This window comes from Spirulina sp. CS-785/01 (assembly GCF_028330525.1).
Taxonomy (GTDB): Bacteria; Cyanobacteriota; Cyanobacteriia; order Cyanobacteriales; family Spirulinaceae; genus JAQMSD01.
This window is the reverse complement of the sequence record NZ_JAQMSD010000124.1, coordinates 1-56,850: the sequence shown is the minus strand read 5'-3', so window position 1 is coordinate 56,850 and position 56,850 is coordinate 1. Positions and strand designations below refer to the sequence as shown.

The window sequence follows — 56,850 nt, the reverse complement described above, 5'->3', positions numbered from 1 at the left end:
AGATTGCCCAAGAGACCCATCCTACCCTGGAGTTTAATAACCAACTGTTGGCGGTGCAAGTTCCCCCCAATCGGGGAGCGATTCTTGCAGAAATGGAACGGTTGCAGCAGGTGTTTAATGAGATGACAGGGGTGGAGATTACGGCTAACTACGAACCAAGGGAAAATCGGGTTATTGTAGAGGGGAAGGTAATGGCTCAACCCCTCGCTCGGCAAATTGCCCAAGGGTTTGAACAAATTCCGGGGGTGCAGTCGGTGTTATTTACCCTGAATAATCAGGAGTTTCCTACCGAGGCCCGGATTTATTTTGATACGAATTCCGCCGATATTGCGGCCCAAGAGCGAGAGAATAAGATTTTACCCCTAGTGGAATTTTTGCAGGAAAATCCCCAAGTGGGTTTACAGGTGATCGGACACACGGATCGCAGTGGGGAAGAGGAGTACAATGAGAACTTAGCCGTGCGTCGTGCGCAAGCAGTACAACGGGCGATCGAGCAAGAAGGTATTTCCCGCGATCGTCTGCAAGGGGAGGGGATGACGCAATCTCCCCCTACGATTCCTGCGGAGAGTCCGTTTTGGTTAAGTCGTGTGGTGCGGTTTGAGGTAATACAAGGAACTGACGAGTAAAGTATTGTAATGGCGGTTATTTCTAAGAAAATTTGTATGGTGGGTGATTTTGGAGTGGGGAAAACCAGTTTGATCCGTCGTTTTGTGGAGCGACAATTTAGCGATCGCTATCTCTCAACCGTCGGAGTGAAAATTTCTCGCAAGATGCTGGAGTTACAAGATGCTCAACAGCAATCCCAAGAGATGAAGTTAATGATCTGGGATATCGAAGGACAAACAAAATTTAAAGCGATCGCACCCTCCTACCTACAGGGGGCCAATGGGGTTTTAGTCGTAGGGGATGTGACTCGTCAGGAGACTCTAGAGCATCTAGAGGAGCAGATTCACAAGTTTACAGAGATTAACCCCCAAGGGGCCGTGGCCGTCGCATTTAATAAAGCAGATTTACTCGATAGTGAGGAAATGGCATATCTGCAAACTCACTTCCAACTCTCTCATCCTGCTCTAGTGGGAACATTCTCTACCTCCGCTAAAACCGGAAAAAATGTCGATCCCATCTTTGAACAATTAGCCTATCAAATTTGGCATCATTAATTAATATAATTAAACTGGAAAACCGCTTCTAGGGGGAAGCAATCATGGTGATGCAATTTTCCCAAATCTTTATTCCCAATTCCCTAGAATATCTAGTAGTGAATGAACAGTTAACCGTCGTCAAAAAATCGGCAAAAATCCAACAATTTACCGACGATCAGGAAAACCTTAAAACCGGAGATAATGCCAGTTTATTTTTCCCCGAATTAGTGGGAATTGATGGCATTGTTCAGGATATTATAAGCGGTAAACGAGAACAATTTGAACTCAAAGGAGTAACGCGCACTTTAGGAAATAAAAAAACCATTTATTTTGATTTATCCTTTGAGCGAATTGATCCTCAACATCTGTTGATTTTATTCACAGATGTTACCCAAGAAATGGAGCTTGGTCAATCTTTAGTCCAGCGTGCCAATGAAGTAGAATTATTATTAAGTCATTTATCGAAATCTGAAAATTATATTAAACAAATTCTCACCTCCATGGGAGATGCGTTACTCGTAACAACCCCATCTGGAACAATAAAAACCATCAATCAAACCACCCAACAATTATTTAAATATTCAGAAGCCGAATTATTAGAGCAATTTATTGGTAAAATTATTCAAGATCAAGAATTTTTATTCTCTCTTTATTCCCCAAACATTGACCTTTCCCAGTATCAGCAAGGATTCCAAAATATTGAATTATCTTGTCACACCAAAAACGGAGAATCTTTAATCATTGAATTTTCCTATTCTTTAATTCAAATTGCCAACTCTCGACAACCCGTATTTGTCTATTTAGGTCGAGATATTACCCAGAAAAAAGCCGCAGAAGCAGAAATGAATAAAGCATTAGCCAAGGAAAAAGAGTTAAATGAGCTAAAATCCCGCTTTATATCCATGACTTCCCATGAATTTCGCAATCCATTATCTAGTATTTCCATGTCCGTTGAATTACTAGAAAATTTTGCGAATCAATGGACTCCAGAAAAGCGAGACAAGCATTTAAAACGGATTAAACACTGTACCGAACACATGACCAATTTATTAGAAGATGTCTTGGTCATTGGCCGTGCAGAAGCGGGAAAATTAGAGTTTAATCCAGTTAAATTAGATTTATCTTATTTTTGTCGAGAGTTGGTAGAGGAAGTGCAATTAATTGCCGGAGACAAGTATCACATTAAGTTACAATTTTTAAATGAGCTTCAACCCATCAACCTCGATGATAAATTATTAAGACATATCTTGACAAATTTATTGTCTAATGCCATAAAATATTCGCCAGAGCAAGGAGAAATTGACTTAAAAGTGAGTCAAGAAGGGGAGTTGGTTCAATTTACGGTACAAGATCACGGAATAGGAATTCCCGTAGAAGATCAGGAACGTTTATTTGAATGTTTCCACCGGTCCAAAAATGTGGGAGAAATTTCAGGTACGGGGTTAGGTTTATCTATTGTAAAACGTGCGGTGGACTTACATCAGGGAGAGATTAAAGTGTCCAGTGAGGTGGGAGTCGGGACTTGTTTTGAGGTACTTTTACCGATTAATAATGGAATGGGTAATGGGTAATGGGTGATGAACCACAAACAACAAACAACAACCAACCAACAACCAACAACCAAACTAATTATCTTTACCCGTTATCCCGAAGCAGGGAAAACAAAAACCCGGTTAATTCCCGCATTGGGGAAAGACGGTGCAGCACAGTTACAACAGGAGATGACGGAACATAGTTTGCGACAGGTAACACCGTTGCTTACTCAACCCTCTCTCCAAGTAGAAATCCAATTTGCGGGGGGGAATAAAGGATTAATGGAGGATTGGTTGGGGGCAAATTGGTGTTATACTCCCCAGACAGAAGGAGATTTAGGCCAAAAATTAGAGACCGCCTTTGCTCAAGCCTTTGCACAAGGGATAGAACGAGTAGTTATTATGGGGATAGACTGCCCTGATCTTAGCGCAGACCTCCTCAATCAAGCCTTTGAGCAATTAAAAACCGTTGATCTCGTCCTAGGAGAAGCAGAGGACGGGGGATATTATTTAATTGGGTTACGTCGCATGATTCCGGGGTTATTTACCGGGGTTGCGTGGGGGACATCTACCGTATTTGCGACTACCTTAGAGAAAGCTAAAACGGAAGGTTGCGATTACGCAACCCTCCCCGTCTTAAATGACATCGACTACCCCGAAGACTTACCCCTCTGGGAGACAAAAGCAAAGGAAGCATCGGCAAGAAATTAAGCAAAAATAGTGTTAATACTCCCCCAACTCCCCCAACTCCCCCATCTCCCCCATCTCTCAACTCTCAACTCTCAACTCTCACCTCCCCCCTCAACAACGGATATCCCAAATTTTCCCGTTGTTGGAGATAGAGATGGGCCACCTGTCGCGCTAAATTGCGAATTCTCCCGATATACCGGGTGCGTTCCGTCACCGAAATGACCCCCCGTGCATCCAGTAAATTAAAGGTGTGGGAGCATTTCAACACATAATCATGACTAGGGAAAACTAACCCCCGTTCAATTAACTGGGTTGCTTCCTGTTCGTACAAAGTAAACAAATTAAACAGTAAATCCGGGTCAGAAGCCTCAAAATTGTAACTACATTGCTCAATTTCTGCTTGTAAATAGATATCCCCGTAATTTAACTGCTCATTCCACTGAATTTTGGCAATGGCCTCCACATCTTGCAAATACATGGCCAGTCGTTCCAGTCCATAGGTAATCTCAATAGACACCGGACGACAATCAATCCCCCCACATTGCTGAAAATAGGTAAATTGGGTGATCTCCATCCCATCTAACCAGACTTCCCAACCTACACCCCACGCACCGAGGGTAGGAGACTCCCAGTTATCCTCTACAAAGCGAATATCGTGGTCTTCTGGGTGTATCCCCAACGCTTTCAGGGAGTCTAGATAAATCTCCTGAATATTGTCTGGAGAGGGTTTAATCAGGACTTGGTACTGATAATAATGTTGATAACGGTTGGGATTTTCCCCATACCGGCCATCTGTGGGACGACGACAGGGTTCAATATAGGCCACAGACCAAGGTTCTGGCCCGATCGCGCGAAGGAATGTATGATGACTCATTGTTCCTGCACCCTTCTCCGTATCGTAGGGTTGCGCGATTAAACACCCCCGTTTTCCCCAGAAGTCGTTCAGTTGTGCAACAATCTCTTGAAAGCTAATGGACACGATAATCTAAATTCAAATAAGGTTTCCCCCTCTATTATTACCTTTCGAGGGATAGGCGAAAACTGGGCAAGATTAGAGACTCTGCAATTAGATTAAGTCACCCGACCTCAGACCCTGAGCAACCGGGTGACTTAACTTAACTACTTAACTGTACTTAACTGTACTTAACGGTGACTGTCTGCTATGAACCCTCTCTCCCCTTAACTGCGGGTTGCTTCAAGTAAACGAGAGAAATAAAAGCGCGTTTTCGTCATTTCATCCCGTTGCAATGTAAACCCATTTTTCTCTAAAATTTCCCGCACCTCGGATTCTTTGTGTAAATAAGCACGAGTGGTTTTACTCGGTCCGGGGAAAAACTCCCCAACCTTCTTGAGTAAAGTGTAACAGGGGGTTTTCGGGGCAAAACTGAGAATGATGCGGGAGTTGGCTAAACTGGCTAAATGGGAGATCATTTTCTCCATCTCCTCATCGGGATAGTGAATTAACACATCCAGACAGATCACTGTATGATACTCTCCCGTCAACTCCTCTAAGTCTTTCACGTCAAAGGTGAGATGACTGGTATCGTCTAGGGTTTGTTCGGCCTGTTGTTTGGCCTCCTCTACCATCTTTTCTGAGATATCCGACGCATAGACGGTGGCCCCTGCTTTGGCCAGAGGAAGACTTAAACTCCCCACTCCACACCCTGCATCACAGATGGATAACTGGGCCAAGTTTCCGTCGGCCTCTAACCACCCCATGACTTTATCAATGGTTTGTTGGTGGCCTACCCGGATATCCCGTTGGACTTTGTTAACTTCACCATCTCCGTAAATATTCCGCCAACGGTCGAACCCGGTGGCATTAAAGTAGTCTCTGACAATGGTTTTATCGTCTATGGCTTGCATTGTATCGGTTTATGAATAGAGGAATCACCACTAGATACTGTAACAGTTTCTGGGTGTTAGGTTCGCAAGATTTCTGTCCCTGGGGAAGTCCACTGACCAGTGATATACTATTGTTGCCGCTATTTTGCTTGCCTCATTTGTTGGGAATAGTCGGGAGACTGGATGTTTCTCGCGGTTTTAAATAGCCATTGACGTAATTTTAAGGGAAGATACGATAAAATTAATCCCAATTGGCTTTTTTTCGTTGTCCCAATGGTATTTTGTGCTGCGTTTAAGTAATGGCGGCCTTTTTCGTCTTGTCCGGTTTCAATGAAACGTAATCCTAGGTTGAGTTGGACTGCACCTAATCGGGATTTACGGATGTTTTCCAGTTTTTCTGAATCAAAGTTAAAATAGTCTAAATAACTGGCTTTATCTTCTAAATAACGAATGGCTCTGTCGTTCCCTTCTTGACCTCCGTGGACGCGATATTCCATGAGATATTCGGGTAAATAATACCCGGTTTTCTGGTCTAAGGCCAAGCGAACTAAGAGGTCATTATCTTCGCAGTTTTGTAGGTTTGGCCGCATATAATTAATGTCAATTAAGGCTTGACGACGAAATAAGGTTGCACCAATTTGAAAAACCTGTTTAACGAAGACGACTTCTAATAAGTTGTCGATAATTCCTTCAGGACGGTTTTCTCGTCCCCAGTAGCGAGAATTGAGGGTTGTGGCTTCTTTGTCCCGTTCGTTATAAATGTTAATTAACCAATGGTCTGTCCCCACAAAATCTACTTGGGGATTATTCTCTAAAATGGCGACGGTTTTGGCGAGGAATTCTGGGGTTAAACGGTCATCATCGTCAAACTTGATAAAGTAATCTCCAGTTGCGGCATCAAACCCCGATCGCATATTATTACTTTTGCCGATATTCTGGGGGTGACGAATATAACGAATGCGGTCATCCTTATACTGGGCCAGGATGTCGGGGGTTTGATCCGTTGAACCGTCGTCACAGATAATTAACTCCCAGTCGGGGTAGGTTTGGCAAATGACGCTATCCATGGCCAAGGGGAGTAAGTCTTGACGGTTATAGGTGGGAATACAAACACTAACTTTTGGCACGGTAAATTAGGATTAAAACGATATAAACGCTATCTATGAAAATTTTAATGCTTTCGGCGACTTTTCCCTATCCTCCTACGCGGGGGGGGACGCAGGTGAGGACGTTTAACCTGTTGGAGTATTTGCGGTCTCGCCATTCTCTTACTGTGATAACGCAAAAAGTCCCGGATGTCAGTGAGGGGGAAATTGAGGAGTTGCGGGAGTTGGTGGAGGAGTTACAAGTGTTCCCTCGTCTGAGTCCTCCCCAAGCGACTGGGGGGTTTTTGGGCAAAATTAAGCGGTTTACGGCGTTTTGGCGGGAGGGGATTCCCCCTAGTGTGTTGTCGGTTTATTCCCCGCAGATGCAGCAATGGGTTGATGATGCGGTGGCCACTGGGGCCTATGATGTAATGACTTGTGAACATAGTGTGAATGAGATTTTTGTGCGTCCGGAGTGGAAACAACGGATGCGAACGGTGGTCAATATTCATAGTTCGGTGTATGCGACTTGTCAGCAGCAGTTAGCGACGCAAACCGCAGAAAAACCTTTGCGCGATCGCCTGAATCTCCCGCTCCTGAAACGCTACGAACAGCAGTATTGTGGCAAGTTTTCCCATTTGGTGGCCACGACTCCCGAAGATCAAGACTCTCTCCATGATCTCCGTCCGGATGCGGCCATTACGGTGATTCCCAATGGGGTTGATCTGGGGATGTTTCCCGCGCGATCGCAAGACCCCGGTGGCCAAAAGTTAGTCTTTATTGGGGCCATGGATAATGTGGCCAATATTGATTCGGTGCGCTTTTTCACCTTGCAAGTCTTCCCGAAACTCCGCAATTTTCACCCCGATGTCACGTTAGATTTGGTGGGTGCAAGACCGGTCCCGGAGGTGCAAGAATTAGACCAGATCGAAGGAGTCACGGTAACGGGGAAGGTCCCCTCTATGGTGGACTATCTCCACCAAGCAACGGTTTGTGTTGTTCCCATGCGGACGGGGTTTGGCATTAAAAATAAAACCCTGGAAGCGATGGCCGCAGGGACTCCGGTGGTGGCCAGCGATCGCGGGTTAGAAGGACTCACCTCCCCCGACGTTGCCCTACGCGCCAACACCGTCGAGGAGTATATTACCGCCATTTCCCGCTTGTTAGAAAATTCTGACCTCCGGGCCCATTTATCCCACAATGCGCGTCAGATGATTGAGTCCCACTTTACTTGGGAACAAGCAGGAAAGCGATATGAGGCGGTTTTACAGGGATAACTTCCTCTCCCTCCCCCCAATTTCTGGACTTAATTTTCAGGTTTTATGGGAAATTACGGAGAACTTTCCTGTAGAGAGGAGTGAGAGGAAAAGCAAGTAAGACCTTTAAATCATTATGATTGTTGCACACGATGTCCCTCAGACCCAAAACCCTGATATGGTCAATAACAAGGAACTTCCCCAGCGTTTGCAAAATCTGGAGATGGAAATCAAGATTTTACAAGCAACACTCTCTCAAACCCGTTCCTTGGCCGCACAGGATGAGAGTCCCCCATGGCAACAGAAAATTAACACCCTCACCCGACGACTGGAACGGATGAAGGAAATGCGCGATCGCTGGTTAGACGAACTCGAAGCTCCCCACTTACGACAAAGAGTCCGTTTCTTAGAAAATAAAGTCTTACACCTACGAAACCTCAACCAACAACTGAAGGGAGAAAACGAGGTTCTTCAAAAGAAACAAGACGAATTTGAACAACTGACCGAAGACCACCAATTCTTACACACACTTTATCAAGAACAACTGAAAAACGTCGCCGTTCTCTCCCTTCATAAACACCAAAACCTCGAAAATTATACCAAATTAGTCTTAGATATCGGTCGGCGGTTAGAAGCAAAACAAATTCCCGTTATTGCCAAAGCGCACAAGGCCGAACTACAACCCGATGGGGAATATTGTACAAAAAGTGGACTCAATGCCTATGGGCTGAATCCCCAAATCGATCAAGTCGTTTTCCCCCTTTATTTCCGACACCAAAAAAACAATTATATTCTCATGTTACTGGTGCGAGCCAATACCACCCATTTCCAAGACTCTCCCCTCTCCGTTGTCTTATATCATAAAACCCAATCCAAAACCGTCGCCGAGAAAAACTTTGAATTATTCCACGCTGAAAAAGCCGTCAATTATTTTGCCGAGTTTTATGTAAAATATTTTAGGAGTGCTAAAAGCCAATTCATTGATGAGTAATCCCAATCCAGAACAGAAAACCCAGGGCAAAAAACGCTTATCCGCCAGTCGTATTTTTCTCATTGCCTTTATTGTTGTTGCCATTGGCTGGCTGATCAGTCGCCTTGCCTTCCCCGGCAATTATACCATTTTATCAGGCACTACACCGCAAAACCTAGGGGTCGAGTCAGGGCAACTTGCACCTTGTCCCAGTAGTCCTAACTGTGTGAATAGTCAGAGTGATGATCCCACCCATTCTATCGCACCCCTTCAAGTTCAAGGCAGTGGAGAGGAAACCTTAGACCAGTTAAAACAAATCATTGAAAACCAAGAGCGAACTAATATTGTAGCCGCAACCGACACCTATCTTTATGCCGAATTTATCAGTCGTTGGATGGGATATGTAGATGATGTAGAATTCTGGTGGAATGACGATGAAAACCAAATCGAAGTCCGTTCAGCCTCTCGTTTAGGCGAATCGGATTTAGGGGTAAACCGTGAACGCATCGAAACTTTACGAGAACAGTTAACGGCTCGTACAAGTTCCTAAACCGTTCCTAAACCATTCATAGTAATTTCGTTGGTGAGCTTATTTCAACCCTGATAATGTTTAATGATATCCTGAGTCTCTCAACCCGTTTTTAAGAGGTTTAAGCTCTTAGCCTTGGGTTTTAACCCAAGGCATGATTAAATTGACGATATAATAGACGATATAATAAGAGCAAGCATTACAAAAACAAACTATGGTTGCTCTGATTCATCAATCCTCTAGCACAGTTGAAGACTATCTTAAACAAGAAGAAAAAGCCGTTGAAAAAAGCGAATTCATTAACGGGACAATCATTACAATGGCGGGAGCGTCAGCCAATCATAATCGGTTAACCTTAAATTTAAGTCGTTCACTCCCCTTAGAAACAGGAGAGCAAAATTATGAAATTTTTGTCAGTGATATGCGGTTATGGATTGCTGAATTCCAGAGTTATGTTTACCCCGATGTAATGGTCATTCAAGGAGAACCAGAATTCACCAATGCTCAACAAATTGCAGTCACTAACCCCTGTTTAATAGCCGAAGTTTTATCTACTTCAACAGCAGGATTTGATAAAAGCCAAAAATTTACGCTTTATCGTTCCATTCCTCAGTTACAGGAATATTTATTAATTGATCAAACTGCCTATCGAGTTGAACTGTACAGTAGAGTAGGGGAGCGTCAATGGTTATTAACAGAATTAATAGGAGAGGAGGCCATTGCAGAATTAAATGTTGTGAACCTTCAGATTAAACTCTCAGACCTCTATAAACGAGTTAAATTTGAATAGTTGTTCTCTCAAAACGCTTCTAATATTAAATTTTGTTAATCTTGCTTGACAGTGGAGATAGAGAGGATAGAGGAGATAGGGGAGATAGAGAAGCATTGAACCTAGAACAGTTTAAACCTCCCTCTCCCCCATCTTCCCCATCTTCCCCACCTTCCCCATCTTCCCCATCTATTCCACCAACCAATGAAACAAATTCCCCACCGTTAAGCGGAAATCTTGCGCAAAACCGGGGACAGGTAACACCACCTCCGACGTATCAAACACCCCCACCGGAGCATCCGGGAAATAGACAAACACCGATTTCTCTTGGGGATGAATTAACCACCCCAACTGGGTTTCCTCCTTGAAACAAGAGAGGATTTTTTGTGTCACCTTCGTATAACTTTGCTCTGGAGAGAGAATTTCAATGATCCAATCGGGTGCGATCGCAAAATTTAGCGCAACCTCCCCATTCTCCTTGCGAGGAATCCGCTCCCAAGTATAAACCGACACATCCGGCACTAACCTGCGTCCCGCAAACGTACAACATAACTCCGGAAAGGCCCGTGCAATCCGTTGCTGCTTTAACACTGCATTTAACGCAGTCGTTAACTCTCCCTGAATAATACTATGGTCTCCCTGTGCCATTGGTTTCTGAATAATCTGTCCGTTAATATATTCTTGAGCCGGTTTAGTCCGTGGGAGGTGCAAAAAATCGTCAAGGGTAAACGATCGCGGGTTACTTAAACCTTCATTTTGCGAACGATCCTGCGGTTGTACCATTGGCAATCCTAATCCTCCCTAGGCATATCATAATCCTTCCCAGACCCATATTCCCACGCATCGAGCCAACGATGCAGATAATATTGCTGCTGCGGAGATAAACGGTTGATCCATCCCTCCAACCCCCTCCCCACCGGATAGAGACTGCTATACAATCCTAAAGTGACATAATGTTTCAGCCAATCCGCTAACAGAGGAATTCCCACCTGGGGAATAATCGGTAAAACCAACTTAGGATTCACCAGAGGGAGCGTTTTAGAGAGTCCAGAAAACTGTACCACATCCTGTAAAAAAGGCCGCAACACCTCATCCCCCAACTCATCCATCACCCGAAACACCCCACTGAGCAACTCATTAATTTGCTGAGGATCAATATCCTGCTCTAATCCTACACTCATCGTGCGCTGAAACAGCCAAGTTGTGGAAATATTCGGCTGATAGGGTTGTAATAAATTTAATCCCTGAGACCCCAAACAATCACTCTCTAGAGCTTCCGTGATACCCTCAGTTAAACGGGGTAAATGCCGCACCATCGCACCAAACCCCCCAAAACTCACCGGAGATTGACTCCCACTACTATCCCCCACAGGTAAAATCCGCGGCCAAGGAAACTGTAACGGACTCTTTTTATAAGCTGGAAAAAAACCAAATAAAAAGCGGTGGAAATGCAGTTGCTCTAACTCCACCTGTTGATACTCTGGTAACAGTCGAAAATACTCATCCATGAAAAACTCTAAACTAAAACGGTCCGGATGAGCATCCAGATAAGTAAATAAATAAGTACTGCGGCCATCCTTGGCCGGAAACGCCTCCCAAAAATACTGACATTGGTGTTCAATGGGCGTAAACGTCACAATTAAATCCCCCGTTTCATTGCGGGGATATCCCTCCGCACAACTCCCCACCACTAAACAAACCCCCTCCGGTTTTTCTCCCTGTCGCACTTCCCGAACCAAGGGAGAGAAATGCCCCATCGCATCCACCAGTAAGCGGCTCTTAATAGGCGTTTCAGTCGTTTCTACCGTTACCCCATTGGGGTGAACCGTCGCCCCCACAAAGGCATGATTTTCGAGAACGTTTCCCCCTAAATTAAGAAAATTTTGCTTTAAAACTTCCAGTAATGTAACCGGATAAACCCCTGTATTTAAAACATCTTCCACCCAAACCTCGCACCCTCCATGAAACGCCACCCTAGCGGGATTATACTCCGACGTAATTACAGTTTCTAACTCCGCTTCAGTTAATAATCCTAATTCCACAAAACGGGTTAACTCTTGACGAGAAATATTCCACTCTTGCTCCCGTCCCCGTAGCGTCCCCCGTTCCACCAAAATAACCGAAATCCCCCGTTTTTGTAAGGCCGTCGCCAGTAAAATTCCCAAGGTCCCCCCGCAGATGACCACCTGACTGTCCCAGTCTGTTACTTTTTCTAAACTTTTCTTGACAATTGACTGATTCTGTGCAGTGAATTGCCCATTTTTTAAAGCCGTCCATTGTTGGTCTGCTTTGCGTAACCCTTGTAAACTCTGGGGGGCCTTTTGGCTTAAAATTTGTGTCGTTAAACTGGGTTGCGTCGGAGACATAAAAACTCCCGGTTATCGCTTATTTTCGGGTTTTAAGACAGGGAGATCAATAAAAAAAGTTGTGCCAAGTTCGTGACTGGTTTCAAACCAGATGCGGCCTTCGTGAGCATCTATAATTGATTTTGCGATCGCAGTTCCTAACCCCGTCCCCCGTTCCTTCCCATACGTTACAAACGGTTCAAAAAAATTCTCCCGAATAGACTCCGGAATCCCCGGGCCATTATCCTGAATGGTAATCTCCACCCAATGGGACTTTTCCTGCACACTAAATTGCACCTTACCCAAGGATTGAGGCATTTTGGTCTTTAAAGACTCCACCGCATTTCCCACTAAATTCTGAAACACCCGCATCAACTTATTTTCATCCGCATACACATAAACCCCTTGGGGACAACTTAACGTAAACTCAATATTCTCTTGATGCAAATAAATATCATTCAACTTGCGAAACTGTTTCAGAGACTCAAACAAATTCAGAGGTTGTCGTCTCAAACTTGCTCCCCCACGGGAAAACTCCAACAACTCCTCAGCCATCATCATCATGCGCGTCGCTTGAGTTTGAATCAGATCACACCATTCCAACGACTCCTCATCCTGATGCAACTCACTTAACATCCCACTGGACAAATGAATACTACTGAGGGGACTTTTCAGATCATGAATAATCGTATTCACCATTTCCCCCATCAGCACCATTTTCTCCTTATGGGCCACCTGCTTCACATACTGCTCCGTAGTCACTCGTAACCGTTGAATCACATAGCGAAACAACTTGAGAACCACCCCACTATCCGTATCATTGAGAATCTCCATCAGGCCATTGCGAGGAATCTTGGCCAACGTCGCACCATCCTTCACCACCGCTTCTGCGCTGCGCGGTTGTCCATCTAAAATCCCAAACTCCCCAAAAAAATCATTGGGTTGCGCTTGGGCCACAATTTGATAATGATTATTAACGGTTTCCTTGCGGAATAGCACCAACCCCTCTAACACAAGGTAGAGAAAATCAGGAACTTCCCCCTCGTGAAAAATGATCTGACCTTCCGAAAAGGTTTCAATGCTGGCTAAGGTACAGAGTTGGGTTGCCTGTTCAGGTTCAAAAAAGGCAATGAATTGATGGGATTGAATGTCCATGAGAGCGTGAACGGGTTAATCTCAGGGGTGGTTCGATCATACCGCAAATAGGGGAGCAAAGGGGTAGGGAAGTTAGAAGTCGGGAGATGGGGAGATGGGGAGGATGGGGGAGATGGGGAGGATGGGGAAGAAGTGAGGAGAGAAAAGTGAGAAGTGAGAAGTGAGTAGTCTGTAATTTTTTCTCTATCCTCTCTCCTCTAATCTCTCTCCTCCCTCTGGGGGAGAACAAGAACCAACTATTCCCTGTTCCCTATTCCCTATTCCCTATTCCCTATTCCCTATTCCCCGTTCCCTTGTTCACAAAGAACAACCACCAACCAACAACCACTAACAACTACTCAGCACTAGCTTGAGCCGCCGCTTCTTTCGCCGCTTCAATCCAAGAATCAAACTCCTCTTGGTTTTCTGAAATCCATTCCTCAACATGACGCTCGATATCTTCTACCGAGTCTTCCCCATCCTGCATCAGTTGGTTTTGGGCGCTGATATCCTCACGGGGAATCTGGACTTCTTCAAAAAGCCGTTCGGCTGCCGGATTTTCGTCAATAAACTCTTGATTGGCCACCACGCGCATTTGATCCACCGCAAAACCTAAGTTTTTGCCTTCGTAGGTGGTGTCTTCTGCACTCATTTCCCCTTGTTCCTCCGGTAAGTTAGTTTCAGGCACTTCCAGCCAAACCACATCTTCCCCAGGTTTTAAGACATTGGACACCCAAAGCGGAGTCCAAGTGTAATAAAGAATCGGTTCGCCTTGTTCATAGCGGGTGATGGTGTCCGCAACTAACGCCGAATACTGTCCCTGGTCGTGTTCTACGGTCTCTGAGAGGTCATAAACATCTAAATGGTGTTCAATGACCAACTCACACCCCCAACCGGGATTACAGCCTGTTAAATTGGCTTGCCCGTTGCCATCGGAGTCAAAGAGGGCAGCGATTTCAGGGTCTTGGAGTTGATCCAAGGTGGTAATGTCGTATTCGTCGGCGGTGGCTTTGTCGATGAGATATCCTTGGAGGAGGTTAGGTACAACCAGTCCTACCCTTTCTAATTCTTCGTCGCCGCCACTTTCTTCGTAGAAGTCTGAGTGCAGTTTTTCCCAATGGACGGGACTGTATTGAATGTCATTATTGGCAATGGCCACGTGCATGGTGGCGTATTCGATTTCTTGGGGGTCTTCTACTTCATACCCTAATTCTTCCATGGCGGTATCTACAATCAGGGTTTGGAATTTCTCTTCTAATAGGGTACTGTGGGCACTCTGAACCGTTTGCCCTTCTCCTGGCAATTCGGTACTGGCCTCAGTGTCATCCCCTCCTGCGGTGTCTGAAGGGGTTGTTCCTTGTTGTTGACAAGCTCCTAGGCCGAGCATTGTTCCTGCCAGTAATGCGGTTAGGGTTAAGGTTTTGGTGTTGAATCCGATCATTGTTGAGTTGAGTTTTAAGTTAATTATAGGTTAATGATTGGTTAATGACTGTATCGCAAGCTCATCCGTCTGGCAAACTCTCCAGAGGGGTTTAGAGCGTTGATTAAGTGGATTTAAGTTGAATTAAGTGGAGGAGGCTGGTTTTTGGTTTTGGGTCAAAGACCGAAAGAGTCGAACCGGGCCGCGGTCTTTCCACGATAGGTTTTGGGTGGGTTTGCCGACGGCTTGGGTGATACGGTCAAGCATAACAGCCATGAGGACAATACTAATCCCTCCTACGGAGGCCAGGCCAATGTCAAGGCGACCAATGCCCCGGAATACCATTTGCCCTAAGCCTTCTACGGCAATCATAGAGGCAATTACTACCATGGAGAGGGCGAGCATAATGGATTGGTTGACCCCGGCTAAAATTGTGGGCATGGCGAGGGGGATTTGGGCTTCCCAGAGGACTTGGTTAGGGGTTGAGCCAAAGGCGAGGGCGGCTTCGACGACTTCTTGGGAGACTTGGCGAATGCCGATGTTGGTTAAGCGAATGAGAGGGGGGACGGCAAAGACAAAGGTGACGATTACGCCAGGGACTTCTCCTGTCCCGAAGAGCATGACAACGGGAACTAGATAGACGAAGGCCGGTAGGGTTTGCATTGCGTCGAGGATGGGACGAATGGTTGATTCAAAGCGATCGCTCCTGGCCGCAGCAATGCCCAAGGGAATGCCGATGATGGCACAGAGGACCACGGCGGTTAAGACGAGGGAGAGGGTGGTCATGGTTTCTTCCCAGGCGTTAAAGTAGCCAATGAGGGTCATGGCGATGAGGCTGTATATGGCGATCGCGCCCCCGGCAATTTGCCACGCCAGCAAGCCAATGGCAATCAACATAATGGTGGGCGGCACCCAGATAAAAAAGGATTCAATACTACTGAGGATAAAGCGAACCGGAACACTAATCCCTTGGAAAATAAAGCGAAAGTTATCCACAATAAAATCCACAATTCCCTCAATCCACTCTTGCAGGGGAATGGTGAACAGTTGGAAGGGGTCTAGAAAAACGGGCAATTCGCCCCATAGATTTGGGAAATGGGTCAGAATATCTATCACGAGTTGTATAATCTCCTTCAATTACGCCTAAATGCAGGTCAAGGGGGGGTTAGACCGTGGCGGCCACATAGTCTTGGACGGCGGCGGTTTCTTCCTTACTTTTCGCCGTCAGTCGCCCAATACTAGCTAAGACATCGGACTGTTCCACCACCCCTTTAAATTTACCCTCTTGGTCAATAACGGCCAGAGAACGGCGTTTTTCGTAGAGATGGAAAATTTCTTCTAAGCTGGTTGAGCCACTCACTTGGGGGAAGTCCCGTTCCATCACGGCGGAAATATCGTTTTGTCCTTCTTGAACTGCTTGTTCGAGGTCACTCCGTCGCACTAACCCCACGGGCCGGCCTTGGCGGTTCACGACATACATTTGTCGCAGTTCGTGTTGCTGCATTTGGTCTAAGGCCGCATTTACGGAGTCCTCGCCTAAAATAACTGTAACCGTTTGCCGGACAATTGTACCCGTTTTTAGCACTTGGGCTCGGTTGACATCTTGGGTAAATGCTTGGATATAGTCATCGGCGGGTTGGGTGATCAGTTCTTCAGGTGTGCCAATTTGCACAATGTAGCCGTCTTTCATAATGGCCACACGGTCTCCAATTTTCAGAGCTTCCTGAATATCGTGGCTAATAAAAACAATGGTTTTATGCAACTCCGCTTGTAAGCGCATCAACTCATCCTGCATCCCCCGACGAATGAGAGGGTCCAATGCCCCAAACGCTTCATCCATTAGCAGAATCTCCGCATCGGTGGCCAGGGCCCGCGCTAACCCCACCCGTTGCTGCATCCCCCCACTGAGGGAGGAGGGCAAATAATTACTCCACTCGGCCAACCCCACCACTTCTAGGGTGTCTTGGGCTTTTTTGTCGCGCTCTGCTTGTCCCATCCCTTGCACTTTCAACCCATAAGCCACATTTTCCAACACACTTTTATGGGGAAACAGTCCAAACTTTTGAAACACCATGGCCATTTTAGTGCGACGAATGTCCCGCATTCGTTCTTTACTCACATGGGCTACATCTTCCCCATCCACATAAATATTGCCACTGGTAGGAGCAATGAGGCGATTAATACAACGAACAAGGGTGGACTTCCCAGACCCAGAGAGTCCCATCACCACAAACAGTTCCCCTTGATTCACAGAAAAAGAGACATCAGCAATTCCTAAAACTTTCCCGGTTTCTTTTAAAATTGAATCCCTAGTTCCTCCTTCTCGGAATAGTTTTAAAGCAGGGTAAGGATTTTTACCGTATATTTTAACTAGATTTTCAATGCGGATTTTAGCGTTAGAATCAGCCATGATTTTTTAACTAGAAAGTTAGACAAAATTTAGACAACGGTGCGATAAGGTTTGGCGATAAGGTTTTTCGATATAGAGGGATTAACTGTTCTAGTGTATAAGAATTAGATTTTTTTTTCAATTCTTAGGCTAGTCCTAGGGGGGTTGCACGGAGCTTAGGGGGGAGATAAAGTGATTTTTGTTACCGTTTTTTCATTTCTGAGATCATTCATAATGGAATGGTTACTGCGATCGCGGTGAGCGATTATAGGATTATAGGGATACCTTTGAGCCAAGCCAGCGCTGGAAACCCCCATCATTAAAGGCTGATCTTACTGGTTACTGTTTACTGTTTACTGCCATAACTTATGTTTCGACCCAAACCCATTAAACCGCAACCCGGCCAAGAATCGGTCTGGGACTACCCCCGTCCTCCGAGGGTAGAACCCTCCTCAGAAAAGATTCGCATTGTCTGTAACGGGGAGATACTAGCGGAGAGTGAGAACACCTACCGAGTCTTAGAAACCAGTCATCCCCCGGTGTATTACCTTCCCCCGGAGGATGTGAAAATGGAGTATTTGCGTCCTACGTCCCGTCGCACCTATTGTGAGTGGAAGGGAGTCGCCCAGTATTACACAGTGGCCATTGGCGAGCAGGAGTTACCGAATGCCGCTTGGTGTTACCAAAACCCCTCAGATTCCCGTTTCGACCCCATTGACGGTTATATTGCGGTGTATCCTGCGTTAATGGATGCGTGTTATGTCGATGAGGAGCAAGTCCAAGCACAGGAGGGTGATTTTTACGGCGGTTGGATCACCAGTAAGATTGTGGGGCCGTTTAAGGGAGGGACAGGGACTTGGGGGTGGTAGAAGACCTTCTATACCTTTGTAGATCATGAGAGAGAAGTCTCCTCAATAGGAGAACTCTCTTGTGACTTCTCCTCCAGTCCAGCATAGGGAATCGCTAAACAAAAGCAACTAATAATAATTAATCGGTACGAATGAATAATCACAAGCGATAACAAGCTCATCAACATCATGGCACAAAACGCTAAAAAGAAGCCTAATAAAAGGTATTTTGAGTTGTCATTACGATAATTAACTTGAAGATTGCGGAAAGCTTGAAACATGATGTAGATAATGACACCACAAAATAGAATCGTGAAAGGAATCCCTAAATCCGATGCCAATTGCAAAAAAATGTTGTGAGCATGATTCATAAATCTAAATCGCTCTTCACATTCAACCGCCATGATCCCAATCCCCCATCCTTTCAGAGGTTTTTCTTTAATTAAATCAATGGCACATCCAAACATCCAAATTCGTGGAGAAATATTATTTTGAAGAGGACGACTGGAAAAGATTAAATCATTGAAAAATGTTCCCATCGGACTCAAATTTAAGATTGCATCACTAATTAGAGCGATCAGTAGTGTTGTTAAAAATAAAAACAATTTTGATCCGATCAGTAAACCAAATATCCCTAAAATAATCACTAAACAGATAACAGCATTTTTAGAACCAGACCATTTTATCATCACTAAGTCTAAAATAATAGAACTGGTTAGTATAGTGATTTGCAAAATTGTAAATTTTGATATTGTTACATAATCTTTTTTCCATTGTTCAAATAATTCAAATAGTATTAGTCCTAAACTTAATATAATGAGAATAACACAATAGTATCCCAACATATTAGAATTTCCCAGTCCTGCTTGTGTTCTGCTAGGAGAGCCTCCAATAATGTAGAATTTTATAATGGGTAATTGTTCATGGGGAAAAAGAAAAGAAAATCCTTGTGCTTTTAATAAAAAACGTTCCATTATCGCCAGACCAAAGAGAGGAAAGGTAGATAAAGATAATGATAAAGCTATTTTTTTGATACCTTTTTTACTAAAAGGTTTAAGCATTAAAATATATAAACACAGTAAAAAAACAATATAATCAATTACTGTGACGGGATACAAGAAAGGGTGATCAATGGAATGTAAACCCCAGCCCCAAGGCGATTTAGTCCTCGCAAGAAGAATAATTGAAAGAAAGATAAAGTAAGATGCTAAAATAATTTGCTGTCGGGTCAGTTTTTTGAAATTCGCTTTAAATATATCTCCTACAATAAAACAAATATAAGAAGCTAAACAAAGATACGGGGCAATCGCTAACAAAGTATTTCCCACACCTAGAAAGTTATAACGATCTAGAACTTGTTGTTGTATTTTGTTTTTGAGCATTAATGCTAATAAGACTATTGGTTGATTGATGAGTACAGCACTAGATTACAGTAAGTCGGAGATTTTGTAGAGCTAAGGAGAACAAAAAAATATTTTAGTTAATTGTATCCGGATCAATCCCTAACGCTCTGAGTTGAGTCGCTAAGCGTTCGGCTCTCTGATATTCCCGTTCAGCCCGTTGTGTTTCCCGTTCTGCCCGTTGGAATTCCTGCTCTGCCCGTTGCTCTAACTCCAAAAAGCTCAAAAACTTCCGTCCATCGGGGCGATAAATTTCTAATGTTTCGGGCGTTAGGACAAAACGAATGCCTAATCTGGGGCTAGTCCAATGATTGATTTCTTCTATCACTGTTAAAGACCCCTCGGAACGCTGTAAACCGTGTAAATCATTTCGGTCTGGATCGTAAATATAATACTCTTCTACGCCATAATGGTCATAAAATTGTAGCTTTTTGGTCATCTCCTTGAGTCGGTTGCCAGGGGAGAGAATCTCAAAGACCACGTGGGGCGCAATATTATCTTCTTGCCATTGTTGATATGACCCCCGTTCTCCTTTAGGCCGACCAAAGATAACCATAGCATCGGGGGCTACGCGAATTTCGGGATGGCTTTCGACGGGATACCAGAGTAAATCTCCCGCGACAAACACTTGGGGATCGTCAGCAAATAATAACTCTAAATTTTCTTTGATGAGAACAATCCAGCGAAATTGTAGGGTATTATCTGCCATTGGTTGGCCATCACTATCGGGATAAATAATTTTGCGATCGCTTGAGGGTGATAACGTCATAGGCGTTTGGATTGTCTCGGATTTAGTCTATAGTGTAACTCCCCTAGAGTCCCATTTTCAGCCAACCAAAAACTTGATTCACGGTGAGGTCTAATTCGATGCCTTCGAGGAGAGGGAGAGAATCATCGTCTTGTCGGAGGGAAGGTGTGCCATTAGGCCAGAATACCAAAATACTTTGGTCATCGGGATCGAGAAACCAGCCCAACTGACTGCCGCGATCGAGACAATATAAAATATTGCCAATCACTTTATTGGGTTTCTGTTCGGGAGAAAGGATTTCGATGATCCAATCAGGAGGCAGTTCAAAGCGATCTGGCACTTCACCATTGGGGAGAAAAGGAATCTGTTGCCACCGGAAGACTGCGATATCTGGGACAATAGAGCGATCGCCAAAACTACATCGCAGTTCGGGAAAAGCGTAGGCAATTTTGGCCGCTTCGGTGACAAGATTAATCTCACTACTCAGTTTTCCTTGTAAACGGCTATGTCTTCCTTTAGGCATGGGTTTTTGAATAATTTCCCCTGCAATAAATTCACTAGCAGGTTTGGTTTCCGGGCGTTGCAGGAATTCTTCTAGGGAGATGGGTTTTACAGTGGTTGTTGTCATGGTTCAGGTGTTTAGTCACGGGTAGGGGCAATCCAAGAGAAGGCTTGTTCTAAAATCGCGTCTTGATTCACCATTTGTTCTAACGTATCTGTATCGTAAAGTCCTTCTGCAACTTCTAGAGAAGCAAGGTTCAGAGCTTGGGGATAGGCTTCGGCTAAAGTCTCTTGCAATTCTTCCCCCTTGAGATAATACCCTCCCGCTTTACGGCGTTTATTTTTATTGTTAATCTCTAAAGCCGAGTTACGGATAGAAACCTCCCAAGAGCGAGTGGTGCGATTTTCTGCCTGTTGTTTGATTAAATGTAACAGCAGGATAATGGCATAACTGCGAATATTGTTAATCTTGTCATCCCGGCTCATTTCTTCTAATTCTTCGACAATGACTAATGCGCCGGAAATATCCCCACACAACAGTCGCTCTTTCAGTGCGAGCAATTCTTCCATGGCCTGATTGTTGTTTCGTTGGGTTAAGGGTATTTTAGCGCGTTTGTGGAGCGTCCTGTTGAGTCCTGAGAAACCGGGTTTCTATCCCTAATTTTCGGTTAAATCTCAAGACGTTATCAAGAAACCTAGTTTCTTGCTCCCTTGGTTTCTTTCTTTTCTCACCACCCTTGAATATCCGTTTGCGTAAACCCTGCTTTTTGAAACAGTAAGGGTTCACTCCTTGATTTTGCCAGCGCGTAGGCCATACAGTCCCCCCAATTGAGATTAGCTGGATGTTGGCCTTGGCCGTACTGTTCCCAAGCGAGGAAGGCAAAATGGACTTGGGCTTTATCAAAGGGGACTACGGTGAATTCCGCTTCATAAATAAATAATTCTAATTCAGCCCGACCGAGGGGGCCTTTGCGAGCGTGGAGTAGAATCTCGCCTTCTAACAAGGTGGGAGCAGCAATTAAGCGAACCTTCGCGGACTCAATTTTCTGAATCAACGCTTCTCGCTCCGGTTCATCCCCTAAAATTGCCAAAATTGCGGAGGTGTCGATGACCATCGTAGTAGTTAACCGAGAATTTCTTCCCGACTCCGGAGATCAAGATTGGGTAGGGCAGCACAGCGTAGCGCGATCGCATTTAATCGCTGTCCAAGGGGGGGAGACTGGGCTTGCTTTTGTTGGGCTTTGGCTTCTGTGAGGGCTTGTTCTACAGCGAGTTTCACGGCTTCGGTCATGCTGCGACCAGTGAGTTTGGCTAATTCTTTGGCCATTGCATGGACTTTGGGGTCTTTGATGTTCATGCTCATAGTTTATTTTAGGTAGATTTTTTCTACCTTTCTACCATTTTAGGCAAATAAAAAAAAGCAGTTTTTGTACCAAGGGTGGAACGTTTTGGCTCATAGGTGCTTGGATACCAAGGGTTAAACCGATAGTGAGCCTTGGGTTTTAACCCAAGGCTCAGAGCTAAAGTCGGCTCAAGCCGACTGGGTTGATGATTTTGTGGGATTTTTCTTTGTTCTGTTTATGCCTTAACCCGTTTCAACGGGTTTTTACTCTTAGCCTTGGATTTCAATCCAAGGTTTTATTGGCAATCCAAGGGTCTAGTGAGGGGGAAACCAGTCGTCATCTAGGGCTTGGTTGAGGCTAATCTGAGCATCAGAGGGCAGTGTGAACAGTTGTGAGACAGATTTGACCGCAGTAGGATAGGCTTTCTCGTAGAATGCGGGTAATTGAGGACGGAGACTGGGGCTGTCTTCTAGACGGGTTTGAATTTGGGCGCGAAAGTTGACAATTTCTGAAGCCCAGTGATTGGCCGTTCTCGGTTTTTCGGCTTCCCAATAGGCGAGTTTGAGTAAATGTTCTAGAAGTCGGGTTAAAAGACTGATGAGAGCGCGTTTGTCATTTTTCCCCATCGTTTCTAATTCTTCAATTAAATTATCCCAGTCCACGCGCTCAAAGTTGCGTCTCCGCAGTTGTTGGATGGTGTCTTGTATCCAGTGGTTGTAGTCTTGGTCGTAGAGGGAGGAAGTCATGGTTGAGTTTCTGAGTGGGAACAGGAACAGGAAGTTGAGTTTACTGCTCAGTGCCTTGGAAAATTTGTGCGACGGTGAGGGTTAAGTCTGGGAAGGTTGGGGAGATAATGGGGTCTTGACCTCTAAACTGGCGAACTTGGTATTCTTCGTCAATGAGTTCATAAATGGAGATTGTCGGTTGTTTGGGATTGCCAATGAATCGCCTTCCCCCTAATCCTAAATAATCGACGATCCAATATTCCGGGATGCCGATTTCTTCATAATCTTTTACTTTGGTTAAATCATCGACTCGCCAGTTGGTGCTAACGACTTCAATGATGAGTGGGATGGAGGTGTTTTGGGTGACGGTGGCTGCGGATGGCCACAAGGGTTCATTGTTGAGGTTAGGGCGATTTAGGAGTAAAACGTCGGGGGAGTAGGCGGAGTCTTTGTCGGGGGGCTTGACCATGACCGTTTTGGGAATACGGTAGGGTAAGTTTAACCTAAGATATTCTGCGGTGAGTCGCTCGGCTAGAAAGCTGGTAATTTCTTCATGTTGCCCTGATGGTTGCGGCATTTCGATGATGAGGCGATTATGGAGTTCATACTGTCCCTCTTCTGGTTTCCATTGGATAAATTCCTCAAAGGTGAGGGGTTGAGGGAGGGTGGAACGCATAGGGGTTAAGCCGAGAGAGCGTTTTGAATTTATTGTAGTGAACCTTGGGTTAAAACCCAAGGCTCATAGCCGAAGTCGGCTCAAGCCGACTGAGTTGATAATTTTGGGGGATTTCTCTTTGTTCTTTTGATGCCTTAACCCGTTTCAACGGGTTTTTGCTCTTAGCCTTGGATTTCAATCCAAGGTTCTTGTTTAGCTTTGGGTTTAACGCCAAGGTTCAAAACGTCAACCAGCTAAATATTTCTTGGGCGGATAGTTGTAGATGATTTTGTAAGTCTTCTATGACGGTTAACGGTTCTGTGTTGGATTGAATGTCGGGAAATTGGTTGGGTGTTAAGATCATGACGGATTCATCGTCGGGATCGAGTAACCAGCCTAATTCTGTGCCTTGTTCTAGGCAGAATTTTATTTTTTTGATGACTTTATTGGCGGATTGTTCGGGGGAGAGAATCTCAATAACCCAATCGGGGTAGGTTGCAAAGCGATTAGCAATTTTCCCTTGTTCGTTTCGAGGGATTCGTGGCCAAGTTACTATGGACAGGTCTGGAACAATGGACAGTCCGCCAAAGGTGCAGCGTAATTCTGGCAGGGCATAAGCCAGTTTACTGGGTAAAACTTGTTCGTTAATTTTTGCCCCTAACCGTGCTTGTAAAACACTGTGTTGTCCTTGCGGCATGGGTTTGGCTTGGATTTGCCCGTACAGATATTCTCGGTAGGGTTTGGTTTCGGGTAGTTGTAGAAACTGGTCTAGGGTGATTTTGGGGTTGGTTTGAGGGGTTGTGACCATGGGGTTCTGGGAATTCGACTGGTTTTGAGTTTATTGTGGGGCGATCGCGCAGCGTCTCCGGAGGAGAATCGCGTTTTCTAGGATGCGGTTTTTGGTGCGATCGCGCTTATAGAATTAAGCAACACCATAGCCTGTATATTGGCGCATTTCAGGAGCTTGAAAACCTAAAACAATATCTTCTTTCGTAAGTATTCAGGTTGACTAGATGATCCCCCTCTTATCCCCCCTTCGGCAAGCTACCCCTTACGGGACGCTACGCGTTCACGAAGTGTCTCCGCAAGGAGAAACAGGACAAGCCTTAAAAAGGGGGAGGATAGAGGATGCTTCGCTTTTTTATTAACGGGGACTTTCGCTCTTTTCCCCCCTTTTCAAGGGGGCTAGGGGGGATCACCTGAATGCTTACAATTAACTTAATAAGTCATCCACAGCAATCGTAAATCCAGTGATGACTTTTTGGGTACTTACTGTGTCTCCCGATGTAAAAATTTGTCTATGCTCTTGAGTCACAACAATAATCCAACGATTTTCTGGAAAAACTAGCCAAACTTCTTCAGCCCCAGATTGTAAATATTCTTCAGCTTTCGCGATCGCATCTTCAGCAAAATCTGTAGGGGAAATGATTTCTGCTGTGAGGGGGAAACTGCGGGGAAGGGCTTTAGCGTCTCCGTATTCTGCGACTAATTCTGGGGTTAAATAAGCGACATCGGGGGAACGTCCCTGTTTTTCGGTGCGACAGGGAACTTCAGTATAAACTTCACCGCCTTGATTGCTTGATTCTATATAATTCGCCCACTGGCGACTCAAACGGCTTTGAGCTTTGCTATGTTTTAGAGTTATGCCATTTTTCTCAAACAATTCTCCATTAACCCATTCCGTGCGTTCTGGAGGATTTTCTAGCCAGTCTTCTAGGGAGGTTATTGGGGGGTATTGTGAGAGTAAGGCGGTGGCTGTCATGGCTGGGTTGTCTCTTGTATTTTTTGCGATTGGATTCAATTACAAGGCTGTGGTGAAAAGGCTAGGTAGGAAACGGGTTAGGAGAAGTGTGATTCTCGTTACTACTTTTGATTTCTTTTGACTTACATTATTACTCTGAAAAAGACTATTAAGATGATTTATGACTCCGGTTCAATGCCTAAAGCCCGCAATTGAGCCGCTAGACGTTCAGCCCGTTGGTGTTCTTGTTGAGCTTGTTGTTCTAATTCTAGGGAAGTAAGAAACTTTTCACCATCCGGACGATAAATTTCTAGGGTTTCAGCCGTTAGGACAAAACGAATGCCTAATCTGAGACTTGTCCAGTTTTCTATGTCTTCAATGACTGTCAACCCTTCTGCTGTGCGATAGAGACCATGTAAGTCATTGCGTTCTGGATGATAAATATAATATTCTTCGACTCCGTAGCGGTCATAAAATTGCAGTTTTTTGGTCATTTCCTTGAGACGGTTTCCAGGGGAGAGTATTTCAAATACCACTTGTGGGGCTATTTGGTCTTCTTCCCACTGTCGATACGAGCCGCGATCGCCTTTTGGTCTGCCAAATACCACCATTACATCGGGGGCTACCCGAATTTCTGGATGACCTTCGATGGGATACCAGAGTAAGTCTCCGGCGACAAACACTTGAGGATCAGGGGCAAATAATCGCTCTAAGTTTTCTTTAATCAGAACAATCCAGTAAAATTGCTGGGTATTATCTGCTATTGGTTGGCCATCACTATCGGGATAAATAATTTCGCTTTCCAGAGAAATGTTCATGATTCGGTCGTGGGTGAATTGGCCGGGTTCACGTCGATTGTAACAAGCTCAAAGGGCGTATCGATTTGAGCGTTTTTTGGTTTTGACTACCAAATTTTTGCCAGTTGCAAAACAAACCCAGATAAAAGGGGGTCTCCTTGGAGCGTTTCAGGAGATTGCACGCATTCTACTGGGGTTTGGGGACGATAGATATAAACTCGGCGATTTTTGCGATCAATTAACCAACCTAAAGATGCACCATTTTGTATATACTCTTCCATTTTTTCTTGTAACGGTTGAATCTTATCACTCGGCGATCGCAATTCCACGACAAAATCAGGACATAAAGGGGCAAATCTCTGCTGTTGTTGGGGTGGTATGGCTTGCCATTTCTCTAATTTGACCCAAGACGCATCGGGCGATCGCTCTGCCCCATTGGGAAGTTTAAATCCCGCAGAAGAATCAAAATCAATTCCTGTCCCGTCTTCATCAGACCAGTTTCCCAATTGTTGCGTTAATTTAGCGTTATGATGTCCTGTTTCGCTTCCTGTAGGGGACATCACTAATAATTCTCCTTGGGCATTTCGTTCAATGCGATAGTTCGGGTTAATTTGACAGAATTGAAAAAACTGTTCTTCTGTCATGTCTAGGGCTGGATGAGTTTGGAGAATTAATACAGTCATGTTCAACCCAAAATGATGAATGGTTCTTCTGACCGAGGAAAGATTTTGTTAGCGATCGCCTCCGTCTGTGCGAAGCGATCGCTGTTAGGACAAAGCGAATGCCTAATCTGAGACTTGTCCAGTTTTCTATTGTAACCAACTCCGTTTCTGGTTGATAGTCAGGATGAGGAGGAGGGGGTGGGGCGATTTTGGGTGTGGAGGTAGAGTTCGCCTAGCGCGATCGCGCTTAGGGTTAGCCCCAGACTCAAGCCACTGCCTAGGAGTCCGAGGGTGGGGAGGAGGAGGGCAATGATGCCTGTGAGGAGGAGGTAGGTGAGGGTGACTTGTCCATGACTCCAACCGGCTTGTTGCAGGCGTTGGTAGAGGTGGGTGCGGTGGGCTTGAAAGATGTTTTCTCGGCGGAGGAGGCGGCGGGTGAGGGTGTAGATGGCATCGCCGATGAGGGGGAGGAGGATGGGGAGGGCAGTCCAGAGTTGGGATGGTTGGGGGCTGTTGAGGAGTGCGATCGCTATACTCGCGCCTAAGACGGTGCTGCCTACGTCTCCCATGAAGATTTTAGCGGGCGACCAGTTCCAGTAGAGGAAGCCTAGGAGGGCGGCGATGAGTAGCCACCAGAGGGGTTGTTGGAGGTAGAGGGCGAGGAAGGTGAGTTGGAGGGCGGTGACGCTGGCGACGAGGCCGTCGATGCCGTCCATGAAGTTGTAGAAGTTGATCAGGGCGGTGAAGCCGATGAGGGTGAGGAGGAGGGTGAGGGGGGTGGCGAGTGCTGGGATGGGAGGGAGGCCGAAGGAAATGATGGCGATTCCGGCGGCACTGAGTTGGATGAGGTAGCGGATGGGGGCGGGGACGTTGCTGCGATCGTCGATGAAACCGACGATGGCGAGGGGGAGGAGGACTAGGCTGGTGTAGCCGGGGTGAGGGGTGAGGTTGGGGGGGGTGGTGTATTGGCTGATGCCCCAATGGGCGGTGCTGGTGAGGGTGAAGGCGATGAGGAAGCCGAGGCCGCCGCCTCTGGGGGTGGGTTGGCTGTGGGAACTGCGATCGTTGGGGAGGTCGAGGAGTTGGGTTTTAAAGCGATGTTGTATCCAACCGGTTAGCGCGATCGCTAGTCCAAAACTCAAGGTGATCAGTGCCATTAACCCTACGTTCATTGTCTTAGATGATTCCTTCAGAGCGCATAATTTCGATTTCTTGTTGTAGTCCAATTTCTAGCGATCGCGGGTGATAGCCAAAGTCGCGTGTGGCGGCTTCGTGGGAATAGGCTTTATCTTCTTGTAGTCGTAAGATTTGTTCGCTTTGGACAGGCTTTTGCTTGGTTTACTGATTTAAGTACCAATTTACAGTATCTTGCAAGCCTTGACTCACTGTAACGGGAGGTGTCCAATTCAGGGTTGTTCTGATTTTCTGGCTATTGATAGGAAGAGAGCCGATTAACCGATTCACTGTTTCTTGTTTTCCGAGGGGTTTAGCGAGTGAGGTAAGTAGGGTTGGGGGGATGGGAAGTAATAAGGGGGTTTTTCCCATAGCTTGGCCAATTTGACGGATTAAGTCAGGGGTGGATAAGTCTTCTCCGTCACTGATTAAGAAGGTTTGATTTTTGGCGTTGGGGTGAGAGAGACAAGTGATGATGGCATCGACTAGGTTGCCCACGTAAAGTAAGCTGCGGCGGTTGTTGATTGCTCCAAGGGGTAAGGGCAGTCCTGTGTTGACCAGTTTGAGGAGACGTGCCATATTACCGGGGTTACGGGGGCCATAGATTAGGGGAGGGCGGAGGATTGTCCAGGTCATGGAGCTATTGGCACAAAGTTCTTTTAGGGCTTGTTCGGCTTGTAGTTTACTGCGTCCATAGGGGGTGTCTGGAGTGCAAGGAGACGATTCGGTTAAGGGGTATGGGCTGAGGGTGGCCATTGCGCCAATGGAACTGATGAAGATGAAGTGTTTGACTCCGGCTGCAATGGATTGTTGGACGAGGTTAGCGGTGGCGGCGGTGTTAGTTTTGTGGAATTCGGCTTCTGGGTTGGTTGCGTTGTCTTGGAGGAGGTGAGCGCGGGCGGCTAGGTGGATGACAGTATCTATATTGGTTAAAGCTTCATCCCAATTGGTTACTTCATTTATATCAGCTATTTTTACTGTTGTGATTTTCGGGGAAGTTTCAGGGTGAATGTTGCGAGTTGTTATGTTCAGAGAGTAATTTTGCTGAATTAAGCAAGATAATAAATGAGTGCCAATAAAACCTGTAATTCCTGTAACTAATATTTGATTCATTTTAACCAGAATTGACTATAACAATACCTAAGTTAAAAGGTTTTCCATTTCCAAGAAGCATTTAAAGCATAGTTAGTAAAGCACCATGTAGAATCTAATAAATTTAATTTTTCCACATTACGATAAATATTCCAAACCCACCTTATTGATCTCAAACGGTTACTAGATACAGAGTTAGAACTAACTCGATAACGCATTAAATCTTCTTGCAGTGCGAATGCCGTAAAACCCTGTTTGAGAATACTAAGCCATAGTATAAAATCATCATATCCTTGATTTTGTGTTTTGACTTCTCCAGTGAAGTCTCGATTGATCACTACTGTTGATGTTGCAATTGCAGTATTTTTTAAAAGTTGTCGATAATTTAGCGAATTGGGTATACTAACGAGATGCCCTAGAGAAGAACCTGAAAAACGCCGATATTGTGTGTATGAAAAAGCCATACCTTTTGATTGCATAAAATGAATTTGCTTTTCTAGCTTATTAGGTAACCATAAATCATCACTATCTAGGAAAGCAATAAAGCGACCTCTTGCTGCTTGTATAGCAACATTACGAGCCTTTGCTGGTCCAACATTCGTAGTCAACTGGATAAAATGTATTCTTTCATCATTGTCTGCTATTGCTTTTAGAATATTCGCTGTATTGTCTTGAGAACAATCATCAACAATAATCATTTCCCAGTTTTGGTGGGTTTGATTTTGAACCGATTTTATGGTTTGTTTTACGAACTGAGAACAATTAAATGTTGGGGTTATAATCGAAACTAATGGTAATTTGTTACCCATTTTTATTACTTAGACGTTATATAACTTTTGATTTACAAGTATTCATTAAGTCTATTTCTATATATAGCCGTCCCAAATAGGTTATGAACGCTAAATCGCCGTATCTCACCGATAGCAACAATTGAAAGTCAAAGTGTTCATGTCCTATCTAAGATCGCTATAGTCTTAATAGTCTTCACTAAATTATTTTGAGAGATTTAAGCCAGTTTTAGTATTTTAGCCTTGATCTTCTTTTAAATCTAAAATGGAAAAATAATATCCAAAACATCACAAATATCAAAAAACGCCAAGGCCCTAAACCAGTAAAAAAATAATTTGTAATATTTGAAAAAGTAAATACGATAGTAAAGTATAAATATACTGGAAAAATAAATAAACTTTTCACTTGAAAAATTCTAAGAATAGCCATTGATGCAAGAATTGCAATAAGTAGAAAGAGACCTAAATCAATTAGAAAGGCAGCATAAAGTGTTTGATAAAGACCAAATCCACTATCACCAAATGTATTCATCTGGCTAATTGTAGCTGAAACAGATTCAGTATCTCCCCATGTCACAATATTGTAATGACGCTTTAAGTATAAGAAATGTGGAGTAATTGTGTATTCAGTAGCTTCCGACAAAAAGCGACACAATTCCGGAACTGAATGAGAAATATATGCAATGAAATATAAAAGAGGTAGTGCTACAGGAGCATTTTGATGAATGAAATCGACAAAGCTTTCATTGACAATTATCGACCTGTTAACCCAAGATTCGGTAACTTTAAATACCCAATAGTCAACAAACCCACTCGACGTACCAGATCTTACTCTTGTAGTCCACTCAAAAGCAATCAGAAAAATTACTCCTAATATAATTAAAAAGATAAATATCTTGAGCCGGTCTTTTTTTCCAAGAAGTAAAAAAAAAGTTGTAATAACAAAAAATTGTATTCCTCTTGTTCCAATTGATATAATATCAATAGTACAAATTAAGAAGACTAAAAACATATTTGATATAAATATATTTCTATTGCTCCGATAAAACATAGCAATCAATGACATCGGATAAAAAAAGATGTTGATATAGCTATACCAGCCACCTCCCCCTACAGCATCCGATACCCTTGTAACATCCAAGCCATATAAAGATGTTGAAAGAATATAGTCCATCCTGCTAAAAAGCAATGTAAACAAAAAAGTGATATAGAAGAGTGACTGAAATAGAATTGGATGCTTCATGGTTGGCCACTTATTAGTGACCGATGATGGGCGTGATAAAAATAGTAATGTCCAGCCTATAGTTGTAACAATTAACCAAGTAATTAGATAGTAAGGATTAGGTACTGAAAAAAATGTGAGATAGAAGAGCTGAATAAATGCTATTAAAAAAAATATGTAGCAAGCCCTTTTATGGAAAAGTGAAGGGGTAGCTATGGTAGTTAATTTATCTATACTGTTTTTCATATGAGTTTTAGTATAAGTTTATATACGCTTGGTCAAATATTACCTATCTCCCCTAGGAAATAAGTTTCTAACGGAATCGACCCAACGGAGTCCCATCTTTCTATCTATACTTGTTGGACTGCTTGTATGATTAAATTCCCATTGAGAAAATTTTTGCCAATTCTGATTAAATAAATCACTTATAATTTTATCCTCATCATTAGTATCCTGTGCAAATAGTGGATCATCAGCCTTTAGCTGACCTATTCTAAAAATACTAAGAAGTTGCTCTGGATCTGCTCCTCCATAGTATTCATAGTTACCTGAAGATATGAAGCGAATATAGTTTACATATTGCGTGATGCGACAAGAATGCATATAAACATATCTCAGAGTAAGACGTATGACAGATAAAGGATCGTGATTTTCTAAATTTTCTAATTTGAACCAGTCATTACGAGATTTTATTGAAGTAACAAAGCCAGCATTTTGATATCTAGACTTCCCTAATGATATAACCTTCTTACCAAGAATTCCTGCTTCAACACCAGAGCTACTGTTAGCAACAATAATAATATCTGCTTCCTTCATTAATAAGTAAGTATTCACTTTTTCCTTACTATTAATATAACGTACACCCCTTGCATTAGCCCATTCATAATAATGCTTTTGGGATTTTTCTCCGGTACGACAACCAATATTTTCTGACCAAATCGGGTGTCCTCTTAAAATACATTGCTTGTAAGTAATCCCTAAAACCGCAATTAATTCATCAAGAGCATCTGTAAAGTGATCCCAATCTGATTTCCAATCAGGATGACCAATGAACTCACAACTACTGCTAGGTAAGATAATAACTCTAGGACATTGCCCGCTAGATGCTATTAAATTTTTAGAGGATGTAGAATTTTCAAATTGGAAGATTCTCCAATCTAACTGATTCTTATGTAAAAACCGAATCGACATTAAGTGAGCAGCATACTGAGCTTGCTTTAATGTTAAAGGCTTATTGCGATATTCAAAATTAAACCGATTAAACTCTTTCAAAGATAAGCAGTTTCCGTTAGGAGTAAGATGTAAGCCATTGGCAAACCAAGGGCGTTCTACTGTTATGTAAGGAACTCCAATATTTTCACAAGCATAGATTGCTGCTTTTGTAAGATCCATCCTCCCATTAAAACAAATAATGCTATCCAGCTTGTTTTTAATAGCCCATTCTATAACATTACCATAAACAATTTCTATGGGCTGATATAAAGCCTTTTGAGTTTCTAGAACTTTAGTATTTTGGCAGTCTTCCTTTGTTTCAACCCTATGAATAGTATAAGAACTTGAGGAAGCTATATCCTGTAAAATTTTTTCATCTAAATCTACTTTGACATTAGGGTTAATAGAATAAATGTTTTCTAACGGGAATGAGCGAAACCCACCCAATATACAAACAGGGCATTCTCTTAATTTACTATGTCCTTTGAGAAATTGACTGTAACACTTGTCAACTGAAGAGTCGCATACTAAAAACGATGTTTCATGTCCTGCTTCTGACAGAATTTTTGCAAGATAGGTTAAATGTTTGACAAAGGGACGATACGAAAAAATACTAATAAATCCTACTTTCATGTAAACTTAGTTGGCTTAACTTTTGGTTTGGATGATATATCTAGCTGCTTAAATTGGTTAATAATTAGTCACATATTTAATAACAGAATCCGAAAGATTCTTGACGTTTTCTTTTTCTGAAATGCGGGCAACTTTCTGATATGGAAGGCTAGTATAACCGGTAATAGCAACTTTTTCCACGGCTTTTAAAAAGGCTTTGACTTCTATAGGATTTGGACTTTCTTTTTGCTTGAATATTTTATCAATAGCCATAATACAGTCATTCAAACTTCTAATCTGAAAAACACCAGGAGCATACTGATAAAAATAGTGTCCAAACATTAATACAGGTCTTTGACGGAATAGAGCTTCCCATCCTGCTGTACCTGTTGCAGTTGCTACAGCAACACAATTATCTAATAAACGAAAAGAGTTATATTGCCTAGGTATCAATTTAACTTTTGGTATATTGAGTAAATTTTTGTAAAAGTTGACATCTCGTCCACAAATCTTTTGCTTAGGGTGCTCTTTAACATAAATATAAACATTGTCGGGTAGAGCATAAGCTAGTAACTGTACAATTAGTAGCTGATTAACAAAAGCTCCACCTAGCGGAGAAGTTGTGGCTTCTGGCTGGAAATGGAGGGGCAAATAAATATATTGCTGAGATAAATCTGGTTCAAAGGTATGTTTATCGTAAAAATCGAGTAGTCTTGTCTCTTGAAAAACTTTTAATTGAAGCCAATATAGTTTTTTCTTCCAATAAGAAAAAGTCAATATTTTTTCTAAAACAATTTCTTTTTTGTGTAAAATTTCTTTTTTGTGTAAGATTTTTTTAAAAAAAGCTAGTAATTGTCTAGTTTTTGGTTGCTTTTCCATATAAAAAGGTATGGGATCAATGTTTAAGGAAATTTGTTTTTTATAATACTGTTCAAAGGGAGGCGACATTTGCAGTTTCTGTTCTGATTCTAAATGAGAATCTTCTTGTATTGATTCGAGAGCTAGCTTATATTTTTGTTCTAGTTGATCCGCAGGTTTTTCTATATCTTCTACCAGAATCAATGTTTCATCTATAGGAAGAGGGTAAAAATACAAAGTCTGAATTTTCTTTAACTTACAGAGAGAGTAAATAACAAAATCATAACCTTCATGGGGAACGTTAAATGAAAAAAATAAATCTATTTTCTTACTATCTAATATCCAATTCCAATATCTTAGATGCTTAAAATATATATTTTTTCGTTCTTGATAACTTAACTGAAAACCACCACTTTCAAAGCGATTCATCATTTCCAAAACAATTGATTCACAAGAGACCATTCTATCAATTAATTCTTCATCTAGCGGAGGAATGTTGTTCCAATCTACATTGTATTTACCTAGAATAGCATTGTGCCAGTCTTGATACTCTATTACACAATTTTTCTTTGTTGTAAGGTTAAAATCATAAGCTCGAATAAAATGGAAGTAAGAAAAATTTAAGGAATTATAAATATTTTTTATGACCTCTGAAAGAAGAGGATAACTAAAGCCATTAAATATTATATTCATCTCTTTAAGCATTGTATACCGGATGTCGTAGTCGTAATGGTATTGTTTTTTTATCCAAGCATTTCCCATGTTACAGGTCTACCTTTTTTAACATATTGATTAACTTGTTTGCCCAAAACGATCTCATAATATTTAGGAGCTAAACCTAACCCCGGACGAACCGATCGCAAATTTTCAGTAGTAAACACATCCCCTGCTTTCATATCCTGAGAGACATATAAACTACGGCGGAAAATCATTGAGCTTTGTTCGGCTTCAGTCGGGCCGTACTGGATATGACCTAAACTTTGCCACGCTCGCTCTGAGTTTATCACCAATTGTGCCATTTCTTCTGGTTCCATTGAGAAAGTCGCGTCAACGCCACCATCGGCACGGGAGAGGGTGAAATGTTTTTCAATGACTGTTGCTCCCAGTGCGACGCTGGCCACGGCAACCCCGATGCCCATTGTATGATCCGAGAGACCCACTTGGACATCAAAGAGTTCCCGCATATGGGGAATGGTGACAATATTTGTGTTATCCGGAGTGGCGGGATAGGTGCTGGTGCATTTGAGGAGAACAAGGTCTTCACAACCTGCTTCTCTGACGGTGCGAACAGTTTCATCGAGTTCCGCTAGGGTGGCCATTCCGGTGGAAATAATGATCGGTTTTCCGGTTTCCGCTACTTTGCGGATGAGGGGAAGGTCGGCGTTTTCAAAGGAGGCAATTTTGTAGCAGGGAACGTTAAGGGATTCGAGGAAGTCAACGGCGGTTGCGTCGAAGGGAGTGCTGAAGGCAATTAACCCTAATTCCTGACAGCGTTGAAAGATGGGTTCGTGCCATTCCCAAGGGGTGTACGCTTTTTGGTACAGATCATGCAGAGATTTTCCACACCAAAGATTATTGGGATCGTCGATGTAAAATTCTCCTTCTTGGACTTCTAAAGTCATGGTGTCTGCTGTGTAGGTTTGCAGTTTCAGGGCGTGCGCCCCACTTTTTGCAGCAGCTTCCACAATTTCTAAGGCACGGTCTAAGGATTGGTTGTGGTTGCCTGACATTTCAGCAACAATGAAGGGCGGATGATTAGCCCCGATGGTGCGATTTTGGATGGTGATTTCTTTCATGATTTTATTAACTTTTGGTATTTGAAAGCCAAGCAACCTTGATATTGTTTTTTTTCTATTTTCTTAAAATTTGCTTTCTCAAAGAGTTTTTGCGATGCCAGATTTTCAACTTTAATCCAAGCTGTAACTACTTTAACTGATGTTTGGTTGACAACTTCTTGCAGTCCTTGGTTGACAATTAAGCAACCATAACCTAAACCTCTTTGAGAATTTACAATACTAATGCTTATCTCCGCATGAGCTTGGTTTTGAATTTCAAAGCGCACTTGGCCTATAGGTTGATCGTCACTATCAAAAGCAATAAAAATATGAGAATTTGAGCTTTGTAACTTTTCATGAAACCATTTTTTATGATTTTCCCAAGAAATTATATTTGATGAAAAAGATGCACTTCTTACTTTAGAATCATTTACCCATTCCCATAAGAGTTGGCAGTCGTTACAATTAGCTGGGCGCAAATACACTTTTTGGGGCTTTGACGACATCTCGAATTTACTAAAATTCAACGGCTGACTGAGCTACATTTAACTCTCTTGAGTGACCTGTTATTACTTCCATCACTCTTTGACTCCCGAATCCATCAACCAACTTTCTCCCTTTTACACTCATCTGTTGAAGCTGCTCTAAAGCTGGCAGCAACTCAGCCACTGTACTTGCCAGTTGATGAACCGTCTGCTGGTTATACCATCCTAAACTAATCGTTACTCCCATTTTGCCTAATTTTTGCGCGATCTGGCGAAACCATAGCAATTTTACGACACGACGTATGTTTAGATAGAATCACTATAGTGATTCGTAACTATATGAATTTATGAATTATGGTAGCACGGTCTTTTCTTGCTAACCTAGAGTAATCAGGTGTTTTCCTCCGATACTAACTGTCACTGAAATCATTAAGAATTCCTTGGATTTGCTCCCTTAAATCAGGTAAATCGTAGATAACAATATCAATAACGATATCAAGATCAATAGCAAAATACTCATGCACAACGCGATTACGTAAACCGATAATTTTTGACCAAGGAATCTGAGAATAGTTTTGCGTTAATTCGGAGGAGAGGGTGCAGGCAGCTTCACCAATAATTTGTAAGTGATATAGCACCCAAACTTGAAGACTTGAAGCATCTCATCATCCTCAATTTGATCAAGGTTAGCGCGATCTTGAATGCGCTTGATTGCCTCAAAAATATCCTGTAGTCGTTCTGAATCCCGTCTCATAAAGGTTTTGCTTCTTGTAGAATCCGGTCTCGCAGACGAGATTTTAGGCTTGTCTCCGTGACGACATCTACCCGAACTCCAAGCAACCCTTCCAAATCTTCAATTAGTCCCATGGGAAACCAAGATGAGCGATGGGAGCGATCATAATCAACCAGAAAATCTACATCGCTCTGATCGCTGGCTTCTTCTCGAACTACAGAACCGAAAACACGAACATTAAATGCTCCATGACGTTGAGCAACAGTTAGAATTTTGTCCCGTTGTTGGAGTAAATTCTCAAAGGTGACCATTAGATTATAATCTTGTTCATATAATTGCTTTGGTGGATTTTGTAATTGTTCATCATATTTGCTCTCTTGTCTTTACGCTTTACAACTTTATATCATTTAAAGATTTTGAGTGATTGGCGTGACCTGTTATTACCTCAACCACTCTTTGACTCCCTAATCCATCTACCAACTTTCTTCCTCTTATACTCATCTGTTGACGCTGCTCTAAAGCTGGTAGCAACTCAGCCACTGTATTCGTCAGTTGATGCACCGTCTGCTGGTGATACCATCCTAAACTGATCGTTATTCCCATTTTTCCTAATTGTTGCGCGATCGCGCTTTGATTCTCAGCCACTGTCAGAATAATACTCGGCAACCCCATAAACGCCAGTTCCCAATTGGTTGATCCCCCCGCCGCAACAGCCACATCTGCCCAAGCCATCAACTCTGGCATATTGGTCACGTTTCGTTTAAGCATCATGGGAAAGCAAGATTGTTTGGCCACATCTGCCAACTGCGAGTAATGGGGGTTACTTCCTCCCACCACAACCACCACCTCCAACCCCTCCACCTGCACAGCAGACAACGCTTGCATCACCTTGAGCGTAACATTTTCTGGATCGCCGCCCCCTAAACTCACCAAAATCTTGCGAGCCACTGGGGGACATTCTTGTTGCCATCCTTGCCATTGCCAAAATTCTCGTCTTAATAGAGCATAGCCTGTTCCCAATAACAACTGAGTCGTTGCTTCTCGATGGGGATATAGACCCTCGTGAGCCGAGAGATTTTGATTCAAGACCCAATCAGCACAATAGTAGTCTGCGTGTCCATAATCATCAATAAATAGCACCTTCAACCCTGCCGCTTTAAGCTGTTGTTGATAGTCTCCCCCAAATTGATAACCATCTACGACCACATAAGAGACTCCCAACTGTTGGGCTAAGGAAATAACAGCTTGGCTATCTTCTACACTCCCGGAACAAACTGATAACGAGTAAACTGCAATGCCCTCAATATCCAACCGAGTTTGTAATGTGCCGATATCCGTGGCAACTGCAAAAATCGCTTTTCCGGCTAATGCTTGCCACGCCTGAGCAAGAGCCAAACAGCGCATCAAGTGACCACTTCCCATCGCTGTCGATGCGTCCACTCGGAATAGCAGATTAGGTAACTGTTTGTATGTCATTGAGGAAAAGTCATTGGTTCAGACCCCAACATTGAACTCAATTCCAAGTTTTATACTGCATATTGCTTTTGTTCAATGTGAGCATTAATTGCTTGCCAGCTAGGATTGTTATTTAGTAACTCGATACAATCATTCATTGTGAAATGCTGTTTTTGCTCATAAATGGCTTCTAATATTTTTTTAATCAGTTTAAAGTCTTCTTTTGTATCCACTGTCCAGCGATGATAGCTGTAGTTTTCTTGAGCTATAACTGGCATTAAGCAAAATCGCTCAGGATTTTGTAGAAAAAAAGGAGTGACGTGTTCACGATCAGGATTTGCTGTTGCTTCTAAGTATGCTTGAGATAGATTGTCAAAGGAAAAAACTTCTGTATCCATCCCTCTAGGATATGTTCGCTTGAGACAATTAGAAGCATAGTCACATTGCGGTCGTTGATCCAAATAAAACTGAATAACCCGATCAACGATTTTCGGATCAATCAGTGGGCAGTCAGATGTTACTCGTACAACAACATCAGCTTGATATTTTTGCGCCGCTTCGTAATATCTCGCTAAAACGTCTGCTTCCGAACCTCGATAATACTTCACGCCCAAGCGATCGCATAATTCAACAATAGGATCATCTGTTGTATTAGTCGTTGTGGCGATAACTAATGCATCTGCTAGTTCTACACGCTGTAATCGCTCTATCTGATACTCTAGTAAAGGTTTTCCTAATACGGTTTTCAACACTTTACCGGGTAATCGTGTTGAAGTCATTCGTGCTTGGTCAATAATAACAGTTTTCATGCTTTCAACTCTTTAGAGTCTAATCCTCACAATAATGCATTCCGTATTGAGTCAACCACTCTTTCTTGCTCTATATCAGTTAACCCGTAATACAAAGGAATACTAATCGCCTCCCGATAGTATTGCTCTGCTTCTGGATAGTCCCCCCACTGAAACCCCAACTTTTGATAATAAGGCTGAGTATGAACAGGAATATAGTGAAGGTTGACCCCAATTTGAGCGTCTCGCAACGCTGCAAACACTTGCTGATGGCTCTTATTAATTTTGTCTAACTGAAGACGAATCACATATAAATGCCAACTCGAATTAGTATCAGGATATTGCCAAGGGAGTGTTAAGGGTAAATATTGCAATAGTTCGTTATACCGTTGTGCTAACACACGACGACGAGCCACAAACTTATCCAGTCGCTGCATTTGCGATGCTCCCAAAGCCGCCTGAATATCCGTCAGGCGATAATTCAAACCCAGTTCCAACTGTTGATAGTACCATCCCCCATGACTCGCTTCCGTCATTAAATCTTGTTCCCGTGTAATGCCATGGGTTCTTAACCGAATTAACTTCTGATACAGTTCCTCTTGATTCGTTAAAACCATCCCCCCTTCACCTGTCGTAATGATTTTCACAGGATGGAAACTAAACACCGCCAGATCAGAATACTCACAGCATCCCACAGGTTTCCCTTGATATCGCGCCCCGATCGCATGAGACGCATCCTCAATCACGCGAAACCCATACTGTCGCGCCAACTCAGCAATTCGCTCCATTTCACAAGACTGTCCGGCCAAATGAACCGGAACAACCACAGTGGGTAACTGACCCTGAGCTTGAGCCGTTTTGAGCTTGCTTTCTAGAGCCGCCACACTCAAGTTATAGGTTTTCGGATCAATATCAACAAAATCCACCTCTGCACCACAGTACCGTCCGCAGTTGGCCGAAGCCACAAACGTATTAGGAGAAGTCCAAAGTCTCTCCCCAGCCTTCAATTCCAGAGCTAAACAGGCAATATGTAACGCCGCCGTTGCACTGGATACCGCCACCGCATATTGAACCCCACAATAGTCAGCCACCGCCTGCTCAAAACGTTCAATTGCTGGCCCTTGAGTAATGCGATCGGACTTGAGTACCTCAACCATCGCCGCAATATCGGCTTCGGAAATATCTTGCTTACCGTAGGGGATAAAAGAAGTCATGTTGAGAAATCAGCATCTACTTTAGCTTGATTTAAAACACCTTTAATCACACTGACAATCTGTTCAACTTGATCTAGTGACAAAGTAGGAAAAAGCGGCAATCTCAACAAGCATTCTGAAACATTTATGGTATTTTCCATACTGCCATGACACCGACCATAATGCTGTCCAGCAGGAGAATTATGCAAAGGAACATAGTGAAATACAGAACTAATTCCATTCTTTTTTAAGTTTTCGATCAAGTTTGCCCGAGTTGGTAAATCTGATAAAAGAATGTAATACATATGAGCGTTATGCTGACAATCAAGAGGAACAACGGGACGACGTAATTTGCCAGCTTGTTCTAAAGGTTCTAGCAGTTGATGATAATAATGCCAAATTTTGAGACGACTGGAGATGATATTTTCAGCTTCTTCAAGTTGAGCATAGAGAAAAGCTGCGATCAATTCTCCTGGTAAATAACTAGATCCTTGTTCTATCCAAGTATATTTATCGACCTTCCCTCGGAAAAACTGGCTACGGTTTGTCCCTTTTTCTCGGATAATTTCCGCTTGTTCTGTAAAATGGGGATTATTGATTATTAAAGCCCCACCCTCCCCAGCGATAATATTCTTGGTTTCATGGAAGCTAAAGCAACTTAAGTCACCAAAACTACCCAGAGGTTTCCCTTTGTAGGATGCCATGAGTCCTTGAGCTGCATCTTCAATTAATAAGAGTTGATGTTTTGCTGCAATTTGTTGTAGAGTATCCATCTGACAACTAACTCCTGCATAATGTACAGGGACAATGGCCCGAGTCCGGTTTGTGATGGCCGCTTCAACTAAGGTTTCATCTAGGTTCTGGGTGTCGGATCGAATATCAATAAATACCGGAGCAGCTCCTCTAAGGACAAAAGCATTTGCTGTGGAAACAAAGGTATAGCTGGGCATAATCACTTCATCTCCAGGTTCTAAGTCAGCTAAAATAGCCGACATTTCTAAGGCAGCGGTGCAGGAGTGAGTCAGTAAGGCTTTATGGCATTTGGTTTTAGCTTCTAGCCATTGATGGCATTTTTTAGTATAGCTACCGTCCCCAGCGAGTTGCCCGATATGGTGAGCTTGGCTGATATACCAAAGCTCTTTACCTGTCATGTAGGGTTTGTTGAAAGGGATTTGGTTCATTAGGTTATTTTGGCTCTTCGGCACTTGGTGTGTAACCCCAATCAAAACTCAAGCCCAAAATTTGGACTTTGGACAAAAAGCTGGTTGCTACACCACCTGATTTAACGGTTTTACAGTGTCTTCAGGCGGCTTGAACACAGCTGGTTGGAGATATTCGGGGATTTGGGGCTTTAGCCTGGTTTCTCAAACTCCCGAATATCTCCCAATCACAGCCTTAGCTCACAACTCTGATGCATCAGAAGCAACGGTATGGCAAGGGTTTGACCAATTTTGCTTGCTTCGCAAGCCTCTAAGGTTTGTCCAAAGTCCAGCAAAATGCTTGCTGCGCAAGGGTTTTGGGTTTCTGAATAATTGATTGTGATGTAAAAATGCTGGAATCCATGCCAGAAGCAGGATTCAGTGATTTGTACCACACTAAGAGGCTGTTTGAAAAGTCCTGAGGAAGTATAAAAGCTCACACGGGATACGCTGAGAGTGAAACAACCAGCCCCGTGAGAGCCATGAGCAAAGAGTACACCAGCAATCTAAGGCGCGAAGAGTTCGAACTGATTGAACCACTCTTGCCAGCGGCGAAACCAGGCGGTCGCCCCCGGAGTGTCTGTCTGCACGCTGTGCTTAACGGCATCTTCTATCTGGTGGTGCAGGGCTGTAAATGGCGGGACTTACCGAGTGACTTTCCGGCTTGGCAAACCGTCTATACCTACTTCCGCAATTGGCGTGAGGATGGGACTTGGCAAGCCATACACGACCGTCTACGGGACTGGAATCGCGTGATGGCGGGGCGAGCCGCTAGCCCGTCCGAAGTGATTCTCGATTCCCAAAGTGTGCCAACCAGCACGATGGTGCATGAGGAGGTTGGCTACGACGCTCATAAAGCGACCAAAGGCCGTAAGCGCCATACCGTCGTCGATACCCTCGGTCTGGTGATGTGTGTCTTAGTGACGGCGGCGAGCGTCCAAGAACGCGAGGGCGGCAAACGGGTTCTGGCGAAATTACATCAGATGCGCGACCAGGTTCGCCGCCTTTATCTGGTTTGGGTGGATGGCGGCTATGACGGTCACCCCTTCCTGAGTTGGGTCATGGATACTCTGGGTTGGATTGTTCATGCGGTGCTCCGCCCGCAGGAGACCAAAGGTTTCGTCCTGCTCAAGAAGCGCTGGGTGGTTGAGCGCACTTTTGGCTGGTGGAACTGGTATCGCCGTCTCTCTCAAGATTATGAGTATCGGCCGGATAATTCTGAGGCGCTGATCTACATCGCTATGATCCGTATCATGGTCAGGCGGCTGGCATAATTTGCTACAACCCTTACCCTTTTCAAACAGCCTCTCATGATTCTAAACCCTGCATTATCCACTTTCGTTTGAAGCTCCTTGGCACGATAGCGACGGAAATGGTGAGCATAATCATCGACTGGACTCCACAGCCAAGGATGTTGAGGAACAGTAAGGATAATTCCTCCCCCCATTTGGAGGGCTTGATATACCTGCCTTAAAACATCCCAGTCTTGCTCTATATGCTCGAGAACGTCAAAAGCACCAATAATATCAAATTCCTCAATAAAAGGTATTTGCCGGGCATCCATTTGAAATAAAGTTGTTTTAGATAGGCGTTGGCTAGCAAGCTCTAATCCACTAGAAAAAATTTCGCTGCCTGAGCAACTCAGGTGAGGAAAGTTTTTTTCTATTCCTTGTAAAACAAAACCTGTTCCACAACCAATTTCCAAAAAATTTTTAGCTCTAGGAAAGTAGCGTTTTATAGCATAAATTATAAGATGATTTCGGGATCGAAACCAGAAATTCTTTGCCTCTAGCTTGGCAAGTATTGGGAATGCTAAGGCATCAAATCCTTTACTAGCAGCAGCAAGTTGCGGAGCAAAGCTCAGATGTCCCTCCAGGGATGGAGGTGTATAACCACAGGCAGGACAATGCCAGTTCGGTTGGTTAAAATGGTGGTGACATTGAGGACAAATTTTCATCTTTTGCTACCAATAATAATACCTAAAACAATCAAGGCTAGTCCGATAGATTTAGGGAGCGTAATGGATTCTTCAAAGAAGATAGCACTAAAAAACATCACTAAAACAAAAGCTAAACTCATAAATGGGTAGGCATAGCTGAGATCAAATTTTGTCATAGCAGCCATCCAACTAAGGGCAGCAAGAAATGCACTAACAAAGCCACTGATTACCCAAGGATTGAGCAAAAGTTTGGTTAGATATTGCAGTTTTCCTATATTCTCTTGAGGAAATGCTCCCGCGAGTTGGACTTGCCATTTGATTACAATTTGTCCGTAGACCGTAAATAGTATTGTGAAGAAAATATAAAGATAACTCATTCTTCATTTACTTGTACACTGGCATTTTCTTGGATAAGTTGCGCTTCTAGCTTCAGAAGATTTCGGGAACGTGCCTTAACTTTTTTTGCGGGATTACCTAGATAAATTGACCATTCTTCTGTTGATTTTCTTATGACAGATGCTGCTCCTATTGCTGTCCCTTCCCCTAAATTCGCCCCTGGAAATATCAAGCTTCCAGTCCCAACAATGCAGTGCTTTCCCAAAGTGACACTTTTTTTGATCTCTGACTTATATTTACTAGGAACTGTTGGATTTGTAAGAGTTTGACCACTGTAATCATCACTCTGTGTAAAAACATGACATCCATAGGCCAAACCAGAGAAGTCATGAAAAATTATCCCTTCTGATCCACCAGCAACATTGCAAAAAACTGCAATATGAACATATTTACCAATGAAAACTTTTCCAGATATAACACAAAAGTCATCTATTCTAGAGTTGTCGTGAATTTCTGTTAATTCAGGATTGTATATTGAACAGTTATTGCTGATTCTTACATTCTCACCCAAAAATTTAAAAGGTATTTTGGATAGCTCTGCCTTGGTTAAAAATGTCATAGTTTTCTTGTAAATGTTTTGTTCCTTACTAAATACAATGGTCTTTTCTTTGTTTCATCAAAGAGTCTACCCAAATAAACACCAATAATGCCCAAAATAAAAATAATAATTCCACCTAAAAAATACAATGATATAATCAAACTACTCCAGCCAGTTACAGAAGAGCCATATAACAAAGCTCTAACAGCAATATAAACACCATAAATAAATGAAAAAGTAGAAATCAAAAATCCCAACTTAATAGATAAGCGTAGGGGTTTATCTGAGTAAGCAATGATTGTATCAGTTGCTAGTTTCCACAGTTTGGTAAAAGTGTAAGCACTTTTTCCTTCAAAACGCTTTGCATGACCAACATCGATACTAGCTGTAGGAAATCCCATCCAATCTACTAATCCCCCAAAAAATCTAAGTTGTTCGCGCATTAGACAAAAATTTTCCACAACAGCACGAGACATGATGCGAAAATTTCCTACTTGAGCATCATATTGTAAACCGGCTAAATAGTTAAATATCTTATAAAAGAGCCACGAAGTAAGACGCTTGCGTAAAGTATCTTTTCGTTTACCTCTTCGGGCTAATACAATATCATAACCTTCTTGGGCTTTCGCATAGAGTTGAGGAATTTCTTCGGGTGAGTCTTGTAGGTCGCAATCCATGACCACAACCCAATCTCCATCACAATGATCTAGCCCTGCAGTTATCCCATAATGTTGACCAAAATTCCGACTAAATTGAATTCCTTTAACTCTTGGGTCAGCCTTGGCTAATTTAACAATAATATCCCAAGAGCGATCACCACTACAGTCCTCAACCAAAATAATTTCAAAATCTTGGCTAATCAGCTCTAAAGAACTTTCTAGACGTTTGCAAAGAACTTGTAAGCAGTTCTCAGCTTTATAAACGGGAATGACAACAGAAATATGAGGCATAATTATTCAATTAAGATTGGCAACGATACAACTCCTGCCTACTTTCAGATATTTTGTAAACTTGGCTAAATCCAAGTTTCTTAGCTTTAGTGCATAGTTCTTGCTGGGATAATTCTTGGTTTAGCGATTCACTGCCATAGTTCACCATACCATAATAGGAAGTAGGTGTACAATTTTCTAATCCACTACGAACCCCATTTAACAATGGCAATCCAGTCATAGCAGAAATTGCAAAGGGCTGAGCCCAGCAAACAGACCCAGTATTCTCGTCTGGTTGCCAAAAAGCTTCATAACTAGGTGCAATATACAATACTGTATTTTGATTAGTAGAATTTAACTCAAGGTTAAGCACTAACTGTTTGATCTTCCCCAACTCAGTTCGGTTTATGACTGTTTTCTTATCATAAATTTTTGGACTCATTAAGTTTTTGGTTCCCTCTCTAATTCCTATTACTCTTGAGTCAATTGTTCGATGGACATAAAAGTTATCTATTCTTGAGAAAAGTCCATAAGAATTACGTATTAAGGATAAATATCCTGATCTTAGATTGGTAATGAGTATTGCTATTAACACGATGTAAATAATTGTACGCTTTATATATTTCCATTGATTTTCAAGTAAATTTATTTTTTGTTGCTTTCGCTTTTTCCAATCAATAGTGACCACTATTGATTGGAATTGAGGGGTGTAAAAAAGATCAAGAACATGAGCTGCACAAATTACTGCGATCATCACCAATACAGGCATAATAAAATATGCAGCACCACTTAGAAGTGCAAACAAAAGACCTGGAACCTGTGAAGATACAAATGTAAAAATCAATACATACACTAGAGAATGTTGAAATAATTTATTTTTCGAATTACTTGTTAACCAAATAGCTAATACCAACCAAAAGAATACACGAACTTGTGCTAAAAAACTTTGTCTGTAAAAAGTTGGATAATAAAAAAAATGAAAAGGGAAGGGGAAACTTAAAGTATTTTGTTTAAAGATGTAAAGCGATAGACCCCCCAGCAGCATTATTGGGATAAGTTTAAATAGATAACGTTTTGGGTATTTCAAAACTTTAGGAATAAAAATACAGGCGCATAAATAAATGACCAACATTAAACCTGTTGACATTTTTGCTAGCCAACAAGCCGCGATTGCGGGGATAATAATTGCCCATTCCCAGGGTTTAATGACTCTCGTGATTCTTTGAGATAAAGAAAACTCTAACCAAGTTATACCTATAGGCACCATAGCTATAAATATTGGTAGTGAAAAAGCATAAGATTCACTAGCTAAGTAACTGGAAAACCCTGCACTCCCCAGCCAGATAAACCCAAAGGCAAACATAGTGATGTTTAAAACAGAAGCATGTCCATCAGAAAGATTATAAACAGTCAATATAATGACAAAGAACAATACTGGAAGTAAGGCGACTTGCTGCGTTATCGCCAATAATATTGGGGTATCACCCCCTAACATTAATGAATTCGCCGCAACCCATCGGTGGATTAGCACATGGTAAGTTAAGGGGACAACTCCATCTAATCCCGTTGAAGGGATACCAAAACGGGCAATCATATTAATAATTGCCGAATGAAAAAGAGTGTCTCTATGTAGTATATTTGCGTAAGCAGCAATATCTGAAAATAGGTGGGCATAGTTCATCCCATTGACAACCAGAAAATAGAAGCCTGCTAGAGCTATACCCGCAAAGAATATCCCGATTAATTCACAAATTGATTTAAAAATTTTCATCCGCCAGCAAGAGTAAGCTATTGCTCCAATTCCTGCAATAGCTACAGGTGGAAGTGACCAAACCCCTAGGGGAGCAATAGCAAAAGGTAACGACATGAATGCTAGTACACAGAGCGGAAGCACCCAGCGATTTTGCCAATAATGACTACTTAAGGCTACCAACCCAAAAAGCGTTAAGGGGTAGATAATAACTCCAGTAACTTGTCTAAAAACTTCAGCGTCTTCCTGACGAAAATACAAAAATAGCAATGCAACAACAACCGTGTAAGTTGTAAACAACAAAGCAATTTTAGTAATAACACTTGCGTAGTTAGATTGTTTGCCTTCACTCTTCATTCTTGAGAACCTCAACCACCGCCGCAATATCGGCTTCAGAAATATCTTGCTTACCGTAGGGAATAAAGGAAGTCATAGGGAGAAAGTAGCATCTACATGGTCTCGAATCAGTTGGCGTAACTCCTCCACCGTCAAAAACCGATCATTGTCACCGGAGTTATAACTCATCCCTGGTTTAACCGGACTCGCCCCTCGCGCTTCACAATACTCCTCCAGACAGTACTGACTACTTGCTGGCAGAATGGCATAATAGTCCCCACAATCCACCGTCGTAAAAGAATCGGAACTGGTGATCATTTCTTCATGAATCTTCTCACCCGGACGAATTCCCACTAGACGATGTTCGCAATGGGGGGCGATTGCTTCGGCCACATCAGTAATACGATAGGAGGGAATACGAGGAACAAAAATTTCCCCTCCCCAAGCATGATTCAATGCCCACAGCACAAGCTGAACGCCTTCCTCCAAAGTAATATTAAAACGAGTCATCCTGGGATCGGTGATCGGTAAAATACCCTCCTCCCGTTTCTTTAAAAAAAACGGGATCACTGAACCCCGTGACCCCATCACATTCCCATAGCGAACCACACTAAACTGAATATCTCTCCCCCCTCGAATATTATTGGCGGCAATAAACAGCTTATCGGAACATAACTTAGTTGCCCCATAAAGATTAACCGGAGCTGCCGCCTTATCCGTCGAGAGAGCTACCACTCGTTTCACCTGCATATCTAAAGCCGCTTGAATAACATTCTCTGCACCTAATACATTGGTTCGGATACATTCCATCGGGTTATATTCGGCAGTAGGCACTTGCTTGAGCGCAGCCGCATGAACCACAATATCCACTCTTTCACAAGCCCGTCGGAGGCGATCTGAGTCCCGCACATCCCCAATAAAATAACGTAACCCCGGATAGTCCTGAGCAGAGAACAGTTGAGACATCTCAAACTGTTTTAATTCATCCCGTGAATAAATCACCAACCGTTTAATTTTTGGAAAACGCTCTAAAACAGTAGCGACAAACTGTTTCCCAAAAGACCCCGTTCCCCCTGTAATTAAAAGAGAACTCTCTTCACTAATCACCATGAATTATACAGTCAACCTCACTGATAAAATTACGCTTTAAGTGATGACCTTAGCCATACGTTGAAAGGCTTCATTGCGATCGCGCAACTCCTCATACGTCCCCTGATCCACTATCTTACCTCGCTCCATAAAATAAAGGCGATCGCAATTCTTCACCGTCGTCAACCGATGAGCAATCATAATCAACGTTTTTTCCCCACTCAACTGCTCCACCGCCTCCATCACCCCTGCCTCCGTCTCATTATCCAACGCAGCCGTCGCCTCATCCATCACCAACACCTGGGGATTATGATACAACGCCCGCGCAATCCCCACACGCTGACGCTGCCCCCCAGACAGCCTCACCCCCCGTTCTCCCACCACCGTATCCAAACCCTCCGGCAACCGTTCCACCAACTCCAACAGTTGAGCGGAGCGAACCGCCGCCCAAACTTGTTCCTCAACAATCTCCGTCTCTGGAATCCCAAACGCAATATTCCCCCGCAACGTATCATCACAGAGATAAATACTTTGAGGAATATAACCAATTTGCCGTTGCCACCCTCTCACCCCTTGTTGAATATCCATCCCATCCACTGACACTCGTCCGGTAGTGGGAGTTAATAAACCCAAAATAATATCCACTAGCGTCGTCTTCCCCGCCCCAGAACTTCCCACAAACCCCACTGAAGTTCCTTTGGGGATTTCGAGAGAAACCTCTCTCAGCACCACTTCCTCAGCATTAGGGTAGTGATAACACACTTTCTCCAAACTCAATCGCTTCTCAAGGCTAGGAATTACACCGTCTTCAACAGTGAGTAAACTTTTCTCTTCCTCCAAAACCCTAAACTCATAAGCTAAGACATCCAAAGCATGACCCCCAAAACGCATCTTGTTCAGACTACTCACAACCCGATTGATAGAAGGCATTAATCGAAACGCCGCAGCAGCAAACAAAGAAATCGTCTGTAAAATCTCTCCAGAGGTGTCCTGTAAAGCAGCAACAATCGCAACCACTAATAAACCAACCACCGCCAAAGTTTCAAAATATAGCCTTGGCAGTTGCTGAATTGTCTGTAAAAATTGTTGCGACTTGACCAATTCAGCACGATAAATACTATGGCGTTCTAGAAAAAATTGCTCTCTACCGAGCGTCTTCGTTTCCTTAATCCCTCCTAACCCTTGACTAATTTGCTGAATCACTTGCCCTGAGCTATATTGTCGAGCTTGTCCAGCTTGATAGAGTTTTTGCTGAAAAAAGTGGTAAAAACTGAATGCAGCTAGAGTTAGTGCCGTAGCAGCGACTAGAGAGGCAATGGGTTTTAATGTTACCAGCAAAATCACCAACCCTGTAAGAACTGTTAATTCGGTCACTAACAGAACTAACGGGATTAGCACTTGCATCAAAAGCTGATTTATCTCTTGGATAAGATTGCGAATTAAAACAGCAGTATTACGTTGAAGATGGAAAGTATAGGAAGCCCCTAAATATCCATCAAGTAACTTGTCTGCTAACTTTTTTTGCTTGTTAAAAATAAACTTATATTGCAGATAATACATTACTGCAACGTACAAGTTTTTCACAAGATAAATAGCTAGATAAATGAAACAAATAATAATTAAAAAGTTAGTCGGGGCAGGTGAACCCAACGTGGTATACAGAAAATTAAGGATTGGTTGTTCTGTTAAAAGGTCAGGTTGACTAATCAAAGAAATGAAGGGGAGGACAAAGCCTATTCCGAACATTTCTAAGAGACTACCAATCAATAAAAGGACAAATAAGCCAACAACTTGTAACTTCTCACGACGCTCAAGTAAATAAGATAAATTTTTCAGAATATCGCGCATAAGTTAGGAGAAAACCTCACAAGTTTTTAATATTATAATCAACGATGAAGCGAAATTATGCGGTTCTACTGAACTGGTTATGTAAAAATGATAGTGAGCCTTGGGTTTGAACCCAAGGCTCAGAGCTAAAACCCGTTTTAACGGGTTAATTTAATACATTCGATAGAGCCTTAGATGAGATCAGACCGGGAAACGCAATCCTTATTACACTCTACTCAGGAAACCAATTTTCGTCTAACACAATATCTAGCGATGCGATCGCACGTTCTGGAAAAGTAGAAAGCGGCAATCCTAATTTCTAGGACGCGATCGCTCTCGCATCTTGATAAGATTGCTCAAATCTCTCGACGAATTCGCCCAGCAAGGATTAAATAGCGACCATTCATAGAGGTTTCCCTTCGGTCAAAATCACCTGCCGCAAGGACGCTTGACAGTGGTCTAACCGGACTAAATCCACTTTAAACGCTGGAGATAAATCTTGTAACTGAGCAACCGCCGTAAAAAACACTTCTGAGGGTAAATCACTGACGGCCAGATCAATATCTGAAGTGAGGTGAAAGCGATCGCGCACTACGGCTGAACCAAATAAAATTACTTCTTGCACATGATACTGTTCTCTTAACCAAGCAGCCCCTTGCTGGGCGACTTGCTGGGCCTGTCGCCAACGTTGGTCAGTCTGAGCAATTTCTTGCTGCTTTCGCTGTTGAGCCGTGGCACGATAACTGTTCATAGGGTTTCCGTTCATCCGTTCATAAGTGAGCCTTGGGTTCAAACCCAAGGCTCAGAGCTAAAACCCGTTTAAACGGGTTAATTTAATAGATTCGATAGAGCCTTAGATGAGATCAGACCGGGAAACGCAATCCTCATTAACCACTCTACTCAGGAAACCAACTTTCGTCTAACACTTACTCTAGTGGTGCGATCGCACATTCCGGAAGTATATAAAGACGGAGTTGAGAATACTTGGAAGCCAGTTTGTGACCCTCTGGATAACAGCATTAAATCGCTGTTCAAGAAACTGGGATTGTCTGCTAATTGTCTAGAACAATATTGACAGCCATCGCTTTTACTGTTGCTCCAACCACTCCTCTAACTCAGCCAGACTGGAAAAATCCAATAACGCTTCCGCTAACGCTTCCAACTGTTCTAGCGAAAGTTGCCGAATTTGCTGCTCTTGCCTTGCCCCCAACTCGCCAAAACGACGGCTTAACAAGCGTAAGACTAATTGAACTTCTCCTTCTTGTCGCCCTTCTTGTCGTCCCTCTTGCGCTCCCTCAGCGTAAACCTCTTGATAAAACCGAGTTTGTTTGATGTCTATCTCTGTAAATCCCAACATCTTTACTGCCGCTCCAACCACTCCTCTAACTCAGCCAGACTGGAAAAATCCAATAACGCTTCCGCTAACGCTTCCAACTGTTCTAGCGAAAGTTGCCGAATTTGCTGCTCTTGCCTTGCCCCCAATTGGCCAAAACGACGGCTTAACAACCGTAAGACTAATTGGACTTCTCCTTCTTGTCGTCCTTCTTGCGCTCCCTCAGCGTAAACCTCTTGATAAAACCGGGTTTGTTTGATGTCTATCTCTGTAAATCCCAACATCTCTTGAATCTCCTCCGGACTTAAATTGGGTATCTTATACACTATGATAGTCTCAACTAAATCTAAGATTTGTCTTCGCGTTAGCCCCTCTTCAATCTCTTGTTTTGTTTGTGACACTAATGCCTTCCCTCGCTGAATGGCTTCCTCTTGCGAATCCATCACTAACTGCACCAAGGACAACCCAATACTATCGGGATTCTTAGCTAATTCATCTAAATAAATCCGACTCGTTCGTTGCTCTAGTAATTCTTGGTAATGCTGGGTTTCTCCAATATCAACCTGCCGACTGGGATAAATCACCACCGCTTGCCAAGGGTGACGGGGTTTATACTGACGGAGATATAAGAAAATCTCTGTAAATAAACGACTGTAGAATTCTCTTTCCCCCGAAAACTGCACTTCTACGAAGAAAATTGGCGATGTTTCGGCCTGCTTTGGGGGCGCAAAGACTCCATCTAAGCGAAAGGCGGTTTGTTTTAACTCGACGGAGTTAAACTGATAGCCTTCACTCTGAGGAACTGAGACTCCTATCAGTTCAAATAACAGAGGGGGAAAGTTCTGAAAAAGGCGGTAAAACAGACTATCTGTGTTCACAAGAGGACTTAGCTGACTTTTTCCACCAACTGACTACTCAATCGCGATCGCACGTCTCTCCTTTAGGTTTTCCTTCTACTCAGGTAGCCAAGTTTCGTCTAATACTGTCTCTAAGGGGGCGATCGCAGATTCTGGAAAAGCCGAAAGCGGTAATCCTGATTTTTGGGATGCGATCGCTCTTGCGTCTTATTCTTCTAACTCTTCATTGGGTAGCCAGTTTTCATCTAGCACCTTTTCTAAGGGAGCGATCGCGTTTTCCGGAAATGTCTCTAAAGAGAGTTGAGAATGCTTGGCAGCTAGTTTACGACCATCTTGATAACAGCGTTGCGATCGCTGTTCAAGATGCGGTTTCAAACTGGGACTGTCTTCTAATTGTCTGAGGATTTGTAGCCTAAAATTATTGATTTCTCTTTCCCAATGCCCACGATTCCTTTCTTTTTCGAGTTGCCAATATTGGCAAATCAATAAATATTCAAAAAGTCGGATCAATAAACTTTCTATTGTCCGCTTCTCTCGTTTACTCAAATCTAAAACTTCATCAATTAAATTTTCCCAATCCAGAGAATTTAGCTCTCTTTGTTTAAGAGATTTAACGGTTTCCAAAACCCAAAGATGATAATCTTTTTCATATAATTGCTTTAAGTCTTCCCGTAATGTCTTACTCATTTTTCGCTCTCCCAAATCCCCTACCTCCAAATATAACTATTCAAGGTAGCCAGTTTTCATCTAATACCTTTTCTAACTCAGCAAGGGGAGTTTCAGGAAACGTCTCAAGAGATAACTGAGTTTTATCTGCCACAATTTTGCGAGCATCTTGATAACAGTCATGGAAAATATCTACAAGATGACGCTTTAAGCTAGGACTAGCTTTTAATTCTCGCTGGATTTGAATCCGAAAATTTCTAATCTCTCCTTGCCAATGGCCTTGATTTCTTTCTCGTTCCGAGTTCCAATATTGGAGTTTGAGCAGATGTTCAAAAAGTCGGGTTAGTAAACTTTCTAGCTTCCGTTTTTCCCGCCGACTCAAATCTAAAATCTCATCAATCAACTCTTCTAGATCAAGCGCAGCAAAGTCTTGTTCCTTGAGCTTTTTTACCGTGTCTAAAACCCAAAGATTATAATCTGTCTCGTAGAGTTTTTGATTGGTCTGTTGTAATTGCTTGGCCATTTTTGCTCGCTTGTCATTTCGCCCCATTTCGGGAATTGCTCAAACCTGCGATCGCGTATGGCTTCCCCTTTTTTAAGGAGGACGGTAGAGGAAGCGTCTAGTCAACCTGAATGCTTACAACAGTTTTTCATTCTACTCAGGAAGCCAGTTTTCATCTAAAACCTGCTCTAAAGACGCGATCGCCTTTTCAGGAAAAGCATCTAACGGAAGCTGCGACCGATCACTGACGATTTCTTTGGCATCTTCATAACATTCCTCGAAAACGCCCTGTAAATAATTTCTCAGACTAGGACTATCCTCTAACTCATCTCGAATTTGTTTCCGAAAATTTCGGATTTCCCCTTGCCAATGAAACTGATTTCTCTCCACCTCACTTTCCCAGTAACTCAGTTTCAGTAAATGCTCAAATAAATTCCTTAACAAGCTTTTAACTTTCTTCTTACTACGCCGACTCAAGTCTAAAATTTCATCAATCAACTCTTCTAGATCAAGCGCAGCAAAGTCTCTCTCTTTGAGCTTTTTTACCGTATCTAAAACCCAAAGATTATAATCTGTCTCGTAGAGTTTTTGATTGGTCTGTTGTAATTGCTTGGCCATTGTTGCTCCCTTGTCATTCCGCCCCATTTCGGGAATTGCTCAAAACTGCGATCGCGCTACTCCACCCCCCGTAACCAAGCCTGCAACTCCGCCACCGTCGTAAAATCCAACAACGCCTCCGCCAAATCTTCCAACTGAGCGACAGTTAACCCTCGAATTCGTTCACTCAACCCCATATCCAGTTCTCCAAAACGGCGACTGAGTTGACGTATAACCAACGCAACCGCTTCCTCTTGTTTTCCTTCACCGTAAACATCCTGATACAGGACACTCAACAGAAAACTGTTGAATTAGGCCAAGTCCATAATACGTTCCCATACCGCGACTCCTCTTTCTAAGCGTGATTCGCTAACCAAGTCTCTAATTCTTCGACCGTCGAGAAATCCAGTAAAGCCTCAGCCAAGGCTTCCAGTTGTTCCAGAGACAGTCGCCGAATGTGCTGTTGTTGAGCCTCGTTTAATGCTCCCAGGCGACGAGTTAATTGGCGCAAGACTAATTGCACTTCTCCCTGTTGCAATCCCTGTTGCAATCCCTGTTGCAATCCCTGTTGCAATCCCTGTTGCAATCCCTGTTGCAATCCCTGTTGCAATCCCTGTTGCATACCTTCTTGTAAACCCTCTTGTAAAATCTGTTGATACCAAGGGGACTCTCTTAAAACCACCATATCCCACCTCATGATCTCTTGTACTACTGGTAGTTCTAACACAAAGGAGGCAAAAAAGGAGAGCAACGGCTCTAAGTCTCTTAACTGTTCATCTTCTCTCAGTTCCCTGACCGCTTCTCGGACGACTGTTTCTTCTCCCCCTCCTCTCAAAACCGGGACAAAGGGATATAAACTACGAAGATTTTGTGCAAATACTGTCTCTACCTCTACTTCCCACAGGTTAATCACTCGATAGTCCTGATAGGCTTGGATGCCTTGAAAATTGGATTCATAACGAGTTGGAATTCTGGGGTTGATGGCATGGGGCAGAATATTCACGAGGACGGGGTAAACCGGGAGTTGATATTTTTCCTCAACCAAAGCGATATAAGCTCGCATCCGACGGGGAACTTTGCCGTTATAGCGCAGTTGGAGTTCGTTGAGGAGTAAAAACTCTCCGGTATCAGGACTGCTGACTTTTAAGAGAATGTCGTTTTCTCGACTCACCCATTGTAAGTCAGAGTTAATCATTTCTCGGAAGGTGAGATCGGGCATTTGGGTGAGCCATTGCGCCCAACTTTCTGGAGCTAGACTGATGAGACGCTTGCCCCCAATATCTGCGGGTTGAGTCATGGTAAGTCAGGTAAAAAACTGGGTTCTAAAATTTCTGCGATCGCAAAGGGACAAGACTCAGGAAACACCGTCTCGGGCAGCCCCGTTTCTCGACTCGCATCCCGCACCGCTTTCGGATCAATAATCGTTTTTTAGATTGCTGTTCATTGCTTTTTGGGTTCATCCCAACCTTTGAGAAGGTCGTATCATTCTGAGCGATTTTCCGGCTCTGGCCAAAAATCCTCACTCATCACCTGCTCCAAGGAAAACGGACACTGCTCAGGAAATTGCTCATCGGGTAAATCAGTCTCGACAATCGCTAAATCCCGCGCTTGATCCCAACTTTCCTCCATTGCTTCCTCTAAACGCGATCGCAGTCCCGGATTTCGTTGCAGGAGTTTAGCAATTGCTTTTCGCTGCACCCGAATCGTGGCTCGCCAACTGTTCGTTCGTTTCCAGTGTTGCACTTGCCATTTGAGGAGATGAGCGATCAACTGCATTAAACGAGATTCTAGTTGGTCGTAGTGACGCTTCCCCAAATCCTCCAATTCCTCGACCAAATGCACTAAGTCCAACTGATTAAATTGCTTTTGACTTAATAAATTGGCCTGCTGTTGAATCCAAGTATAAAAATCTTTTTCATAGAGCGATTGGTTCATCGTCTTCTCATGTCCTCGTCAGGACACCCCATCCAACTCCTCTTCGACTCAGTTGCGACCAAATTGCTTTTTCCCCTTATTCCGGGACTCCCGTCGGGTAAATTCTCCCACGGACGGGTTGCCATGGGGATCAGTTACCCCACTCGCTTGCTTCCATAACTCTGGGGGGGCAGGCGTAATCTTATACTCGCGATCGCCCACTTTATGAACATGATACCAGCGTGTTTCCTCACACTCTGGACACCAAAACGCCTCTAACCATTCCCCCACTAAAGGCACTGCCGTTCGTGTCGCCACTAACAGTAACGCTGCTAACCGATTAATGCCGCGCGATCGCAATTGACCCGCCGACTCAGTATAAAGGGAATACTTTTTGCTGACACTATCTAAATAACAGCCATGATACGGGCAATAAATTGCCCTCCGTTTAGACCGTTTCCGATTTCGGACACACCTCTTCTGCACTTCCACCTCCGTTTACATTACCTCGTGTTCAGTGAATTGCCTGATAGCTGAGGTCAGAAGGCTGCGGTGAAGGGACTGAGATCGTGAAGACCGTCGAAGCCCACTTCTAAAAAAGAAAAGAATATTTGGTTATTTCGTACCATACACCATCATTAGATTTTTGTGTTTACTTTCAGCCAGTAAAGCCGAAAATTTTTTCTGATGGCTAGGGTTAACCTCTGGCGAATGTCTCCAATCGCTTGGCAGCGTACGGGGACAGCAATGGTTAGGATAACAGGTTTCCTTGTCTGTGACAACAGGAAGGGAAACAGCCTCCTGTCCTCAAAACCCACTCGCCCACGGGACGGTTCACCAAAGGGAGAAGTTCCGTCACGGGACGGTTCACCAAAGGGAGAAGTTCCGTAGCCCAACCCAAAAATACTGATTTTTTCCAAATCATATAACATCAAAATCTCCGAAAAATCGGGTAAAGTTAGCTTCGTCAAGGTTTCCCAAGTTGGTTAATCTAGCCACACTTCCTTACCTCTCTACGGATGTTTAATGACCAGACAAAGAGCCTAAAACTAGCTACGCATTTTAG

66 protein-coding genes (1 of these 66 only partly in view) are annotated in these 56,850 nt (G+C 43.2%); 10 read left to right on the top strand and 56 right to left on the bottom strand.

Annotation, left to right across the window (positions count from 1 at the left end; genetic code table 11):
• The 4 genes in view from PN462_RS07800 to PN462_RS07785 are tightly spaced (at most 44 nt apart) and all read left to right on the top strand, a layout consistent with a single transcriptional unit that may run on beyond the window.
• Positions 1-626 carry the 3' end of an OmpA family protein gene (locus PN462_RS07800; RefSeq protein ID WP_272127500.1) on the top strand. The gene continues 1,597 nt to the left of window position 1, outside the view, so 626 of the gene's 2,223 nt are visible here — the last part of the coding sequence; its start codon lies off the left edge, out of view; its stop codon occupies positions 624-626.
• Between the two features lie 9 nt (positions 627-635).
• Positions 636-1,160, top strand: a complete 525-nt coding sequence (locus PN462_RS07795; protein ID WP_272127499.1) for a Rab family GTPase — start codon at positions 636-638, stop codon at positions 1,158-1,160.
• 44 nt (positions 1,161-1,204) lie between these two features.
• Positions 1,205-2,713, top strand: coding sequence for a sensor histidine kinase (locus PN462_RS07790; RefSeq protein WP_272127498.1), 1,509 nt, complete (start codon positions 1,205-1,207; stop codon positions 2,711-2,713).
• A gap of 6 nt (positions 2,714-2,719) precedes the next feature.
• Positions 2,720-3,385 (top strand): TIGR04282 family arsenosugar biosynthesis glycosyltransferase, encoded by a 666-nt coding sequence (locus PN462_RS07785; protein WP_272127497.1) that lies wholly within the window; start codon positions 2,720-2,722, stop codon positions 3,383-3,385.
• A 64-nt stretch (positions 3,386-3,449) separates the two neighbouring features.
• Here PN462_RS07785 and glyQ read toward each other — a convergent pair whose 3' ends face one another.
• From glyQ to PN462_RS07770, 3 genes are all read right to left on the bottom strand, one after another.
• Positions 3,450-4,343, bottom strand: coding sequence for a glycine--tRNA ligase subunit alpha (gene glyQ, locus PN462_RS07780; RefSeq protein WP_272127496.1), 894 nt, complete (start codon positions 4,341-4,343; stop codon positions 3,450-3,452).
• A 200-nt stretch (positions 4,344-4,543) separates the two neighbouring features.
• Complete coding sequence (gene bchM, locus PN462_RS07775) at positions 4,544-5,230, bottom strand: magnesium protoporphyrin IX methyltransferase (RefSeq protein WP_272127494.1); 687 nt, start codon at positions 5,228-5,230, stop codon at positions 4,544-4,546.
• Between the two features lie 119 nt (positions 5,231-5,349).
• A complete protein-coding gene (locus tag PN462_RS07770) occupies positions 5,350-6,336 on the bottom strand; it encodes a glycosyltransferase family 2 protein (protein ID WP_272127493.1) in 987 nt (328 codons plus the stop codon).
• Positions 6,337-6,371: 35 nt separating this feature from the next.
• Here PN462_RS07770 and PN462_RS07765 point away from each other — a divergent pair, with 35 nt between their 5' ends.
• The 4 genes from PN462_RS07765 (at position 6,372) to PN462_RS07750 (ending at position 9,839) form a co-directional block, all read left to right on the top strand.
• Positions 6,372-7,571, top strand: coding sequence for a glycosyltransferase family 4 protein (locus PN462_RS07765; RefSeq protein ID WP_272127491.1), 1,200 nt, complete (start codon positions 6,372-6,374; stop codon positions 7,569-7,571).
• Between the two features lie 115 nt (positions 7,572-7,686).
• The gene (locus PN462_RS07760; RefSeq protein WP_272127490.1) at positions 7,687-8,541 is read left to right on the top strand and encodes a hypothetical protein; all 855 of its coding nucleotides are present in this window, start codon (positions 7,687-7,689) and stop codon (positions 8,539-8,541) included.
• The gene (locus PN462_RS07755; RefSeq protein ID WP_272127489.1) at positions 8,534-9,070 is read left to right on the top strand and encodes a DUF1499 domain-containing protein; all 537 of its coding nucleotides are present in this window, start codon (positions 8,534-8,536) and stop codon (positions 9,068-9,070) included. The genes PN462_RS07760 and PN462_RS07755 overlap by 8 nt, the downstream gene beginning before the upstream one ends.
• 193 nt (positions 9,071-9,263) lie before the next feature.
• Positions 9,264-9,839: a Uma2 family endonuclease gene (locus PN462_RS07750; protein WP_272127488.1), complete on the top strand. Its 576-nt coding sequence runs from the start codon at positions 9,264-9,266 to the stop codon at positions 9,837-9,839.
• Positions 9,840-10,007: 168 nt separating this feature from the next.
• Here the strand turns inward: PN462_RS07750 and PN462_RS07745 are convergent, their stop codons facing one another.
• From PN462_RS07745 to PN462_RS07720, 6 genes are all read right to left on the bottom strand, one after another.
• The gene (locus PN462_RS07745; RefSeq protein WP_272127487.1) at positions 10,008-10,601 is read right to left on the bottom strand and encodes a Uma2 family endonuclease; all 594 of its coding nucleotides are present in this window, start codon (positions 10,599-10,601) and stop codon (positions 10,008-10,010) included.
• Positions 10,602-10,609: 8 nt separating this feature from the next.
• A complete protein-coding gene (locus PN462_RS07740; RefSeq protein ID WP_272127485.1) occupies positions 10,610-12,184 on the bottom strand; it encodes an NAD(P)/FAD-dependent oxidoreductase in 1,575 nt (524 codons plus the stop codon).
• Between the two features lie 12 nt (positions 12,185-12,196).
• Entirely contained in the window at positions 12,197-13,318 is a 1,122-nt protein-coding gene (locus tag PN462_RS07735; protein WP_272127484.1) for an ATP-binding protein, read from the bottom strand.
• A gap of 334 nt (positions 13,319-13,652) precedes the next feature.
• A complete protein-coding gene (gene proX, locus PN462_RS07730) occupies positions 13,653-14,738 on the bottom strand; it encodes a glycine betaine/L-proline ABC transporter substrate-binding protein ProX (RefSeq protein ID WP_272127483.1) in 1,086 nt (361 codons plus the stop codon).
• Positions 14,739-14,861: 123 nt separating this feature from the next.
• The gene (locus PN462_RS07725) at positions 14,862-15,791 is read right to left on the bottom strand and encodes an ABC transporter permease (RefSeq protein WP_272127482.1); all 930 of its coding nucleotides are present in this window, start codon (positions 15,789-15,791) and stop codon (positions 14,862-14,864) included.
• A 91-nt stretch (positions 15,792-15,882) separates the two neighbouring features.
• A complete protein-coding gene (locus PN462_RS07720; RefSeq protein ID WP_272127481.1) occupies positions 15,883-17,127 on the bottom strand; it encodes a quaternary amine ABC transporter ATP-binding protein in 1,245 nt (414 codons plus the stop codon).
• A 347-nt stretch (positions 17,128-17,474) separates the two neighbouring features.
• Between PN462_RS07720 and PN462_RS07715 the strand changes: the two genes are divergently transcribed.
• Entirely contained in the window at positions 17,475-17,975 is a 501-nt protein-coding gene (locus PN462_RS07715) for a DUF427 domain-containing protein (protein WP_272127480.1), read from the top strand.
• Between the two features lie 23 nt (positions 17,976-17,998).
• On the opposite strand, the gene PN462_RS07710 is transcribed toward PN462_RS07715, so the two are convergent.
• From PN462_RS07710 to rffA, 29 genes are all read right to left on the bottom strand, one after another.
• Positions 17,999-19,336: an O-antigen ligase family protein gene (locus PN462_RS07710; RefSeq protein ID WP_272127479.1), complete on the bottom strand. Its 1,338-nt coding sequence runs from the start codon at positions 19,334-19,336 to the stop codon at positions 17,999-18,001.
• Positions 19,337-19,430: 94 nt separating this feature from the next.
• Entirely contained in the window at positions 19,431-20,123 is a 693-nt protein-coding gene (locus PN462_RS07705; protein ID WP_272127478.1) for a Uma2 family endonuclease, read from the bottom strand.
• Positions 20,124-20,166: 43 nt separating this feature from the next.
• Positions 20,167-20,730 carry a Uma2 family endonuclease gene (locus tag PN462_RS07700; protein ID WP_272127477.1) on the bottom strand — a complete coding sequence of 188 codons (564 nt, stop codon included), beginning with the start codon at positions 20,728-20,730 and terminating at the stop codon, positions 20,167-20,169.
• An 11-nt stretch (positions 20,731-20,741) separates the two neighbouring features.
• Complete coding sequence (locus PN462_RS07695) at positions 20,742-21,173, bottom strand: DUF29 family protein (RefSeq protein WP_272127476.1); 432 nt, start codon at positions 21,171-21,173, stop codon at positions 20,742-20,744.
• A 158-nt stretch (positions 21,174-21,331) separates the two neighbouring features.
• The gene (locus tag PN462_RS07690) at positions 21,332-21,718 is read right to left on the bottom strand and encodes a type II toxin-antitoxin system VapC family toxin (RefSeq protein ID WP_272127474.1); all 387 of its coding nucleotides are present in this window, start codon (positions 21,716-21,718) and stop codon (positions 21,332-21,334) included.
• Between the two features lie 8 nt (positions 21,719-21,726).
• Positions 21,727-21,966 (bottom strand): type II toxin-antitoxin system VapB family antitoxin, encoded by a 240-nt coding sequence (locus PN462_RS07685; protein ID WP_272127473.1) that lies wholly within the window; start codon positions 21,964-21,966, stop codon positions 21,727-21,729.
• A 294-nt stretch (positions 21,967-22,260) separates the two neighbouring features.
• On the bottom strand, positions 22,261-22,692 hold the full coding sequence (locus PN462_RS07680) for a DUF29 domain-containing protein (RefSeq protein WP_272127472.1): 432 nt from the start codon (positions 22,690-22,692) through the stop codon (positions 22,261-22,263).
• A 40-nt stretch (positions 22,693-22,732) separates the two neighbouring features.
• Positions 22,733-23,347 (bottom strand): Uma2 family endonuclease, encoded by a 615-nt coding sequence (locus PN462_RS07675; RefSeq protein WP_272127471.1) that lies wholly within the window; start codon positions 23,345-23,347, stop codon positions 22,733-22,735.
• Between the two features lie 217 nt (positions 23,348-23,564).
• Positions 23,565-24,134, bottom strand: a complete 570-nt coding sequence (locus PN462_RS07670) for a Uma2 family endonuclease (protein ID WP_272127470.1) — start codon at positions 24,132-24,134, stop codon at positions 23,565-23,567.
• Between the two features lie 114 nt (positions 24,135-24,248).
• The gene (locus PN462_RS23450) at positions 24,249-24,326 is read right to left on the bottom strand and encodes an element excision factor XisI family protein (RefSeq protein ID WP_443029100.1); all 78 of its coding nucleotides are present in this window, start codon (positions 24,324-24,326) and stop codon (positions 24,249-24,251) included.
• 213 nt (positions 24,327-24,539) lie between these two features.
• A complete protein-coding gene (locus PN462_RS07665) occupies positions 24,540-25,088 on the bottom strand; it encodes a Uma2 family endonuclease (protein WP_272127469.1) in 549 nt (182 codons plus the stop codon).
• 158 nt (positions 25,089-25,246) lie between these two features.
• Positions 25,247-25,885 (bottom strand): Uma2 family endonuclease, encoded by a 639-nt coding sequence (locus PN462_RS07660; protein ID WP_272127468.1) that lies wholly within the window; start codon positions 25,883-25,885, stop codon positions 25,247-25,249.
• Between the two features lie 86 nt (positions 25,886-25,971).
• Positions 25,972-26,547: a Uma2 family endonuclease gene (locus PN462_RS07655; RefSeq protein ID WP_272127467.1), complete on the bottom strand. Its 576-nt coding sequence runs from the start codon at positions 26,545-26,547 to the stop codon at positions 25,972-25,974.
• Between the two features lie 158 nt (positions 26,548-26,705).
• Entirely contained in the window at positions 26,706-27,698 is a 993-nt protein-coding gene (locus PN462_RS07650) for an MraY family glycosyltransferase (RefSeq protein WP_272127466.1), read from the bottom strand.
• A gap of 166 nt (positions 27,699-27,864) precedes the next feature.
• On the bottom strand, positions 27,865-28,812 hold the full coding sequence (locus PN462_RS07645) for an NAD-dependent epimerase/dehydratase family protein (RefSeq protein WP_272127465.1): 948 nt from the start codon (positions 28,810-28,812) through the stop codon (positions 27,865-27,867).
• A 32-nt stretch (positions 28,813-28,844) separates the two neighbouring features.
• Entirely contained in the window at positions 28,845-29,600 is a 756-nt protein-coding gene (locus PN462_RS07640; protein ID WP_272127464.1) for a glycosyltransferase family 2 protein, read from the bottom strand.
• A gap of 208 nt (positions 29,601-29,808) precedes the next feature.
• Positions 29,809-30,753, bottom strand: a complete 945-nt coding sequence (locus PN462_RS07635; protein ID WP_272127463.1) for a hypothetical protein — start codon at positions 30,751-30,753, stop codon at positions 29,809-29,811.
• Between the two features lie 333 nt (positions 30,754-31,086).
• Positions 31,087-32,646 (bottom strand): capsular polysaccharide export protein, LipB/KpsS family, encoded by a 1,560-nt coding sequence (locus PN462_RS07630; RefSeq protein ID WP_272127462.1) that lies wholly within the window; start codon positions 32,644-32,646, stop codon positions 31,087-31,089.
• Between the two features lie 57 nt (positions 32,647-32,703).
• Positions 32,704-34,245, bottom strand: coding sequence for a capsular polysaccharide export protein, LipB/KpsS family (locus tag PN462_RS07625; RefSeq protein ID WP_272127461.1), 1,542 nt, complete (start codon positions 34,243-34,245; stop codon positions 32,704-32,706).
• A complete protein-coding gene (gene pseI / locus PN462_RS07620; protein ID WP_272127460.1) occupies positions 34,227-35,279 on the bottom strand; it encodes a pseudaminic acid synthase in 1,053 nt (350 codons plus the stop codon). Before pseI ends, PN462_RS07625 begins: the two co-directional genes overlap by 19 nt.
• Positions 35,276-35,764: a GNAT family N-acetyltransferase gene (locus PN462_RS07615; protein WP_272127459.1), complete on the bottom strand. Its 489-nt coding sequence runs from the start codon at positions 35,762-35,764 to the stop codon at positions 35,276-35,278. Before PN462_RS07615 ends, pseI begins: the two co-directional genes overlap by 4 nt.
• Positions 35,765-35,774: 10 nt before the next feature.
• The gene (locus PN462_RS07610) at positions 35,775-35,990 is read right to left on the bottom strand and encodes a hypothetical protein (protein WP_272127458.1); all 216 of its coding nucleotides are present in this window, start codon (positions 35,988-35,990) and stop codon (positions 35,775-35,777) included.
• A 163-nt stretch (positions 35,991-36,153) separates the two neighbouring features.
• On the bottom strand, positions 36,154-36,381 hold the full coding sequence (locus PN462_RS23445) for a HepT-like ribonuclease domain-containing protein (protein WP_443029098.1): 228 nt from the start codon (positions 36,379-36,381) through the stop codon (positions 36,154-36,156).
• Positions 36,324-36,497, bottom strand: a complete 174-nt coding sequence (locus PN462_RS07605) for a hypothetical protein (protein ID WP_272127457.1) — start codon at positions 36,495-36,497, stop codon at positions 36,324-36,326. Before PN462_RS07605 ends, PN462_RS23445 begins: the two co-directional genes overlap by 58 nt.
• Entirely contained in the window at positions 36,494-36,787 is a 294-nt protein-coding gene (locus PN462_RS07600; protein ID WP_272127456.1) for a nucleotidyltransferase family protein, read from the bottom strand. Before PN462_RS07600 ends, PN462_RS07605 begins: the two co-directional genes overlap by 4 nt.
• 79 nt (positions 36,788-36,866) lie before the next feature.
• Positions 36,867-37,952 carry a UDP-2,4-diacetamido-2,4,6-trideoxy-beta-L-altropyranose hydrolase gene (gene pseG, locus PN462_RS07595; RefSeq protein ID WP_272127455.1) on the bottom strand — a complete coding sequence of 362 codons (1,086 nt, stop codon included), beginning with the start codon at positions 37,950-37,952 and terminating at the stop codon, positions 36,867-36,869.
• A gap of 50 nt (positions 37,953-38,002) precedes the next feature.
• The gene (locus PN462_RS07590) at positions 38,003-38,740 is read right to left on the bottom strand and encodes a glycosyltransferase family protein (protein ID WP_272127454.1); all 738 of its coding nucleotides are present in this window, start codon (positions 38,738-38,740) and stop codon (positions 38,003-38,005) included.
• 26 nt (positions 38,741-38,766) lie between these two features.
• A complete protein-coding gene (gene pseC, locus PN462_RS07585) occupies positions 38,767-39,933 on the bottom strand; it encodes a UDP-4-amino-4,6-dideoxy-N-acetyl-beta-L-altrosamine transaminase (protein WP_272127453.1) in 1,167 nt (388 codons plus the stop codon).
• Entirely contained in the window at positions 39,930-41,093 is a 1,164-nt protein-coding gene (gene rffA / locus PN462_RS07580) for a dTDP-4-amino-4,6-dideoxygalactose transaminase (protein WP_272127452.1), read from the bottom strand. Before rffA ends, pseC begins: the two co-directional genes overlap by 4 nt.
• A 500-nt stretch (positions 41,094-41,593) precedes the next feature.
• Between rffA and PN462_RS07575 the strand changes: the two genes are divergently transcribed.
• Positions 41,594-42,385, top strand: a complete 792-nt coding sequence (locus PN462_RS07575; protein WP_272127451.1) for an IS5 family transposase — start codon at positions 41,594-41,596, stop codon at positions 42,383-42,385.
• Here PN462_RS07575 and PN462_RS07570 read toward each other — a convergent pair.
• The 18 genes from PN462_RS07570 to PN462_RS07485 form a co-directional block, all read right to left on the bottom strand.
• Entirely contained in the window at positions 42,343-43,068 is a 726-nt protein-coding gene (locus tag PN462_RS07570; RefSeq protein WP_272127450.1) for a class I SAM-dependent methyltransferase, read from the bottom strand. The two genes, PN462_RS07575 and PN462_RS07570, sit on opposite strands and share 43 nt — an antisense overlap.
• Positions 43,065-43,427, bottom strand: a complete 363-nt coding sequence (locus PN462_RS07565) for an EamA family transporter (RefSeq protein WP_272127449.1) — start codon at positions 43,425-43,427, stop codon at positions 43,065-43,067. The genes PN462_RS07570 and PN462_RS07565 overlap by 4 nt, the downstream gene beginning before the upstream one ends.
• Entirely contained in the window at positions 43,424-44,005 is a 582-nt protein-coding gene (locus PN462_RS07560; protein WP_272127448.1) for an acyltransferase, read from the bottom strand. The genes PN462_RS07565 and PN462_RS07560 overlap by 4 nt, the downstream gene beginning before the upstream one ends.
• Positions 44,002-44,934, bottom strand: coding sequence for a glycosyltransferase family 2 protein (locus tag PN462_RS07555; RefSeq protein ID WP_272127447.1), 933 nt, complete (start codon positions 44,932-44,934; stop codon positions 44,002-44,004). The genes PN462_RS07560 and PN462_RS07555 overlap by 4 nt, the downstream gene beginning before the upstream one ends.
• A gap of 10 nt (positions 44,935-44,944) precedes the next feature.
• A complete protein-coding gene (locus PN462_RS07550) occupies positions 44,945-47,020 on the bottom strand; it encodes a hypothetical protein (RefSeq protein WP_272127446.1) in 2,076 nt (691 codons plus the stop codon).
• Between the two features lie 72 nt (positions 47,021-47,092).
• Positions 47,093-48,109: a UDP-N-acetylglucosamine 4,6-dehydratase (inverting) gene (pseB, locus tag PN462_RS07545; RefSeq protein ID WP_272127445.1), complete on the bottom strand. Its 1,017-nt coding sequence runs from the start codon at positions 48,107-48,109 to the stop codon at positions 47,093-47,095.
• A 36-nt stretch (positions 48,110-48,145) separates the two neighbouring features.
• Entirely contained in the window at positions 48,146-49,672 is a 1,527-nt protein-coding gene (locus PN462_RS07540) for an ABC transporter ATP-binding protein (RefSeq protein ID WP_443029099.1), read from the bottom strand.
• A gap of 646 nt (positions 49,673-50,318) precedes the next feature.
• Positions 50,319-50,666 carry a nucleotidyltransferase family protein gene (locus PN462_RS07535; RefSeq protein WP_272127443.1) on the bottom strand — a complete coding sequence of 116 codons (348 nt, stop codon included), beginning with the start codon at positions 50,664-50,666 and terminating at the stop codon, positions 50,319-50,321.
• A 336-nt stretch (positions 50,667-51,002) separates the two neighbouring features.
• Positions 51,003-51,272 carry a DUF4351 domain-containing protein gene (locus PN462_RS07530; protein WP_272127442.1) on the bottom strand — a complete coding sequence of 90 codons (270 nt, stop codon included), beginning with the start codon at positions 51,270-51,272 and terminating at the stop codon, positions 51,003-51,005.
• 2 nt (positions 51,273-51,274) lie between these two features.
• On the bottom strand, positions 51,275-52,126 hold the full coding sequence (locus tag PN462_RS07525) for an Rpn family recombination-promoting nuclease/putative transposase (RefSeq protein WP_272127440.1): 852 nt from the start codon (positions 52,124-52,126) through the stop codon (positions 51,275-51,277).
• Positions 52,127-52,312: 186 nt separating this feature from the next.
• Positions 52,313-52,792 (bottom strand): DUF29 domain-containing protein, encoded by a 480-nt coding sequence (locus tag PN462_RS07520; RefSeq protein WP_272127439.1) that lies wholly within the window; start codon positions 52,790-52,792, stop codon positions 52,313-52,315.
• 40 nt (positions 52,793-52,832) lie between these two features.
• The gene (locus PN462_RS07515; protein WP_272127438.1) at positions 52,833-53,294 is read right to left on the bottom strand and encodes a DUF29 domain-containing protein; all 462 of its coding nucleotides are present in this window, start codon (positions 53,292-53,294) and stop codon (positions 52,833-52,835) included.
• 132 nt (positions 53,295-53,426) lie between these two features.
• Positions 53,427-53,891, bottom strand: coding sequence for a DUF29 domain-containing protein (locus PN462_RS07510; RefSeq protein WP_272127437.1), 465 nt, complete (start codon positions 53,889-53,891; stop codon positions 53,427-53,429).
• Between the two features lie 56 nt (positions 53,892-53,947).
• The gene (locus PN462_RS07505) at positions 53,948-54,166 is read right to left on the bottom strand and encodes a DUF4351 domain-containing protein (protein ID WP_272127436.1); all 219 of its coding nucleotides are present in this window, start codon (positions 54,164-54,166) and stop codon (positions 53,948-53,950) included.
• A gap of 59 nt (positions 54,167-54,225) precedes the next feature.
• Complete coding sequence (locus PN462_RS07500; RefSeq protein WP_272127435.1) at positions 54,226-55,167, bottom strand: Rpn family recombination-promoting nuclease/putative transposase; 942 nt, start codon at positions 55,165-55,167, stop codon at positions 54,226-54,228.
• On the bottom strand, positions 55,164-55,274 hold the full coding sequence (locus PN462_RS07495) for a DUF29 family protein (protein ID WP_272127434.1): 111 nt from the start codon (positions 55,272-55,274) through the stop codon (positions 55,164-55,166). The genes PN462_RS07500 and PN462_RS07495 overlap by 4 nt, the downstream gene beginning before the upstream one ends.
• Before the next feature lie 78 nt (positions 55,275-55,352).
• Positions 55,353-55,805 (bottom strand): DUF29 domain-containing protein, encoded by a 453-nt coding sequence (locus tag PN462_RS07490; protein ID WP_272127433.1) that lies wholly within the window; start codon positions 55,803-55,805, stop codon positions 55,353-55,355.
• Positions 55,806-55,853: 48 nt separating this feature from the next.
• Positions 55,854-56,270: a hypothetical protein gene (locus PN462_RS07485; protein WP_272127432.1), complete on the bottom strand. Its 417-nt coding sequence runs from the start codon at positions 56,268-56,270 to the stop codon at positions 55,854-55,856.
• Between the last annotated feature and the right edge of the window lie 580 nt (positions 56,271-56,850).

Bases quoted from the DNA above. Each gene is read 5' to 3' on its own strand.
- bchM (WP_272127494.1), bottom strand. From the start codon at position 5,230: ATGCAAGCCATAGACGATAAAACCATTGTCAGAGACTACTTTAATGCC.
- PN462_RS07535 (WP_272127443.1), bottom strand. From the start codon at position 50,666: ATGAACAGTTATCGTGCCACGGCTCAACAGCGAAAGCAGCAAGAAATT.
- PN462_RS07710 (WP_272127479.1), bottom strand. From the start codon at position 19,336: ATGCTCAAAAACAAAATACAACAACAAGTTCTAGATCGTTATAACTTT.
- PN462_RS07645 (WP_272127465.1), bottom strand. From the start codon at position 28,812: ATGAATCAAATATTAGTTACAGGAATTACAGGTTTTATTGGCACTCAT.
- PN462_RS07575 (WP_272127451.1), top strand. From the start codon at position 41,594: ATGAGCAAAGAGTACACCAGCAATCTAAGGCGCGAAGAGTTCGAACTG.
- pseB (WP_272127445.1), bottom strand. From the start codon at position 48,109: ATGGTGATTAGTGAAGAGAGTTCTCTTTTAATTACAGGGGGAACGGGG.
- proX (WP_272127483.1), bottom strand. From the start codon at position 14,738: ATGATCGGATTCAACACCAAAACCTTAACCCTAACCGCATTACTGGCA.
- PN462_RS07640 (WP_272127464.1), bottom strand. From the start codon at position 29,600: ATGGGTAACAAATTACCATTAGTTTCGATTATAACCCCAACATTTAAT.
- PN462_RS07660 (WP_272127468.1), bottom strand. From the start codon at position 25,885: ATGAACATTTCTCTGGAAAGCGAAATTATTTATCCCGATAGTGATGGC.
- PN462_RS07745 (WP_272127487.1), bottom strand. From the start codon at position 10,601: ATGGTACAACCGCAGGATCGTTCGCAAAATGAAGGTTTAAGTAACCCG.
- PN462_RS07600 (WP_272127456.1), bottom strand. From the start codon at position 36,787: ATGGTCACCTTTGAGAATTTACTCCAACAACGGGACAAAATTCTAACT.
- PN462_RS07670 (WP_272127470.1), bottom strand. From the start codon at position 24,134: ATGGTCACAACCCCTCAAACCAACCCCAAAATCACCCTAGACCAGTTT.
- PN462_RS07500 (WP_272127435.1), bottom strand. From the start codon at position 55,167: ATGACTCAACCCGCAGATATTGGGGGCAAGCGTCTCATCAGTCTAGCT.
- PN462_RS07665 (WP_272127469.1), bottom strand. From the start codon at position 25,088: ATGACAGCCACCGCCTTACTCTCACAATACCCCCCAATAACCTCCCTA.
- PN462_RS07610 (WP_272127458.1), bottom strand. From the start codon at position 35,990: ATGGGAGTAACGATTAGTTTAGGATGGTATAACCAGCAGACGGTTCAT.
- pseI (WP_272127460.1), bottom strand. From the start codon at position 35,279: ATGAAAGAAATCACCATCCAAAATCGCACCATCGGGGCTAATCATCCG.
- PN462_RS07720 (WP_272127481.1), bottom strand. From the start codon at position 17,127: ATGGCTGATTCTAACGCTAAAATCCGCATTGAAAATCTAGTTAAAATA.
- PN462_RS07790 (WP_272127498.1), top strand. From the start codon at position 1,205: ATGGTGATGCAATTTTCCCAAATCTTTATTCCCAATTCCCTAGAATAT.
- PN462_RS07520 (WP_272127439.1), bottom strand. From the start codon at position 52,792: ATGAGTAAGACATTACGGGAAGACTTAAAGCAATTATATGAAAAAGAT.
- PN462_RS07685 (WP_272127473.1), bottom strand. From the start codon at position 21,966: ATGAGCATGAACATCAAAGACCCCAAAGTCCATGCAATGGCCAAAGAA.
- pseG (WP_272127455.1), bottom strand. From the start codon at position 37,952: ATGACATACAAACAGTTACCTAATCTGCTATTCCGAGTGGACGCATCG.
- PN462_RS07795 (WP_272127499.1), top strand. From the start codon at position 636: ATGGCGGTTATTTCTAAGAAAATTTGTATGGTGGGTGATTTTGGAGTG.
- PN462_RS07560 (WP_272127448.1), bottom strand. From the start codon at position 44,005: ATGACATTTTTAACCAAGGCAGAGCTATCCAAAATACCTTTTAAATTT.
- PN462_RS07785 (WP_272127497.1), top strand. From the start codon at position 2,720: ATGAACCACAAACAACAAACAACAACCAACCAACAACCAACAACCAAA.
- pseC (WP_272127453.1), bottom strand. From the start codon at position 39,933: ATGACTTCTTTTATCCCCTACGGTAAGCAAGATATTTCCGAAGCCGAT.
- PN462_RS07735 (WP_272127484.1), bottom strand. From the start codon at position 13,318: ATGGACATTCAATCCCATCAATTCATTGCCTTTTTTGAACCTGAACAG.
- rffA (WP_272127452.1), bottom strand. From the start codon at position 41,093: ATGAACCAAATCCCTTTCAACAAACCCTACATGACAGGTAAAGAGCTT.
- PN462_RS07760 (WP_272127490.1), top strand. From the start codon at position 7,687: ATGATTGTTGCACACGATGTCCCTCAGACCCAAAACCCTGATATGGTC.
- PN462_RS07555 (WP_272127447.1), bottom strand. From the start codon at position 44,934: ATGCCTCATATTTCTGTTGTCATTCCCGTTTATAAAGCTGAGAACTGC.
- PN462_RS07550 (WP_272127446.1), bottom strand. From the start codon at position 47,020: ATGAAGAGTGAAGGCAAACAATCTAACTACGCAAGTGTTATTACTAAA.
- PN462_RS07590 (WP_272127454.1), bottom strand. From the start codon at position 38,740: ATGAAAACTGTTATTATTGACCAAGCACGAATGACTTCAACACGATTA.
- PN462_RS07705 (WP_272127478.1), bottom strand. From the start codon at position 20,123: ATGACGTTATCACCCTCAAGCGATCGCAAAATTATTTATCCCGATAGT.
- PN462_RS07625 (WP_272127461.1), bottom strand. From the start codon at position 34,245: ATGGGAAATGCTTGGATAAAAAAACAATACCATTACGACTACGACATC.
- PN462_RS07750 (WP_272127488.1), top strand. From the start codon at position 9,264: ATGGTTGCTCTGATTCATCAATCCTCTAGCACAGTTGAAGACTATCTT.
- PN462_RS07650 (WP_272127466.1), bottom strand. From the start codon at position 27,698: ATGAACGTAGGGTTAATGGCACTGATCACCTTGAGTTTTGGACTAGCG.
- PN462_RS07675 (WP_272127471.1), bottom strand. From the start codon at position 23,347: ATGCGTTCCACCCTCCCTCAACCCCTCACCTTTGAGGAATTTATCCAA.
- PN462_RS07715 (WP_272127480.1), top strand. From the start codon at position 17,475: ATGTTTCGACCCAAACCCATTAAACCGCAACCCGGCCAAGAATCGGTC.
- PN462_RS07700 (WP_272127477.1), bottom strand. From the start codon at position 20,730: ATGACAACAACCACTGTAAAACCCATCTCCCTAGAAGAATTCCTGCAA.
- PN462_RS07515 (WP_272127438.1), bottom strand. From the start codon at position 53,294: ATGGCCAAGCAATTACAACAGACCAATCAAAAACTCTACGAGACAGAT.
- PN462_RS07630 (WP_272127462.1), bottom strand. From the start codon at position 32,646: ATGAAAGTAGGATTTATTAGTATTTTTTCGTATCGTCCCTTTGTCAAA.
- PN462_RS07510 (WP_272127437.1), bottom strand. From the start codon at position 53,891: ATGGCCAAGCAATTACAACAGACCAATCAAAAACTCTACGAGACAGAT.
- PN462_RS07755 (WP_272127489.1), top strand. From the start codon at position 8,534: ATGAGTAATCCCAATCCAGAACAGAAAACCCAGGGCAAAAAACGCTTA.
- PN462_RS07635 (WP_272127463.1), bottom strand. From the start codon at position 30,753: ATGGACTATATTCTTTCAACATCTTTATATGGCTTGGATGTTACAAGG.
- PN462_RS07695 (WP_272127476.1), bottom strand. From the start codon at position 21,173: ATGGAAGAATTGCTCGCACTGAAAGAGCGACTGTTGTGTGGGGATATT.
- PN462_RS07680 (WP_272127472.1), bottom strand. From the start codon at position 22,692: ATGACTTCCTCCCTCTACGACCAAGACTACAACCACTGGATACAAGAC.
- PN462_RS07605 (WP_272127457.1), bottom strand. From the start codon at position 36,497: ATGAGACGGGATTCAGAACGACTACAGGATATTTTTGAGGCAATCAAG.
- PN462_RS07740 (WP_272127485.1), bottom strand. From the start codon at position 12,184: ATGTCTCCGACGCAACCCAGTTTAACGACACAAATTTTAAGCCAAAAG.
- PN462_RS07570 (WP_272127450.1), bottom strand. From the start codon at position 43,068: ATGAAAATTTGTCCTCAATGTCACCACCATTTTAACCAACCGAACTGG.
- PN462_RS07655 (WP_272127467.1), bottom strand. From the start codon at position 26,547: ATGACTGTATTAATTCTCCAAACTCATCCAGCCCTAGACATGACAGAA.
- PN462_RS07765 (WP_272127491.1), top strand. From the start codon at position 6,372: ATGAAAATTTTAATGCTTTCGGCGACTTTTCCCTATCCTCCTACGCGG.
- PN462_RS07615 (WP_272127459.1), bottom strand. From the start codon at position 35,764: ATGTCGTCAAAGCCCCAAAAAGTGTATTTGCGCCCAGCTAATTGTAAC.
- PN462_RS07690 (WP_272127474.1), bottom strand. From the start codon at position 21,718: ATGGTCATCGACACCTCCGCAATTTTGGCAATTTTAGGGGATGAACCG.
- PN462_RS07490 (WP_272127433.1), bottom strand. From the start codon at position 55,805: ATGAACCAATCGCTCTATGAAAAAGATTTTTATACTTGGATTCAACAG.
- PN462_RS07530 (WP_272127442.1), bottom strand. From the start codon at position 51,272: ATGTTGGGATTTACAGAGATAGACATCAAACAAACTCGGTTTTATCAA.
- PN462_RS07565 (WP_272127449.1), bottom strand. From the start codon at position 43,427: ATGAGTTATCTTTATATTTTCTTCACAATACTATTTACGGTCTACGGA.